This is a genomic window from Streptomyces sp. 11x1 (genome assembly GCF_032598905.1).
Taxonomy (GTDB): domain Bacteria; phylum Actinomycetota; class Actinomycetes; order Streptomycetales; family Streptomycetaceae; genus Streptomyces.
This window is the reverse complement of sequence record NZ_CP122458.1, coordinates 8722466-8780136: the sequence shown is the minus strand read 5'-3', so window position 1 is coordinate 8780136 and position 57671 is coordinate 8722466. Positions and strand designations below refer to the sequence as shown.

The 57671-nt window shown below is 71.5% G+C and carries 49 protein-coding genes and 3 pseudogenes (2 of these 52 running past the window's edge); 20 read left to right on the top strand and 32 right to left on the bottom strand.

What is annotated here, in order from left to right; all coding sequences use genetic code 11:
• The 7 genes from pheT to infC all read right to left on the bottom strand — a co-directional run.
• A protein-coding gene (gene pheT, locus P8T65_RS38560; protein ID WP_316729975.1) for a phenylalanine--tRNA ligase subunit beta crosses the window boundary here: on the bottom strand, positions 1–1861 show its 5' portion. Its footprint begins 653 nt before the window's first position; only the first 1861 of its 2514 coding nucleotides appear in the window; it begins with the start codon at positions 1859–1861; its stop codon lies off the left edge, out of view.
• Positions 1861–2982 carry a phenylalanine--tRNA ligase subunit alpha gene (gene pheS / locus P8T65_RS38555; protein WP_033531711.1) on the bottom strand — a complete coding sequence of 374 codons (1122 nt, stop codon included), beginning with the start codon at positions 2980–2982 and terminating at the stop codon, positions 1861–1863. The genes pheT and pheS overlap by 1 nt, the downstream gene beginning before the upstream one ends.
• 135 nt (positions 2983–3117) lie before the next feature.
• Positions 3118–4254 (bottom strand): ATP-binding protein, encoded by a 1137-nt coding sequence (locus tag P8T65_RS38550; protein WP_316729972.1) that lies wholly within the window; start codon positions 4252–4254, stop codon positions 3118–3120.
• Between the two features lie 53 nt (positions 4255–4307).
• The gene (locus tag P8T65_RS38545; RefSeq protein WP_316729970.1) at positions 4308–5162 is read right to left on the bottom strand and encodes an RNA methyltransferase; all 855 of its coding nucleotides are present in this window, start codon (positions 5160–5162) and stop codon (positions 4308–4310) included.
• A gap of 294 nt (positions 5163–5456) precedes the next feature.
• Positions 5457–5840 carry a 50S ribosomal protein L20 gene (gene rplT / locus P8T65_RS38540; protein WP_184896197.1) on the bottom strand — a complete coding sequence of 128 codons (384 nt, stop codon included), beginning with the start codon at positions 5838–5840 and terminating at the stop codon, positions 5457–5459.
• A gap of 101 nt (positions 5841–5941) precedes the next feature.
• Entirely contained in the window at positions 5942–6136 is a 195-nt protein-coding gene (gene rpmI / locus P8T65_RS38535) for a 50S ribosomal protein L35 (RefSeq protein WP_004933563.1), read from the bottom strand.
• 131 nt (positions 6137–6267) lie between these two features.
• On the bottom strand, positions 6268–6945 hold the full coding sequence (gene infC, locus P8T65_RS38530; protein ID WP_184898702.1) for a translation initiation factor IF-3: 678 nt from the start codon (positions 6943–6945) through the stop codon (positions 6268–6270).
• A gap of 371 nt (positions 6946–7316) precedes the next feature.
• Here infC and P8T65_RS38525 point away from each other — a divergent pair, with 371 nt between their 5' ends.
• Positions 7317–7673 (top strand): DUF1844 domain-containing protein, encoded by a 357-nt coding sequence (locus tag P8T65_RS38525; protein ID WP_316729960.1) that lies wholly within the window; start codon positions 7317–7319, stop codon positions 7671–7673.
• A gap of 26 nt (positions 7674–7699) precedes the next feature.
• Here the strand turns inward: P8T65_RS38525 and P8T65_RS38520 are convergent, their stop codons facing one another.
• A complete protein-coding gene (locus tag P8T65_RS38520) occupies positions 7700–8431 on the bottom strand; it encodes an SseB family protein (RefSeq protein ID WP_316729958.1) in 732 nt (243 codons plus the stop codon).
• Between the two features lie 149 nt (positions 8432–8580).
• Between P8T65_RS38520 and P8T65_RS38515 the strand changes: the two genes are divergently transcribed.
• The gene (locus P8T65_RS38515) at positions 8581–9642 is read left to right on the top strand and encodes a hypothetical protein (protein WP_316729956.1); all 1062 of its coding nucleotides are present in this window, start codon (positions 8581–8583) and stop codon (positions 9640–9642) included.
• On the opposite strand, the gene mycP is transcribed toward P8T65_RS38515, so the two are convergent.
• Positions 9632–10960, bottom strand: a complete 1329-nt coding sequence (gene mycP, locus P8T65_RS38510; protein WP_316729955.1) for a type VII secretion-associated serine protease mycosin — start codon at positions 10958–10960, stop codon at positions 9632–9634. The two genes, P8T65_RS38515 and mycP, sit on opposite strands and share 11 nt — an antisense overlap.
• Positions 10957–12720, bottom strand: a complete 1764-nt coding sequence (locus P8T65_RS38505; RefSeq protein ID WP_316729954.1) for a hypothetical protein — start codon at positions 12718–12720, stop codon at positions 10957–10959. Before P8T65_RS38505 ends, mycP begins: the two co-directional genes overlap by 4 nt.
• A 758-nt stretch (positions 12721–13478) precedes the next feature.
• Between P8T65_RS38505 and P8T65_RS38500 the strand changes: the two genes are divergently transcribed.
• On the top strand, positions 13479–14681 hold the full coding sequence (locus tag P8T65_RS38500) for an amino acid deaminase/aldolase (protein WP_316729951.1): 1203 nt from the start codon (positions 13479–13481) through the stop codon (positions 14679–14681).
• Between the two features lie 74 nt (positions 14682–14755).
• On the opposite strand, the gene P8T65_RS38495 is transcribed toward P8T65_RS38500, so the two are convergent.
• The 4 genes from P8T65_RS38495 to P8T65_RS38480 form a co-directional block, all read right to left on the bottom strand.
• On the bottom strand, positions 14756–15682 hold the full coding sequence (locus P8T65_RS38495) for a DUF2510 domain-containing protein (protein ID WP_316729949.1): 927 nt from the start codon (positions 15680–15682) through the stop codon (positions 14756–14758).
• Between the two features lie 106 nt (positions 15683–15788).
• Entirely contained in the window at positions 15789–16580 is a 792-nt protein-coding gene (locus tag P8T65_RS38490; protein ID WP_316729948.1) for a 3-oxoacyl-ACP reductase, read from the bottom strand.
• Positions 16577–17950, bottom strand: coding sequence for an aldehyde dehydrogenase family protein (locus P8T65_RS38485; protein ID WP_316729947.1), 1374 nt, complete (start codon positions 17948–17950; stop codon positions 16577–16579). The genes P8T65_RS38490 and P8T65_RS38485 overlap by 4 nt, the downstream gene beginning before the upstream one ends.
• Before the next feature lie 8 nt (positions 17951–17958).
• Complete coding sequence (locus P8T65_RS38480) at positions 17959–19317, bottom strand: glutamine synthetase family protein (RefSeq protein WP_316729946.1); 1359 nt, start codon at positions 19315–19317, stop codon at positions 17959–17961.
• A 105-nt stretch (positions 19318–19422) separates the two neighbouring features.
• On the opposite strand from P8T65_RS38480, the gene P8T65_RS38475 reads away from it, so the two are divergent.
• From P8T65_RS38475 to P8T65_RS38465, 3 genes are all read left to right on the top strand, one after another.
• A complete protein-coding gene (locus P8T65_RS38475) occupies positions 19423–20169 on the top strand; it encodes an FCD domain-containing protein (protein ID WP_316729945.1) in 747 nt (248 codons plus the stop codon).
• Between the two features lie 124 nt (positions 20170–20293).
• Positions 20294–21733, top strand: coding sequence for an ethanolamine permease (eat, locus tag P8T65_RS38470; RefSeq protein WP_316729944.1), 1440 nt, complete (start codon positions 20294–20296; stop codon positions 21731–21733).
• 63 nt (positions 21734–21796) lie between these two features.
• On the top strand, positions 21797–22474 hold the full coding sequence (locus tag P8T65_RS38465; protein WP_316729943.1) for a gamma-glutamyl-gamma-aminobutyrate hydrolase family protein: 678 nt from the start codon (positions 21797–21799) through the stop codon (positions 22472–22474).
• 243 nt (positions 22475–22717) lie between these two features.
• Here P8T65_RS38465 and P8T65_RS38460 read toward each other — a convergent pair whose 3' ends face one another.
• A complete protein-coding gene (locus P8T65_RS38460; protein WP_316729942.1) occupies positions 22718–23644 on the bottom strand; it encodes a LysR family transcriptional regulator in 927 nt (308 codons plus the stop codon).
• Positions 23645–23714: 70 nt separating this feature from the next.
• Here P8T65_RS38460 and P8T65_RS38455 point away from each other — a divergent pair, with 70 nt between their 5' ends.
• Entirely contained in the window at positions 23715–24911 is a 1197-nt protein-coding gene (locus P8T65_RS38455; RefSeq protein WP_316729940.1) for a TDT family transporter, read from the top strand.
• Here P8T65_RS38455 and P8T65_RS38450 read toward each other — a convergent pair.
• The 4 genes and pseudogenes from P8T65_RS38450 to P8T65_RS47495 all read right to left on the bottom strand — a co-directional run.
• Entirely contained in the window at positions 24838–25593 is a 756-nt protein-coding gene (locus P8T65_RS38450) for a helical backbone metal receptor (protein WP_316729939.1), read from the bottom strand. The genes P8T65_RS38455 and P8T65_RS38450 overlap by 74 nt on opposite strands.
• Positions 25594–25600: 7 nt before the next feature.
• On the bottom strand, positions 25601–26182 hold the full coding sequence (locus tag P8T65_RS38445; protein ID WP_316729938.1) for an XRE family transcriptional regulator: 582 nt from the start codon (positions 26180–26182) through the stop codon (positions 25601–25603).
• 632 nt (positions 26183–26814) lie between these two features.
• Positions 26815–27018 (bottom strand): hypothetical protein, encoded by a 204-nt coding sequence (locus P8T65_RS38440; protein ID WP_316731860.1) that lies wholly within the window; start codon positions 27016–27018, stop codon positions 26815–26817.
• Positions 27019–27148: 130 nt separating this feature from the next.
• Positions 27149–27319, bottom strand: a pseudogene (locus P8T65_RS47495) (glycine betaine ABC transporter substrate-binding protein); the annotation flags it as partial.
• A gap of 481 nt (positions 27320–27800) precedes the next feature.
• On the opposite strand from P8T65_RS47495, the gene P8T65_RS38430 reads away from it, so the two are divergent.
• Together P8T65_RS38430 and P8T65_RS38425 are read left to right on the top strand one after the other, a co-directional pair.
• Positions 27801–28730 (top strand): 5'-3' exonuclease, encoded by a 930-nt coding sequence (locus P8T65_RS38430; protein ID WP_316731859.1) that lies wholly within the window; start codon positions 27801–27803, stop codon positions 28728–28730.
• 172 nt (positions 28731–28902) lie between these two features.
• A complete protein-coding gene (locus P8T65_RS38425) occupies positions 28903–29748 on the top strand; it encodes a siderophore-interacting protein (RefSeq protein WP_316729937.1) in 846 nt (281 codons plus the stop codon).
• Positions 29749–30276: 528 nt separating this feature from the next.
• Here the strand turns inward: P8T65_RS38425 and P8T65_RS38420 are convergent.
• Entirely contained in the window at positions 30277–31125 is an 849-nt protein-coding gene (locus tag P8T65_RS38420; protein ID WP_316729935.1) for an N-formylglutamate amidohydrolase, read from the bottom strand.
• 326 nt (positions 31126–31451) lie between these two features.
• On the opposite strand from P8T65_RS38420, the gene P8T65_RS38415 reads away from it, so the two are divergent.
• The 4 genes from P8T65_RS38415 (at position 31452) to P8T65_RS38405 (ending at position 35767) form a co-directional block, all read left to right on the top strand.
• Positions 31452–32969, top strand: coding sequence for an amino acid permease (locus tag P8T65_RS38415; RefSeq protein WP_316729934.1), 1518 nt, complete (start codon positions 31452–31454; stop codon positions 32967–32969).
• A gap of 392 nt (positions 32970–33361) precedes the next feature.
• The gene (locus tag P8T65_RS47490; protein ID WP_399101955.1) at positions 33362–33760 is read left to right on the top strand and encodes a DUF6192 family protein; all 399 of its coding nucleotides are present in this window, start codon (positions 33362–33364) and stop codon (positions 33758–33760) included.
• Positions 33706–34722 (top strand): terpene synthase family protein, encoded by a 1017-nt coding sequence (locus P8T65_RS38410; protein WP_316729932.1) that lies wholly within the window; start codon positions 33706–33708, stop codon positions 34720–34722. The genes P8T65_RS47490 and P8T65_RS38410 overlap by 55 nt, the downstream gene beginning before the upstream one ends.
• 79 nt (positions 34723–34801) lie before the next feature.
• Positions 34802–35767: a pseudouridine synthase gene (locus P8T65_RS38405; RefSeq protein WP_316729931.1), complete on the top strand. Its 966-nt coding sequence runs from the start codon at positions 34802–34804 to the stop codon at positions 35765–35767.
• Between the two features lie 8 nt (positions 35768–35775).
• On the opposite strand, the gene P8T65_RS38400 is transcribed toward P8T65_RS38405, so the two are convergent.
• The 6 genes from P8T65_RS38400 to P8T65_RS38375 form a co-directional block, all read right to left on the bottom strand.
• Positions 35776–37242 (bottom strand): cytochrome P450, encoded by a 1467-nt coding sequence (locus P8T65_RS38400; protein ID WP_316729930.1) that lies wholly within the window; start codon positions 37240–37242, stop codon positions 35776–35778.
• Positions 37243–37364: 122 nt separating this feature from the next.
• Positions 37365–38003, bottom strand: a complete 639-nt coding sequence (locus P8T65_RS38395) for an ATP/GTP-binding protein (RefSeq protein ID WP_316729928.1) — start codon at positions 38001–38003, stop codon at positions 37365–37367.
• A complete protein-coding gene (locus tag P8T65_RS38390) occupies positions 37984–38424 on the bottom strand; it encodes a DUF742 domain-containing protein (RefSeq protein ID WP_316729927.1) in 441 nt (146 codons plus the stop codon). Before P8T65_RS38390 ends, P8T65_RS38395 begins: the two co-directional genes overlap by 20 nt.
• On the bottom strand, positions 38421–38828 hold the full coding sequence (locus P8T65_RS38385; RefSeq protein WP_316729926.1) for a roadblock/LC7 domain-containing protein: 408 nt from the start codon (positions 38826–38828) through the stop codon (positions 38421–38423). The genes P8T65_RS38390 and P8T65_RS38385 overlap by 4 nt, the downstream gene beginning before the upstream one ends.
• The gene (locus P8T65_RS38380) at positions 38825–40483 is read right to left on the bottom strand and encodes an ATP-binding protein (RefSeq protein ID WP_316729925.1); all 1659 of its coding nucleotides are present in this window, start codon (positions 40481–40483) and stop codon (positions 38825–38827) included. Before P8T65_RS38380 ends, P8T65_RS38385 begins: the two co-directional genes overlap by 4 nt.
• Before the next feature lie 312 nt (positions 40484–40795).
• Entirely contained in the window at positions 40796–41431 is a 636-nt protein-coding gene (locus tag P8T65_RS38375; protein WP_316729923.1) for a helix-turn-helix domain-containing protein, read from the bottom strand.
• Between the two features lie 191 nt (positions 41432–41622).
• Here P8T65_RS38375 and P8T65_RS38370 point away from each other — a divergent pair, with 191 nt between their 5' ends.
• The 4 genes from P8T65_RS38370 (at position 41623) to atzF (ending at position 48460) form a co-directional block, all read left to right on the top strand.
• Positions 41623–42447, top strand: coding sequence for an urea amidolyase associated protein UAAP1 (locus P8T65_RS38370; protein WP_316729921.1), 825 nt, complete (start codon positions 41623–41625; stop codon positions 42445–42447).
• A complete protein-coding gene (locus tag P8T65_RS38365) occupies positions 42444–43085 on the top strand; it encodes an urea amidolyase associated protein UAAP2 (protein WP_316729919.1) in 642 nt (213 codons plus the stop codon). Before P8T65_RS38370 ends, P8T65_RS38365 begins: the two co-directional genes overlap by 4 nt.
• Positions 43082–46618, top strand: a complete 3537-nt coding sequence (locus tag P8T65_RS38360; RefSeq protein ID WP_316729917.1) for a 5-oxoprolinase/urea amidolyase family protein — start codon at positions 43082–43084, stop codon at positions 46616–46618. Before P8T65_RS38365 ends, P8T65_RS38360 begins: the two co-directional genes overlap by 4 nt.
• Positions 46619–46801: 183 nt before the next feature.
• The gene (gene atzF, locus P8T65_RS38355; protein ID WP_316729916.1) at positions 46802–48460 is read left to right on the top strand and encodes an allophanate hydrolase; all 1659 of its coding nucleotides are present in this window, start codon (positions 46802–46804) and stop codon (positions 48458–48460) included.
• A gap of 187 nt (positions 48461–48647) precedes the next feature.
• Here the strand turns inward: atzF and P8T65_RS38350 are convergent, their stop codons facing one another.
• From P8T65_RS38350 to P8T65_RS47485, 3 genes and pseudogenes are all read right to left on the bottom strand, one after another.
• On the bottom strand, positions 48648–51452 hold the full coding sequence (locus P8T65_RS38350; protein ID WP_316729915.1) for a DEAD/DEAH box helicase: 2805 nt from the start codon (positions 51450–51452) through the stop codon (positions 48648–48650).
• A 409-nt stretch (positions 51453–51861) separates the two neighbouring features.
• Positions 51862–52687 (bottom strand): annotated as a pseudogene (locus P8T65_RS38345) (transposase); the annotation flags it as partial.
• Between the two features lie 749 nt (positions 52688–53436).
• Complete coding sequence (locus P8T65_RS47485) at positions 53437–53601, bottom strand: hypothetical protein (protein ID WP_399101942.1); 165 nt, start codon at positions 53599–53601, stop codon at positions 53437–53439.
• Positions 53602–53900: 299 nt separating this feature from the next.
• Between P8T65_RS47485 and P8T65_RS38335 the strand changes: the two genes are divergently transcribed.
• The 3 genes and pseudogenes from P8T65_RS38335 (at position 53901) to P8T65_RS38325 (ending at position 55549) form a co-directional block, all read left to right on the top strand.
• Complete coding sequence (locus P8T65_RS38335; RefSeq protein ID WP_316729913.1) at positions 53901–54398, top strand: transposase; 498 nt, start codon at positions 53901–53903, stop codon at positions 54396–54398.
• Between the two features lie 95 nt (positions 54399–54493).
• Positions 54494–55063, top strand: coding sequence for a winged helix-turn-helix domain-containing protein (locus tag P8T65_RS38330; RefSeq protein WP_316731858.1), 570 nt, complete (start codon positions 54494–54496; stop codon positions 55061–55063).
• A pseudogene (locus P8T65_RS38325) lies at positions 54982–55549 on the top strand (transposase). The gene P8T65_RS38330 and the pseudogene P8T65_RS38325 overlap by 82 nt, the downstream one beginning before the upstream one ends.
• A 65-nt stretch (positions 55550–55614) precedes the next feature.
• On the opposite strand, the gene P8T65_RS38320 reads toward P8T65_RS38325, so the two are convergent.
• The 3 genes from P8T65_RS38320 to tatA all read right to left on the bottom strand — a co-directional run.
• Positions 55615–56388 carry a hypothetical protein gene (locus tag P8T65_RS38320; RefSeq protein WP_316729912.1) on the bottom strand — a complete coding sequence of 258 codons (774 nt, stop codon included), beginning with the start codon at positions 56386–56388 and terminating at the stop codon, positions 55615–55617.
• Positions 56389–56499: 111 nt separating this feature from the next.
• Positions 56500–57444, bottom strand: a complete 945-nt coding sequence (gene tatC / locus P8T65_RS38315; protein ID WP_316729910.1) for a twin-arginine translocase subunit TatC — start codon at positions 57442–57444, stop codon at positions 56500–56502.
• 42 nt (positions 57445–57486) lie between these two features.
• A protein-coding gene (tatA, locus tag P8T65_RS38310; protein ID WP_316729909.1) for a Sec-independent protein translocase subunit TatA crosses the window boundary here: on the bottom strand, positions 57487–57671 show its 3' portion. Its footprint extends 106 nt past the window's final position; 185 of the gene's 291 nt are visible here — the last part of the coding sequence; the start codon falls outside the window, past its right edge; it ends in the stop codon at positions 57487–57489.

The window sequence follows — 57671 nt, the reverse complement described above, 5'->3', positions numbered from 1 at the left end:
CGGCGTTCAGCGTCGCGATCTCCTCGTCGGTGGGCCGGCGGTCGACCGGCAGCGCGACGGCGACCCGCTGCTCCTCGCGGGGGAGGAAGACCAGGCCGGTCTCGAACAGGGCGAGGTCGTGCGTGCCCCGGCCGTCGTTGCGCCGCAGCGCGCCCAGCAGACCCGGCAGCAGCGAGGTGCGCAGCGCGGGCTCCTCGTCGCTCAGCGGGTTGGTGAGCCTGACGACGCGGCGGGCCGGGTCGTCCGCCTCCAGACCGAGCTGGTCGAAGACCTGCTCGCCGATGAAGGGGTAGTTCGGCGCCTCGACGTATCCGGCACCGGCCAGCGCCCGCCCGACCCGGCGGTGCAGTCGCTGCCGCTGGGTGAGGCCGCGCCCCGCGGGGGGCTTGGGCAGCGTGGAGGGCAGGTTCTCGTAGCCCTCCAGCCGGATGACCTCTTCGGCGAGGTCGTTCGGGTCGGTGAGGTCGGGCCGCCACGACGGCACGGTGACGATCAGCTCGTCCTGCCCGTAGACGTCGCAGCCGACCTCCTGGAGGCGGCGTACGACGGTCTCCCGGCCGTACTCGACCCCCGCGACCCGGTCCGGGTGGTCCGCCGGGATCGTGATCGTGCGGGGCGCGGACGGGGCGATCACCTCGGTGACGCCCGCGTCGGCGGTGCCGCCCGCGAGGAGCACGAGCAGGTCGACGGTGCGCTGCGCGGCGGCGGCCGCGGCCAGCGGGTCGACGCCGCGCTCGAAGCGGCGGGACGCCTCCGACGACAGCTTGTGCCGGCGGGCCGTGCGCGCGATGGCGACCTGGTCGAAGTGGGCGGCCTCGATGACGACGTCGACGGAGGCGTTCTCCACATCGTCGTGATCGGCGATCTCGGTGTCGGCGCCGCCCATGACACCCGCGAGGCCGATGGGGCCGCGCTCGTCGGTGATCACCAGGTCCTCGGCGTGGAGGGTGCGGGTGGTGCCGTCGAGGGTGACGATCTTCTCGCCCTCCTCGGCCCGGCGGACGCCGATGGTGCCCTGGACGAGGGAGCGGTCGTACGCGTGCAGCGGCTGGCCCAGCTCCATCATCACGTAGTTGGTGATGTCGACGGCGAGCGAGATCGGGCGCATGCCGACCTTCTGCAGCCGGCGCTTGAGCCAGATCGGGGAGCGCGCCTCGGGGTCGAGCCCGGTGACGGTGCGGGCGGTGAAGCGGTCGCAGCCGAGCGGGTCGGAGACCTGGACGGGGTGCCCGAACGCGTTCGGCCCGGGGACGTCGAGGAGGGCCGGGTCGCGCAGCGGCAGACCGTAGGCGATGGCGGTCTCGCGGGCGACGCCGCGGATCGACAGGCAGTAGCCGCGGTCGGGCGTGACGGCGATGTCGAGGACCTCGTCGACCAGCTCCAGGAGCTCGATCGCGTCCTTGCCGACCTCGGTCTCCGGCGGCAGCACGATGATGCCCTTGGTGCCGTCGTCGCCCATGCCCAGCTCGTCGCTGGAGCAGATCATGCCGTGGGAGTTGCGGCCGTAGGTCTTGCGGGCGGAGATGGCGAAGCCGCCGGGCAGTTCGGCGCCCGGGAGGACCACGACGACCTTGTCGCCGACGGCGAAGTTGCGGGCGCCGCAGACGATCTCCTGGGGCTCGCCGGTGCCGTTGGCGGTGCCGACGTCGACGGTGCAGAAGCGGATGGGCTTCTTGAACTCCGTCAGCTCCTCGATGGTCAGCACCTGACCGACGACGAGGGGGCCCTTGAGGCCGTCGCCGAGCTGCTCGACGGTCTCCACCTCCAGGCCGGCCGAGATGAGCTTGGCCTGGACGTCACGACCGGTCTCGGTGGCCGGCAGGTCGACGTACTCCCGCAGCCAGGAAAGCGGGACCCGCATCAGATCTCCATCCCGAACGGCCGGGTGAACCGGACGTCACCCTCGACCATGTCTCGCATGTCTTCGACGTTGTGGCGGAACATCAGCATCCGCTCGATGCCGAACCCGAAGGCGAATCCGCTGTACTTCTCGGGGTCGACGCCGCAGGCGGTGAGGACCCGGGGGTTGACCATGCCGCAGCCGCCCAGCTCGATCCAGCCCTCGCTGGAGCAGGTGCGGCAGGGGCGGTCGGGGTTGCCGACGGAGGTGCCCTTGCAGACGTAGCAGAGCATGTCCATCTCGGCGGACGGCTCGGTGAACGGGAAGAAGTTCGGCCTGAGCCGGGTCTTCATGCCCTCGCCGAACAGCGACTGGACCATGTGGTCGAGGGTGCCCTTGAGGTCGGCCATGGTCAGGCCCTCGTCGACGGCGAGCAGCTCGACCTGGTGGAAGACCGGGGTGTGCGTGGCGTCCAGCTCGTCGGTGCGGTATACGCGGCCGGGACAGATCACGTACACCGGCAGCTCACGGTCGAGCAGGGAGCGGATCTGCACGGGCGAGGTGTGGGTGCGCAGCACGACACCGGACTCGGTACCGCCCTCGGGGCCCTGCACGAAGAAGGTGTCCGCCTCGCCCCGGGCCGGGTGGTCCGGGCCGATGTTGAGCGCGTCGAAGTTGAACCACTCGGCCTCGACCTGCGGGCCCTCGGCGACCTCGTAGCCCATGGCCACGAAGATGTCCTCGATGCGCTCCGACAGCGTGGTGAGCGGGTGGCGGGCGCCGGCGGGGACGCGGTCGTACGGCAGCGTGACGTCCACTGCCTCCTCGACCAGCACCCGGGCGTCACGCTCGGCCTCCAGCTCGCTCTGCCGGGCGGCGAGGCCCTTGTTCACCGCGCCCCGCGCCTGGCCGACGAGCTTGCCCGCGGCGGCCTTGGCCTGCGGGGGCAGCGCGCCGATCTCGCGGTTGGCGAGGGCCAGCGGGGAGGTGCCCCCGGTGTGGGCGACCTTGGCCTCCTGGAGCGCGTCGAGGGAGTCCGCGGCGGCGAAGGCGGCGAGCGCCTCGTCCCGCATGCGCTCGATCTCTTCCGGTTTCAAGGCCTCGACCTCTACAGGGTCGTACGACTTATTCGGTGCCGACATCTCTTCCCGTGCTTCCGATTGGCTGGCGGATGGTCCCCGTACCGACTCGTGGACAGATCGTCACGGTTTTTGGGACACAAAGGTGCCAAAGGCCGAGTCTAACGGGGTGGAGGTGTACGAACGCGCCCGTGGTGCTCACGCCAGATAGGCCGGCGCCGCCACGGGCAACGTAAATCGGAACTCGGCGCCGCCACCGGGGGCGCGTCCGACGGTGATGGTGCCGCCGTGGGCTTCGACGATGCCCTTGACGATGTACAGCCCGAGACCGGTGCCCCCGCGCTTGCTGCCCCGCCAGAAGCGGGTGAAGACGCGGTTCATGGACTCCTCCGGAATGCCACTGCCCTCGTCGCTCACCGTGACCGACGTGGCGGTGTCCTCGCCCTCCCGGGGGGACGCCGTGGCCGTGACGTCAATCGTGACGGTTCCCTCGCCGTGCCGCACCGCATTTTCCAGCAGGTTGCTCAGCACCTGGTCGATCTTGTCCGGGTCGGCCCAGAGATCAGGCAGCGGCTGCTCGATCCGCAGCAGGAACCGGTCGGCGGGCTGCCCGGCGGCGACATAGGCCTGGATGTGCCGTCCGACGGCCGCGCCCATGTCGACGGGTTGCCGCCGCACCTCGAGCCGGCCCGAGTCGATGCGCGAGATGTCGAGCAGCTCGGCGATGAGCCGGGTGACCCGGTTGGCGTCGGCGTCGACGGTCTCCAGCATCAGCTTCTTCTGGTCGTCCGTGAACCGCTCCCACTTGGCGAGCAGCGTCGCGGTGAACCCCTTGACCGAGGTCAGGGGTGAGCGCAGTTCGTGGGCCACGGTGGCGATGAGTTCGGCGTGGCTGCGTTCGGTGCGGCGCCGGGCCTCGGTGTCGCGCAGCGAGACGACGACCCGGCGGACCGGGCCGGTGGGTTCGCTGCGGATGTAGCGGGCCGATACGAGGATCTCGCGCGCCCCGGGCAGCAGCAGGTTCCGCTCGGGCTGTCCGACGCGGATGGCGAGGCCCCCGTACGGGTCGGTCAGCTGCCACCAGCGGCGGCCTTCGAGGTCTTCTAAGGGGAGGGCCCAATCGAGGGGGCGGCCGAGGGCCTCGGCGGCGGGGGTGGCGGTGATCCGGACCGCGGCGGCGTTGAAGCAGATCACGCGGCCGTTCTCGTCGGCCACGACCAGTCCGTCGGGGAGGTCGTCGGGGTCGATGCCCAGTTCGGCGAGATCGCCCTGCCGGGGCGCGGATGTGGCGCGCACGTCCCGTGCCACCGGTGTGCCGCTGGTGCCGACCCTCATCCCCGTACCCCACCTCTCGCGTTGTGCAGTGGGCCCCCGAGCCCGTCACCCTACTAGCTGGGCGTGACGGTGCGGCACCCTCCGAAGGCGCGCTGTGCACGGGCGGACGCGTAGAGACATACGGCGGCGGCGGTCGCCAGGTTCAGGCTTTCCGCCTTTCCGTGGATCGGTACCCGGACGACGGCGTCGGCCAGCGCCCGTGTCTCCTCGGGCAGCCCCCAGGCCTCGTTGCCGAACACCCAGGCCGTGGGCCCGCCCATCGTGCCCTTGTCGAGTTCGTCGTCGAGGTCGTCCTGTCCCGCTCCGTCGGCGGCGAGGACGCGTACGCCGATGCCCTTGAGCCCCGCGACGGCCTCGTCCACGGGCACGCCGACGGCGACCGGCAGATGGAACAGCGACCCGACGGAGGCGCGCACGGCCTTGGGGTTGTAGAGGTCCACGGAGGCGTCGGTGAGCACGACGGCCTCGGCTCCGGCGGCGTCGGCGCACCGCAGCACGGTGCCGGCGTTGCCGGGGTCGCGGACGTGGGCGAGCACGGCGACGAGCTTGGGGCGGCTGTCGAGGATCTCCGCGAAGGGGGTGTCGAGGAACCGGCAGATCCCGACGAGGCCCTGCGGGGTGACGGTCGTGGAGATGTCGGCGATGACGGTCTCGTCGGCGAGGTGGACGCGAGCGCCGGCTGTGCGGGCGTCGCCGACGATGTCGGCGTACCGCTCCGCGGCGTCGACCGTGACGAAGAGCTCGACCAGGGTGGGTGTGCCGTTCGGCCGGTGTCCGGCGGCCTCGCGCACGGCCTGCGGTCCCTCCGCGAGGAAGAGCCGGTCCTTCCCCCGGAAGTTCCGCTTCCCGAGCCGCCGGGCCGCGGAGACGCGGGCGGAGCGGGGGGAGATCAACTCAGGGGTGGGCATGGGTCACCTTTTGGATCGAGGGGGTGGGGAGGGACGCCCGAGAGCTCGGGGGTGCGGGTGCGTCGGCGGGTACGGGTGGTCCGTGGTTGCGCGCGCAGTTCCCCGCGCTCCTGAAGAAGCAGGAGCTGCGCCCTGTGCTTTTCGGCCCGAAAGGGCCGGAGGCCCTTGAGGGGCGCGGGGAACTGCGCGAGAAGCCCCACTCACCCGCACCCGACAACGCACCAAAAGACCCGGGCCCACAGGCAGCTTGCACCTGCGGGCCCGGGTCATACGCGGCTCAGAGCCAGCGCAGCGTCACGCTGCCTTGGGCGCGTTGACGTCCGCCGGCAGCGCCTTCTGCGCGACCTCGACCAGCGCGGCGAACGCGGTGGCGTCGTTGACGGCCAGCTCCGCGAGGATCTTGCGGTCGACCTCGATGTTCGCGGCCTTCAGACCCTGGATGAGGCGGTTGTACGTCATGCCGTTCTGGCGGGCCGCAGCGTTGATGCGCTGGATCCACAGCTGCCGGAAGTCACCCTTGCGCTTCTTGCGGTCGTTGTAGTTGTAGACCAGCGAGTGGGTGACCTGCTCCTTGGCCTTGCGGTACAGGCGCGAACGCTGACCGCGGTAGCCGGAGGCCTGCTCGAGGATCGCCCGGCGCTTCTTGTGGGCGTTGACTGCCCGCTTGACGCGTGCCACTTTTTAACTCCTTGTAGCGGGGCCGTGGTTGTCGTCACACGACCCGAAATCGATGGGGTCCCGGTCCTGACGTACGGCGCTCACAGGGGGCGCCGCGGACGTCACTTGCCGAGAAGCTTCTTGATCTTCGCGGCGTCGCCCGGGGCCATCTCGGCGTTGCCGGTGAGGCGACGCGTCACGCGGGACGACTTGTGCTCGAGCAGGTGGCGCTTGCCGGCGCGCTCACGGAGCACCTTGCCGGAGCCGGTGACCTTGAAGCGCTTGCTGGCACCGCTGTGCGACTTGTTCTTCGGCATAGCGCCGTTCTCTCCTCGTCAGTGGCGCTCCGGTGCCCGGTCGCGAAACCGGGCACGACGGAACGTCATTTCTATCGGTTGACACCCTGGACCGGTGTCCAGGGCTTCCCCCGGACTCGCGTCCCGGGGACTTACGCCTCGGCAGGCTCCTCGGCCGGCGCCTCGACCTCGACGTGCTCGGCGTCGGCGGCGTTCTGCGACTTGCCGGGGTTGGCCTTCGCTTCCGCCTTCCGGGCTTCCTGAGCCTGACGGGCCTCGGCCATCGCCTCGGTCTTCTTCTTGTGCGGACCGAGGACCATGATCATGTTTCGGCCGTCCTGCTTCGGGTTCGACTCGACGAACCCGAGCTCCTGGACGTCCTCCGCGAGACGCTGCAGCAGTCGGTAGCCCAGCTCGGGCCGGGACTGCTCGCGACCACGGAACATGATCGTGATCTTGACCTTGTCGCCCTGCTTGAGGAACCGGACGACGTGACCCTTCTTGGTGTCATAGTCGTGCGGGTCGATCTTCGGCCGGAGCTTCATCTCCTTGATGACCGTGTGCGCCTGGTTCTTGCGCGCCTCACGGGCCTTCATGGCCGACTCGTACTTGAACTTCCCGTAGTCCATGAGCTTGCAGACCGGCGGACGGGCGTTCGCGGCCACCTCGACGAGATCGAGGTCGTACTCCTGCGCAAGCTCCAGGGCCTTGGCAAGCGGAACAATCCCGACCTGCTCGCCGCTGGGACCGACAAGTCGCACCTCGGGAACGCGAATCCGGTCGTTGATGCGGGGCTCGGCGCTGATGGATCCTCCTCGGTAGCACCACACGACGGTCTGGCGGACCGCCGCGTCATGTCTGGTTGACATAGGGACCAACCACCGGGAGCCATGAAAAATGCCCCTGACGGAACACAGGCGGGGCTCCATGAACTGCCGGAGCACCGCCGCGGGTGTGCCGCGGGGCGCAATATCGGACGACTCCACCGTCCGTACGGAACGGTGGGGGCCGCCTGACCGGGTGACCTGCCGCCCCGGAGGACAGTCAGGTGGGAGTGCGGAGCCTCCACTTGCGGGCCGGACACACAGGTGTCCAGCCGGTCGTTGACACAACCATACCGGGTTCAAACCTCCCGTGCCAATCGGGCCGCGGCGGACTCCCGCAGGTCGGGAGGTACGTGACGGGGCCTATCGTGTGGGGCATGAGTGAGACCCCTCCTGAGAACCCCGACTTCGACTCGATGACCCGCGACATCGCCGAGGTCCCCGCGGTCGAGGTGATCGTGACGGTCGCCGTCAACCTGATGAGCGCCGCCGCGGTGAAGCTCGGTCTGACCGAGGAGGGCAACAAGTACAAGGACCTGGACGAGGCCCGCAAGCTGGTCACCGCCCTCGCCGGTCTGCTGGACGCGTCCGCGACCGAGATCAGCTCCTTCCACGCGGCCCCGCTGCGCGACGGTCTGAAGTCGCTGCAGCTGGCGTTCCGCGAGGCGTCGCTCGTCCCGGACGAGCCGGGCCAGGGCCCGGGCGAGAAGTACACGGGCCCGATCTACGGCTAGGCCCTGGTCCCGGCTGTCCCCGAGGGCTACGCCCGTACGTACAGGGGCTCGCCCGGTGGGGTCGTCCCGGTCGGCAGCAGTGCCAGGTCGAGGCCCCGTACCAGGCGGGCCCGCAGTGTCTCGTCGGCGGCGATGCGCCCGGCGACGGCCCGCGCGGTCTCGGCCGGGGGCGCGGTCGCGTCGAGGACCAGGGCCAGGGTGCCGTCGGCCTGTCCGGGACCGAGGTGCGCGCGGAGCACGGCCGGCTCGGCCGCGACGGCGGCGCGTACGGCGTCGAGCACGGCGGGGTCGGCCAGCGGGTCGGTGGTGGTGCGTCCCTCGGCGAGCGCGAGCAGGGCCCGGCCGGTCAGCTCGTAGGGGACGGGGCCGGCCAGGTCGAGGACGATCGTGTCGGCCTTCTCGTGCGCGGCGGCCTGCAGGACCTGGTGCAGCGGTACGGCGACGGGGCGGGCGACGGGGTCCCAGCGGGCGAGGCTGTCGGTGGAGGTGAAGGCGGGCAGCGCGGTGCGGTCGCCGGCCTTGAGGGTGGGCACCGCCATGTCGCTGGTCTTCTCGCGGCGCAGTCCGTTCTCGTCGGTTTCGACCTCGCCGAGCACGGCCACGACGGGCACGAGCAGCCGGGCGCCCTTGAGCGCTTCGAGGACGGGCCCCACGGCGGTCCGGTCGTCGGCCCAGGCGGCGAGCGCGGCGCTCAGCCGGGGGTCGGCGGAGCCGTCGTCGTCGGGGAAGCCGGGGTCGGGAATGTTCTTGTTCGCCACGGTCGTCGACCCTATCGGGGGAAGTCTCCAGGGCTTTCGGCGGGCCGGAAACGTGACCGTCACCTCGCTCACGGTTTTCTCAGCCATCCCTGACAAGCATCTAACAATCGCCTAACCACACGCACAGCGCGGCGCAGAACCATCACGGCATGCCCTGTCGCAGAGCCCGTCGCCGTGCCCGTCCGTCCGGGCGCCGTCCGCTCGTCCACCTCGCGCTCGCCTGCGTGGTCCTGGTGGGCGGCACGGCCGCGGGGACGGTGTTCATGAGGGCCCAGGCGCAGGACGGCGCCCCCTCCGCCGTATCGTCGCCCTCCGCCGTATCGTCGTCCGCGGCCTCGGCACCCTCGTCGGCGGCCGCTGAGGAGGCTTCGGTGGAACCGGTGGCGGCGCCCGAGGTGGATCACGACGAGCTGCTCGCGACGGCCATGGCGGAGGTGACCGTCGAGGACGGGGCCGCGATCTCCGTCGCCGCGCTCGACATGGCGTCCGGCGACTCGGCCGGGTACGGGAACGCCTCGTTCGACACCGCGAGCATCGTCAAGCTGAACATCCTGGCGGCGCTGCTGCTCCAGGCGCAGGACGCGGACCGGCGGCTCACCGCGCAGGAGCGGACGTACGCGTCGGCGATGATCCGCGACAGCGACAATGTCTCCGCGACGGCGCTGTGGAAGGTCATCGGGCAGGCGGCCGGACTGGACGCGGCGAACGAGCGGTTCGGGCTGACGGCCACCGAGGGCGGCCACGGGCTGTACTGGGGCCTCACCCAGACCACGGCGGCCGATCAACTCGTGCTGCTGCGGCAGGTGTTCGGCGAGGACGACACCTCCGAGCTGAGCGCGGCCTCACGTGCGTACGTCCAGGATCTGATGGGGCGGATCGCCGAAGGTCAGGACTGGGGTGTCTCGGCCGCGGCGACGGGTGGGGCCTCGGAGTCCGGCTTCGCCCTGAAGAACGGGTGGCTGCCCCGGACCGCCACCCGGTTGTGGGACATCAACAGCGTCGGCCGGGTCGAGGTGAACGGGCGGGAGATTCTCGTGGCCGTGGTGTCCGACGGGCACACGACCAAGGCGAAGGGCGTCACCGCGGTCGAGGCGGCGGCAAGGGCGGCCGTGTCGGTCTTCGCGGACCCGACGGGCACGGAGAGCACGAAGGGCACGGAGGGCACGACGGAGGTGGCGGGCACGGCGGGTGCCGCAGGACTCAGACGATGAACTCGTCCGGGCGGCCACGGCCACGGCCGCGCCAGATCACCACCGCCGTGATCAGCAGGACCACACCGAGGCCGCCCGCGACGGGGGCCGTCCAGCCGGCGGTGAGGTCCTCCTCCTCCACCGGGTCCGGGCCGGAGCCGAAGTACTTTCCGCCGTACGACGCGGCCCTGAGGTCGTCGGGTTCGAGCTTGCCGCCCTCGTCGATGGCGGCGGCCGGGTCGACGAAGCCGAAGCCCCGGGAGTCGTCGCGACCGCCGACCGGCGCCTCGCGGGCGGTGTCCTCCAGGAGCCGTTTGACCTGGGCGGGGGTCAGGCCCGGATGGGCCGCTCTGATGAGGGCGACGGCGCCGGAGACGAAGGCCGCGGCGGCGCTGGTGCCCCAGCCCTCGTAGTACTTGCGGTCCGGGTCGGCGATGACGACGTCCATGCCGGGGGCGCTCACGGTGGCGTACCAGCGGCGGGTGGAGAACGGGGCTCGGTCGCCGTCCTCGTCGACCGCGGTCACCGCTATCACGCCCGGGTAGGCCGCCGGGTAGGAGACATGGTCGCCCTTCTCGCCGCCATTGCCTGCGGAGGCGACGACGATCGATCCCTTTGCCAGGGCGTACTGGACGGCGGCGTCTTCGGAGGGCTCCGGATGGGCGGACTCGGAGTCGTCGCCGAGGGAGAGGTTGATGACGTCGACGCCCTGGTCGGCGGCCCAGCGGATGCCGTCGGCGAGGGCGTTGCCACGGGTGCTGCGGGCCTTGGAGCGGGACGGGTCGCCGTCCTCCAGGATGACGCGGACGGGGAGGATCCTGGCCTCGGGGGCGATGCCGAGGACGCCTTCGGAGCGGTTCGCGCCGTGGCCGTGGCCGGCGATGATGCCGGCCATGGCGGTGCCGTGGCGGGCCCAGGAGCGGTCGCCGCGTGACGCCCCGAAGCCGACCATGTCCTTCGTCGGCAGGACGTTGCCGGCCAGGTCGGGGTGTTCGTCGTCGACGCCCGTGTCGAGCACGGCGACGGTGATCCCGGCGCCCTTGGTCGTTCGCCAGGCCTCCTGCGTGCGCATCGCGTCCAGCGCCCACTGCTGGTCCCGGATGCCGTCGGCGTGCGCGGCGGTGGACGGCAGGAGCGCGAGGGAGGCGGCGAGGGAGGCGCTGAGCAGACCGGTCCGCAGACGCCGAGGGCGACGGCGCCGCGGGCCGTGTCGTCGGCCGGCTGTGTCGGGGGCTTCGGTCCGCACCGGCTTCTCGGCCGTCCGCGCGGCGGCGACGGCTTCGGACGGCCCGTCCGGCCCGGCGGGTGGTGCGGCGGTCTCGGGTTCGTCGGCTGTCATGAGGGCTGCTCCGTGGCGGACGCGGCGGTCTTGCGCAGGCCGCGTTCGATGCGGTCGGCGAGGCCCTTCGCCTCGTGGCCGAGGCCGGACTGGGCCGGGGCGGTGGTGGCGCCGGACTTCATCGCGTCCTCGGCGGCCTGCGGTTCGGTGACCGTACGGCCGTCCGCGAAGCCGGAGACGGCGTAGACGACCACCGGGACGTCGGTGAGGACGGAGATCGTCCACGAGGCACGCTGCTCGTCGCCGAAGCCGGCGGCGACGGTGCCCTCGGCGGCGTACGGGCGGGGCATCAGGTCGGTGCGGCGGTCGAGGCCTTCTTGGGTGAAGCGGGCCCTGAGTGCGGTCATGGCGGCCGCGTCCGTCCTGGTGAACAGCAGGCCGACCGTGGTGACGTTGCTGCGGGTCGCGTCGGTGTAGGTGGCGCGCAGCAGCCGCAGACAGCCGACCGGGGCGAGGACCTTGCGCAGCAGCGGGTCGAAGGCGTCGGCGCAGCCACTGTCGGGCGCGACGGCGATCCGGGTCCAGGTGCGGTCGGTGCCACCGGGTCCGGCGCCCTCGCCCTGGACGGTGGGCGGGAACAGCGCGTCGACGGGTACGCCGTGCCACAGCTCACCGGCCGCGGCGAAGGTGTCGCGGGCATCGTCCGCCCCGGAGTCCCCGGTGAGCCAACTCCCGGCCGCCGCACCGCCGATGAGCCCAAAGCCGAGCACCACGCAGACGGCCACGGCAGCCGCGCGTGCCTTGGTGGAGCGGGGTCGGCGCCGCGCGTCCTGCGGCTCGGGCGGCGTCCAGGGAGAGGTGTCCGGCTGCGCGAACGTGACGAAGGGCCGCGCGGGAGACGTTCCGAGCACGCCGTCGATGGCCTCGGCCGACCGCCGCGAGGAGCTGGACGGGGGCTGCCAGCCACTGGGGCGCTCGGGGGTGAGCGGGCGCGGCCTGGGCGTCCCCTCGGGGCCGGTCGCCTCAGGCAGCGGACGCCGGAGGGGTGGGGCCGAGGACGGGTCGGCGGCGCCGGGGGCCGGTACGCGGTCGCGCGGCACGGACGTCGAGGGCTGTCCCTGCGGGCGTGAGGTCGAGTCGCGGGGGCCGGAGTCGCCGGGGCGGGACGAGCTGCCGTCGGAGCCCGGCCTGGCGGGACGAGGGGGCGCGCCGTCGGCGGTGGACCCGGACGGGCCGGCGGACCGGGACGCACGGTCGCCGAGGGTCGCGCCCGAGTCGGTCCGGGCACCCGGGGCCTGCGCGGAGGTGGCCGTACGCCGCCCGGTGGCGGGCCCGGCGGGCGGGGCGTCGGGGAAGCGCGCCGAGGCCGGGGGCGGGGCGTCACCCGGGCGCCGGGCGGCCGACGGCTCGTCCGGGATGCGGGCGGACGCGGTGGCCGGGCCGTCCGGGGTGCGAGCGGACGCTGAGGGGGTGCTCTCCGGGAAACGGGTCGCGGAGGGCGGGGTGTTCAAGTGACGGGTCCAGGCCGCTCGTCGGTCGTTCGGGGAGCGGGGCGGCACCGTGGGAGGGGTCTCCGGGACGGGGGCCTCCGTCGAAGGGGTGTCCTGGAAGCGGGCCGAGGCCCTGGGAGGCGTGTCCGGGAAACGGGCCGAGGCCGCCGGAGGCGGGGGCGGCGTGGCTGAGGAGCCGGCGTTCTGGTTCGCGGTGCGTCGGAAGTCGGCGAAGCGCGGGTGTTCGGTGCGGCGCGGACCACCACCGTCCACGGCGGAACCCGGCCCCGCGCTCTGCTCGAACGGCTGACCGGAGCCTCGTGCGGGCAAGGGGCCACGCCCGTGGCCGCTCTGCCCCGAGTCACGTCCAAAAGCGCGACCGACCGCCGGACCGGAACCTCGGGCACGGGAGGGGCCGGGCTCGCCCTGACTGCCGGAACTCCGGCCGCTCCCGGCGGAGTTCGGCCCCTCCACCGTACCCGGGTGCCGTGCGTCCCGGGCCGCGCCCGGCGTCGACGCGGGCACCGAGGACGGGCGGGGCGGGGTGCTGGGCCGCGCGGGCACACCTGCCGTCGGCGGCCGCTGTGGGCGGCGTGGCACTTCGGATCCGCCTGTGGCGGACGGCGCGCGGTCGGGACGAGGCGGCGGCACCGATCGCGAACCTCCGGCGACGGAGTCCGTCGGGGTGTCCGGTGCGGGGGCGTTCGGTGTCGAGCCGCTCGGAGGCGGGGCCGACGGGTCCTGGCCCGGGGGTATGGAGGGGCGGGGTGGGGCCGGGGGGCGTGGGGGAATGGAGGCGCGGCGCGCTTCCGTGCTCATGCACCCCCCGTTTCCTCGTCCCTTGCAGACCCGGAGGTCGTCGTTTCCCGCAGACCCGAAGGTCGGCTTCTCCCGCAGACGCGAGCCGCCCGTCACCTCGGGCAAGCCATACCCGTGGCAGCGGATCGGCATCCCCGTCGAGGTCGTCCCTGCGTGCGCGTCACTCTACGGGTTGGCCCCGGTCGAACGGGAACCAGTCCCGCGGGACTGTGGCTTAAGCCCGGAACGTCCCCCTACCCTGCGGTAATCATGTCTGGCAGGCTTCGTGCATGACTGCGCGCGCCGCCGACCGGGCCCGGTACGACCGGGCCACAGCTCATCTCGACGCCCCGCTGGCGATCGTCGACCTCGACGCCTTCGACGCCAACGCCGACGACCTCGTCCGCAGGGCCGGCGGCAAGCCGATCCGCGTCGCGAGCAAGTCCGTTCGCTGCCGGGCGCTGCTGGAGAGGGTCCTGGCCCGTGAGGGCTTCCAGGGCATCATGTCGTTCACCCTCGCCGAGTCCCTGTGGCTGGCCCGTTCCGGGTTCGAGGACGTCCTGCTCGCCTATCCGTCGGCCGACCACGAGGCGTTCGCCGAACTGGCGGGCGACCCCAAGCTCGCGGCCGCGGTGACCGTGATGGTCGACGACCCCGCCCAGCTCCAGCTGATCGACAACTCCCGACGTGGCGGCACCGAAGTCGTCCGGGTCTGCCTGGAGTTGGACACCTCGCTGAAGCTGCTCGGCGGACGGGTGCGCGTCGGCGCGCGGCGCTCCCCCCTGCACTCCCCCGCGCAGGTCGCCGACATGGCGCGCGCCGTGGCCGAGCGCCCGGGGTTCAAGCTGGTCGGGATCATGGCCTACGAGGGTCATATCGCCGGTGTGGGCGACTCGGTGGCCGGGCGGCCGCTGCGGTCGCGGGCGGTGCGCATGATGCAGGCCACGGCGAAGAAGGAGCTGGCCGTCCGTCGGGCCGAAGTGGTACGGGCCGTCCGGCAGGTGGCGCCGGACCTGGAGTTCGTGAACGGCGGCGGCACGGGCAGTGTGCAGCACACGGCGGCCGAGGACGCGGTCACCGAGATCGGCGCGGGCTCCGGGCTGTACGTGCCTCGGCTCTTCGACAACTACACCTCGTTCACGGGGCGTCCGGCCGCGCTGTTCGCGATGCCCGTCGTACGGCGTCCGGGTGTCGGCGTCGTCACCGTCCTGGGCGGCGGCTACCCGGCCTCCGGCGCTCCCGGCCCCGACCGGCTCCCCGTGCCGTATCTGCCGGAGGGGCTGAAGTACGACCCGCAGGAGGGGCCGGGCGAGGTGCAGACCCCGCTGCTCGGCGCGCCCGCCGACGATCTGCTGCTCGGGGACAAGGTGTGGTTCCGGCACGCCAAGGCCGGTGAGCTGTGCGAGCGGTTCGACGTGCTGCACCTGGTGGAGGGCGACGAGGTGACGGCGAGCGTGCCGACGTACCGCGGCGAGGGGCACACCTTCCTGTAGCGCGGGGTACGGGGCCGGGAGCCCCGCGCGGGTTCCCGGCCCCGTACCCGGGCGGGGCTCGGGCTGAACGGGCCTCACGAGGGGCCGAGGCTGCTGCCCACTCCCCCGCCCGTGTCGGCCTCCGCGTCGCCCGCCGGGCGGATGCCCCGGACGATCTCGTCGATGTCGTGGAGCGGCGGGCCGTCGTCGCCCGCGTCGAGGGCGAACCGGACCAGGACCGGGGCCTCGGAGCCGATGCTGGAGGGGAAGACGAGGGACTGGACGTAGCCGCCGGCGCCGGCGCCCGTCGTCACCCGCCAGCGCACGTAGTAGCCGGCGCGGCCCGCGACGGCGACCGAGCCGGAGCCGACGACCTCGTGGCCGGTGATGCCGCCGTACGGCTGCTGGTCCAGGACGTCGCGGTCGAAGGCGTCGTTCGCGGCGTCCTCGATGTCCTTCTCGGCGAGGATCTTCGGGGAGGTCTCGTCGCTGCCGGTGACGGTCCGGGAGACGACGACGCCACCGCGGCACACACTGCCCTCGCCGGGGCAGTCGAAGGTGCCGTCGGTGACCAGGACGGCGTCCTCCTCACCGGACCGGTCGCCGTCCTCCCAGCCCTCGGGGATCGGGAAGGTGATGCCGTTGAGCTCGTCCGCGACGCGGTCGGCGTCCTCGGCGGGGGACGGGCCGGCGGACTTCGACGGGGAGGGGCTGTCCTTCCCGTCGGCCCCGGAGGTCGGGGACGCCGTGGTGGTCCGCGTCTCCTGCCCGCCGTCGCCGTCCTTGCCGAGGAGCAGGACACCGCCGGTGACCGCCCCGGCCACCAGGACGGCCCCGACGGCGGCCAGGGCCAGGACCTTGGTGCGGCCGGGGCCCCGGCGCATGGGCGGCTGGGGCTGGAGCACCGGCGGGGCGGGCTGTTCCGGCTGGCGCCGGTGGTCGGTCCACGCGGTCCCGTCCCACCAGCGTTCGGTGAGCGGGTAGGACGGGTCGCGGTACCAGCCGGGCGGCGAACTGCTCATCCCGGCACTCTAATCACACCGACGGGGTCGGTGTTCCGCTCCCCGGGACGGACCGCCGAGAGCGACGCCGGGACGGACGGCCCGGAGGCTTCACCGTACGGGCCGCCTAGAGCGGGGTGACGTACGCGCCCGAGATACCGCCGTCGACCAGGAAGTCGGTGGCGTTCACGAACGAGGAGTCGTCGCTGGCGAGGAACGCGACGGCGGCCGCGATCTCGGTGGCCTCGGCGAACCGGCCGACCGGGATGTGCACGAGCCGGCGCGCGGCCCGCTCCGGGTCCTTGGCGAACAGCTCCTGGAGGAGGGGGGTGTTCACCGGTCCCGGGCAGAGCGCGTTGACGCGGATCCCCTCCCGGGCGAACTGCACGCCCAGCTCACGCGACATCGCCAGCACACCGCCCTTGGAGGCCGTGTACGAGATCTGGGAGGTCGCGGCGCCCATGCGGGCCACGAAGGACGCGGTGTTGATGATCGAGCCCTTGCCTTGGCGGCGCATGTAGGGGATCGCGGCCTTGCAGCACAGGTACACGGAGGTGAGATTGACCTCCTGCACCCGCTTCCAGGCCTCCAGGCCGGTCTCCAGGATGGAGTCGTCGTCGGGCGGGGAGATGCCCGCGTTGTTGAAGGCGATGTCGACGCTGCCGTAGGTGTCGAACGCGGTCTTGAAGAGCGCCTCGACCTGCTCGGCGTCGGTGACGTCGACCTTGACGAAGAGCCCGCCGACCTCCTCGGCGGCCGCCTTGCCGCGCTCCTCGTCGAGGTCGCCGCAGACGACGTGCGCGCCCTCGGCGGCGAGCCGGCGCGCGGTGGCGAGGCCGATGCCGCTGCCGGCACCGGTGATGACGGCGGTGCGGCCGACCAGGCGGCGGCAGATGTTCTCAGGGGACGTCGAGGTCACTGTGCGGGGCCTTCCGTGCTGATGAAGACGTTCTTGGTTTCGGTGAAGGCGGCGAGCGCGTCCGGGCCCAGCTCACGGCCGATGCCGGACTGCTTGAAGCCGCCGAAGGGGGTCCAGTAGCGGACGCTGGAGTGGGAGTTGACGGACAGGTTGCCCGCGCGGACGCCCTGCGAGACCCGCAGGGCGCGGCCGACGTCCCGGGTCCAGATGGAGCCGGAGAGGCCGTACGGGGTGTCGTTGGCGAGCCGGATCGCGTCCGCCTCGTCGGTGAAGGGCAGCAGGACGGCTACGGGTCCGAAGATCTCCTCGCGGGCGGCGGCGGAGTCGGGCCGCTCCCCGGTGAGGACGGTCGGCGGGAACCAGAAGCCGGGCCCGTCGGGGGCGCCGCCCCGCAGCGCGGCCGCCTCCTCGGGCACGAACGACCGTACGCGGTCCAGCTGTTGACGGGAGATCAGCGGGCCCATCTGGGTCTTCTCGTCGGCCGGGTCGCCCACCACCACGCCGGCCAGCGACTCGGCGAGCAGGCTCTGGACCTCGTCGTACACGGACTCCTGGACCAGGACGCGGGTGCGGGCGCAGCAGTCCTGGCCGGCGTTGTCGAGGAAGGAGAAGGGGTCGACGGCCCTCTTGAGGTCGGCGTCGGCGAAGACGATGTTCGGGCTCTTGCCGCCGAGTTCGAGGGTGACCTGCTTGACCTGGTCGGCGCAGAGTTCCATGACGCGCTTGCCGGTCCGGGTGGAGCCGGTGAACACGATCTTGGCGACGCCGGGGTGCTTGACGAGGGCCTCGCCGGTGATGTCGCCGCGTCCGGGCAGCACCTGGAAGAGGTGTTCCGGGAGCCCGGCCTCCAGGGCGAGTTCGGCGAGGCGCAACGCGGTGAGCGGGGTGGTCTCGGCGGGCTTGAGGACGACGGCGTTGCCGGCGGCGAGTGCGGGTGCGGTGCCCCAGGCGGCGATCGGCATGGGGAAGTTCCAGGGCGCGATGACCCCGACGACCCCGAGCGGTTCGAGGATCGTGACGTTCATGCCGCCGGGCACCGGGATCTGCCGACCGGAGAGCCGTTCGACGCCGCCGGCGGCGTAGTCGAGCAGGTCCCGGACGTTTCCCGCCTCCCAGCGGGCGTTGCCGATGGTGTGTCCGGCCTCGCGGACCTCCAGGCGGGCGAGCTCCTCGATGTGGTCGTCGACCACGGCGGCGAAGCGGCGCAGGAGCCGGGCCCGGTCGGCGGGGCCGACGGCGGCCCAGGCGTGCTGTGCCTTCTCCGCCCGGCGCACGGCGGCGTCGACGTCGTGCTCGGCGGCGCCCGCGACGGCGGCGATCGCCTCCTCCGTCGCCGGATTGAGGACGTCCAGGATGTGGTGCTGGGACAAGGGATGCCTCACAGACGTTCGAAGGAGCGGCGCAGCTCCCAGTCGGTCACGGCGGCGTCGAAGGCCGCCAGCTCGACGCGGGCCATGTTCAGGTAGTGCGCGACGACCTCCTCGCCGAAGGCGGCCTTGGCGATGGGGCTGTGCTCCCAGAGCTCGGCGGCCTGGTGCAGGGTGGTCGGCACATGGTCGTACTCGGCGGTGTAGGCGTTGCCCGCGCACACCTCGGGCAGTTCCAGCTTCTGCTCGATGCCGTGGAGACCGGCCGCGATCAGGCCGGCGACGGCGAGGTGCGGGTTGACGTCACCGCCGGGGAGCCGGTTCTCGAAGCGCATCGAGCGGCCGTGGCCGACGACCCTGAGCGCGCAGGTGCGGTTGTCGTACCCCCAGGCCACGGCGGTCGGGGCGAAGGAGCCCGGCTGGAACCGCTTGTAGGAGTTGATGTTGGGGGCGTAGAGGAGCGAGAAGTCCCGCAGGGCGGCCAGCTGTCCGGCGAGGAAGTGCCGCATGACCTGGGACATCTCCTGCCCGTCGGCCATGACGTTGGTGCCGTCGGCGTCCGCGAGGGAGAGATGGATGTGACAGGAGTTGCCCTCGCGCTCGTTGTACTTCGCCATGAAGGTGAGCGAGACGCCCTCCTGCGCGGCGATCTCCTTGGCGCCGGTCTTGTAGATGGCGTGCTGGTCGCAGGTGACCAGGGCCTCGTCGTACTTGAAGGCGATCTCGTGCTGGCCGGGGTTGCACTCGCCCTTGGCGGACTCGACGGTCAGCCCGGCGGCCGCCATCTCGTTGCGGATCCTCCGCAGGAGGGGCTCGATACGGCCCGTCCCGAGGACCGAGTAGTCGATGTTGTACTGGTTCGCCGGGGTCAGGCCCTTGTAGCCGGCGTCCCAGGCCTGCTCGTAGGTGTCCTTGAAGACGATGAACTCCAGCTCGGTGCCCACGTTGGCCGTGTAGCCCAGTTCCGCGAGGCGCTCCAGCTGGCGGCGCAGGATCTGCCGGGGGGCGGCGACGACCGGGGAGCCGTCGTTCCAGGCGAGGTCGGCGACGAGCATGGCCGTGCCCTCGTTCCAGGGCACCCGGCGCAGGGTGGAGAGGTCGGGGTGCATGGCGAAGTCGCCGTAGCCGCGGTCCCAGGAGGACATCGCGTAGCCGTCGACGGTGTTCATCTCGGTGTCGACGGCGAGCAGGTAGTTGCAGCCCTCGGTGCCGTGGGCGAGCACCTCGTCGAGGAAGAAGCGCGCGGCGAACCGCTTGCCCTGAAGTCGCCCTTGCATGTCGGGGAAGGCCAGGACGACAGTGTCGATCTCACCGCCCGCGACGAGGGTGTGCAGTTCCTCGACGGAGAGCGGGGGGGTGTGGTCTGCCACGGGAAAGCCTCCTAGGGGCTTCTTCGGCCACCCCGGAGCCATTCAGCCATCCGGGAGCCATAAGGTATTACCCGTAACCATTAGTTGGGAAGGGGGAACGGTCACATGTCGCGGACAGGGGCGGAACCGGAGACTCCGTGGGCCGACGACCGACTGGCGTCCGTCCTGCGTCCGGTTCGGGCGGGCAACGGCTTCGAGGAGGCGCTGGAGCAGATCCTCCAAGTGGTCCGGCTCGGCCTGGTGCCCGGCGGCGAACGGCTGCCGGCCGAGCGCGAGCTGGCGGAGCGGCTCGGGATCAGCCGGGTGACGCTGCGCGAGGTGCTGAAGGTGCTCCAGGACCAGGGCCTGATCGAGGCCCGGCGCGGGCGGTACGGCGGAACGTTCGTGCTGCCGCGCGCGGAAACCCCGGGCGAGGACGAGCTGCGCCGGCGCCTGAAGGGCATCGACGTCGAGGACACGCTGCGCTTCCGCGAGGTGCTGGAGGTGGGCGCGGCGGGACTGTGCGCGGCGCACGGCCTGAGCGACGACCAGAGCGAGCGGCTGCGCGGGGCCCTGGCGCGCACCCACAACGCGCCGCTCACGGAGTACCGGCGGCTGGACACCCTGCTCCACCTCACCATCGCCGAGCTGTCGGGCTCCCCCTCGCTCGCCGCCCAGTACGCGGGCGTACGCGCCGGGGTCAACGACCTGCTCGACTGCATCCCGCTGCTGGTGCGCAACCTGGAGCACTCGCAGCAGCAGCACACGGCGCTGGTCGAGGCGGTGCTCGACGAGGATGCCGAGGCGGCGCGGGAGATCATGCGCGAACACTGCGCGGGCACGGCGGCGCTGCTGCGCGGCTTCCTGGGGTGAGGACGGATGTGACGGCCGGGCCAGGACCTGATGGATTTACGACCGCGTAACGCAGGGGTATTGCTTTTCGGCCACCCCTCCCACAAAGGTATGGATCCATTCCTTTGAGTGGGGAGAGTGCGTCATGTCCCTGAAAGCCACCGACACCGCCGACTCGGCGGACGACTACCTGGAGCGCCGGACGCTCCGCCGGGGCAGCGCCGGCTGGGTCCTGCTGACCGGTCTCGGCGTCGCCTATGTCGTCTCCGGCGACTTCTCCGGCTGGAACCTCGGCCTGGCGGAGGGCGGCTTCGGCGGCCTGGCGATCGCCACGGTGCTCATGGGCACCATGTACGCCTGTATGGTCTTCGCCCTCGCCGAACTGTCCGCGATCCTGCCGACGGCGGGCGGCGGCTACGGCTTCGCACGCCGTGCGCTCGGCCCGTGGGGCGGCTTCCTGACGGGCACGGCGATCCTGATCGAGTACGTGCTGGCCCCGGCGGCCATCGTGATCTTCATCGGTGACTATGTGGAGTCACTGGGTCTGTTCGGCCTGGAGTCCGGCTGGCCGGTCTACTTCGCCTGCTTCGCGATCTTCATCGGCATCCATCTCTGGGGCGTCGGTGAGGCGTTGATCGCCAGCTTCGTCGTCACCGGCATCGCCGTCTTCGCCCTGATCGTGTTCGCCCTGGGCGCGCTGCCCGACTTCAGCGTGTCCGCGCTCGACGACATCCCGGTGGACACCGGCGCGTTCGGCGCGAGTTCCTGGCTGCCCATGGGGCTGCTGGGCATCTGGGCGGCGTTCCCGTTCGGCATGTGGTTCTTCCTGGGCGTCGAGGGTGTGCCGCTGGCCGCCGAGGAGACCAGGGACCCGGCCCGCACCCTGCCGAAGGCCATCCGCTGGTCCATGGGTGTCCTGGTGGTGCTGGCGGTGATCACCTTCGTCGCCGCGGCCGGGGCGCGTGGCTCCGCCGCCATCCAGGACGCCGGCAACCCGCTGGTCGAGGCGCTCCAGCCGGACGGCGAGGCCACGGCGCTCAGCCGATTCGTGAACTACGCCGGTCTGGCGGGCCTGGTGGCCTCGTTCTTCTCGCTGATCTACGCGGGATCGCGCCAGCTCTTCGCGCTCTCCCGGGCCGGCTACCTCCCCCGGGTCCTGTCCCTCACCAGCGGCCGCAAGGCCCCGTACCTGGGGCTGCTGGTGCCGGGCGCCATCGGTTTCGCGCTCGCCGCCGGGACCGGGGACGGCGGCCGGATGCTGAACATCGCCGTCTTCGGCGCCACCATCAGCTACGCGCTGATGGCCCTGTCGCACATCGTGCTGCGCCGCAGGGAGCCGGGGCTCGAGCGGCCGTACCGCACGCCGGGCGGGGTGCTGACCTCCTCGGTCGCCCTCGTCCTCGCGTGCTCGGCGCTGGTGGCGACGTTCCTGGTGGATGTGACGGCGGCGTTCATCGCGCTCGGCGTGTACGCGATCGCGGCGGCGTATTTCGGGCTCTACAGCCGCAAGCACCTGGTGGCGAAGGCGCCGGAGGAGGAATTCGCGGCGCTGGCCGCGGCCGAGGCAGAGTTGGTGCGGGACTGAGCGTCGCGTTCCATGGGTTGCGTGGGGCGTGACGTTCACGGCTCGCACGCGTGAGGAGCAAGTGTGACCAGGCCGTTGATCGGTGTGAGTACGTATCTGGCAGACGCGCGCTGGGGCGTCTGGGAGCTGGAGGCGGCCCTGCTGCCGGTCGGCTACCCCCGGCTCGTCCAGGCGGCCGGTGGCATGGCCGCGATGCTGCCGCCGGACGCCCCGGCGCACGCCGCCGGGGCGGTCGCCCGCCTCGACGGCCTGGTCATCGCGGGTGGGCCCGATGTGGACCCCGCCCGCTACGGCGCCGAGCGGTCCCCTCGCTGCGGCCCGGCCGCCCCCGAGCGCGACGCGTGGGAGCTGGCGTTGATCCGGGCGGCGCTGGACTCCGGTACCCCGCTCCTCGGCATCTGCCGCGGCATGCAGCTGCTGAACGTCGCCCTCGGGGGCACGCTGATCCAGCACATCGACGACCACGTGGCCGGGATCGGTGTCTTCGGCCGCCACGCGGTGAAGCCCGTCCCGGGCACGCGCTACGGCGACCTCGTCCCCGAGGAGACGGACGTGCCGACCTACCACCACCAGGCCGTGGACCGCCTGGGCACCGGCCTGCTGGCCTCGGCCCACGCCTCCGACGGCACGATCGAGGCCATCGAACTGCCCGCCCCCGCGTGGGCGTTGGGCCTGCAGTGGCATCCGGAGATGGGCGAGGACGTACGGGTGATGCGAGCGCTGGTGGCGGCGACGCCCTGAGCGCCCGCCGCCCTCGCCCCCGCCGGGCCTACCCGTCCCATCCTCAAGGGGCTGCGCCCCTTCGACCCCCAGGCGTCCGTCCGGTGGGGGCTGGTCGCGCAGTTCCCCGCGCCCCTGAAAAAGGGGCGGGGCTGCGCCCCGGCCTTTTTCAGGCCCGCAGGGGCCTGAATCTCTTAGGGGCGCGGGGAACTGCGCGAGAAGCCCCCACCGGGCCGGCACCCGACAACGCACCCCTCGGCGCGGTCAGACGCCCGTAGGCCCCCGCGTGAGGCCGAGCAGGTCCCGTGCCGGGCCCGTCGGGCGGTGGCCCGTCGGCCAGACCGCTCGTAGGGCGCGGCGCAGGCGGACGCCGTTCACGGGGACGCGGATCAGACGGCGGGCGGAGAGTTCCTCGCCGAGGGCGAGTTCGCTGAGCACCGCCGGGCCCGCGCCGCTCAGCGCCGAGGACTTGACCGCCGTGGTGGAGGAGAGCTCGATGAGAGGCCGGGCCAGGCCGCCCAGGGCCGCCTCCAGGACCTGCCGCGTACCCGAGCCCTTCTCCCGCAGGATCAGCGGCGTGGAGGCCAGCTCCGCCGCCTCCAGGGGTTTGCGACGACGCGCCCAGGGGTGACTCGGCGCGGTCACGACGATCAGGTGGTCGTGCGCTATCACGGCCGCGTCCAGCCCGGCCGGCACGGTCGGCCCCTCGACGAACCCCAGGTCGGCCTCGTCCGCGAGCAGCCGCTCCGCCACGACGGTCGAGTTGCCCGCGAGGAGCGAGACCGCCGTGTCCGGGCGTGCGGCGCGCAGCGCGATGAGCCAGCCGGGCAGCAGGTACTCGGCGATGGTCATGCTCGCGGCGACCCGGAGCCGGGAGTCACGCCGGTCCCGCAGCGCCTGCGCGCCCGCGTCGAACGCCTCGGCCGCCTCCACGATCCGCCGTGCCCAGTCGGTGACGAGCGCCCCCGCGTCGGTGAGCCGGGACCCGCGCGGTGACCGGTCGACCAGCGCCACCCCCAGCTGTCGTTCCATCGAGCGGACACGACTGCTCGCGGCGGGCTGGGTGATGCCCAGCTCCCGCGCCGCCCGACCGAGCGAGCCCAGCCGGGCCACGGCCAGCAGCAGTTCGAGTGCCCCGAGATCCGGCACCCGGTGGGCCAGCCCGCCCCGCTCCCCGTTCGTCTCACTCATAACCCAAGCTTATGCCCCCATACAACCGGACTCCCTGGTGGGCCCCGCACGGCGGCGGGACGCTCGACGCATGGCCACCGCAGTCCGCCCAGCCCGTCCGTCCACGCCCCATCCGCACCCCCGCCCCCGTCCGGGTGCGCGCGCGTCCCGCCCGCTCCCGTTCCCCGCCCTGCGTCACCTCGGCCCGAACTGGTACGCCCCGGTCATGGGCACCGCCATCGTCGCCTCCGCCGGTGCAGGACTCCCCATGGACCTCCCGGGTCTGCGGACGGCCTGCGCGGCGGTGTGGGCGCTCGCCCTCGTCGCCCTGGTCGCCGTCCTCGGCGCCCGCGCCCTGCACTGGACCCACCACCGCGACCAGGCCCGCGCCGACCTCCTGGACCCGGCCGTGGCCCCCTTCCACGGCTGCCTCGCCATGGCCCTGCTGGCCGTCGGCGGCGGTGCCCTGGTCGTCGGCCGCGACTGGATCGGCGCGCGGGCGGCCGTCGCCCTGGACGTCGTGCTCTTCTCCCCCGGGACGGCCACGGGCCTCGTCGCCGCCGTGGTCGTGCCGTATCTGATGATCGTCCGGCATCGGATCGACGCGGACCGGGTCACTCCGGCCCTGCTGCTCCCCCTCGTCGCCCCGATGGTCTCCGCCGCGCTCGGTCCGCTGCTCGTGCCGCACCTGCCGCCCGGGCAGCCCCGGCAGACGCTGCTGTTCGGCTGTCTCGCGCTGTTCGGGCTGAGTCTGCTGGCCACCCTGCTCGTCCTGCCGGCGGTGTGCGGCCGGCTCGTCACGGCAGGGCCGTTGCCGCTCGCGCTGACGCCGAGCCTGTTCCTGGTCCTGGGACCACTCGGGCAGTCGACCACCGCCGTCGGCAACCTCGCCGACGCGGCCTCCGGCGCCGTAGCAGCCCCGTACGCGCACGCCTTCATCCCGTTCGCCGTGCTCTACGGCGTCCCCGTCCTCGGCTTCGCGCTGCTCTGGCTCGCGCTCGCCGCCGCCCTGGTCGTCCGTGCCCGGCGGCGGGGCATGGGGTTCTCGATGGCCTGGTGGGCGTTCACCTTCCCGGTCGGCACCTGCGCGACCGGCACGACGGGACTGGCCCGGCACACGGGGCTGATCGCCCTGGACGTCCTCGCCGTCGCGCTGTACGCGCTGCTGCTGGCTGCCTGGGCCACGGCCGCCGTCGGCACCGTGCGCGGTCTGGTCAGCGGAAGGCTGCTCGCAGCGCCGCGTCCAGCACCCGCGGAGCCTCGGCCAGCGACGGCCCGTACCAGGTGAGGTGACGACCGCTGAGCAGCGCGCAGGGCAGCCCGCCGAACGCCTCGGGGCCGTCGTCGGTGGTGAAGCGGTACGGCTCGTCGGGCAGGACCACGACATCGGGCGCGGCGGCCCGCAGCTCCTCCACGGGGATCCGGGGATAGCGCTCGGCGTGCCCGGCGTACAGATGGTCCACGCCCAGCCGGGCGAGCACGTCGCCGGCGAAGGTGTCCCGGCCGAGGACCATCCACGGCCTGCGCCAGACGGGCACAACTGCGGTCGTCCTGCGGCCGGGCGTCAGCGGACCGTCCGCGGCGGCGGCCGGCGGCCGGGACCATGCCGACTCCGCCTCGTCCAGCCAGCGCGGCCGGGCCCGGGCCCCGCAGGCACGCAGCACCCGGTCCAGTTCGGCGAAGGCGCCCGGCACGTCCCGAACCTCGGTGACGAGGACCTCGACTCCCGCCTCGCGCAGGGCGGCCAGGTCCGCCTCGCGGTTCTCCTCCTCGTTGGCGATCACGAGGTCGGGGGCGAGACGGGCGATGTCGTCGGTCCTGGGGTTCTTGGTGCCGCCGATCCGGGCCACGTCAAGATCACCTGGGTGGGCGCACCAATCAGTCGCGCCGACCAGCACGCCCGGCAGCGAGACCGCGACGGCCTCCGTCAGTGACGGGACCAGGGAGACGACCCGGGGGAAGGAACCCACCGTGCTCTCACGCGCCCTTGCGGTGACGGTCCTCCAGGGCCTCGATGTGGTCCGCGACGGCGACCACGATCACCCTGGTCTCGGGCTCGGTGGCCCGCCAACGGTGCCGTACGCCACCGGACATGTACAGCGTGTCACCGCGTCCGAGGCGGTGGGCGCGGCCCTCGGCCTCGACCTCGACGGCGCCGTCGACGACGTACATCAGCTCGTCGTTGCGGTGCTGGACCTCGCGGCCCTCGTCGTGGTCGCCGGTGAACTCCATGGCGTGCAGCTGGTGGTGCCCGCGCACCAGGGAGCGCGAGCAGGCGTCGGGAGGCGTGAAACCGTCCTCGTCGGCGGCACGCACCACGTCGACACTGCACGCCGGGTCGGCCGCGGCGAGGAGTTCGACGGCGGTGGTGCCGAGGGCGTCCGCGATGCGTTCCAGGGAGGGCCTGCTGGGGCGGGCCCGTTCGTTCTCGACCTGGCTGAGGAAGGGGACCGACAGACCGCTGCGCTCGGCCACGGCGGCGAGGGTGAGCTCCTGTGCCCGGCGCCGCCGCCGAACGGCCGCGCCCACCCGAAGGGGCTGTTCTTTGTGGTCGCCCATCGCTCCGGCTCCCTCCTTCGCTCGTCGGTCGGCTCGCGAACACCCACCCGGGCGGGCCCGCGAACGCTCACTGGTCCGGTTACGGATACCCACCCGTCCGGCACTCACCGGGCGCGCTCCTCCTGATGAGTTCTCTGCACCCTACGCATGTTCGGCAAACCGTTTCACGCGCCCGTCACATCCCTGTAAACCGGCAGGGGGTCCATGCTCACACTTCTCGCCAGCCGCGCCACCCTTCCGCCTCCCCTCCCCCGGCCTCCTCGTGCCGCACGAGGCGCGGAGAGGCCGCCCAAGGCGAACGCGCGACGTGACACGGCCCGTACACCCCGTCACCGGAAGTCCCCTTGCGGGTCCGCCGCCCACGACACCCCTCCCGCGCAGCCAGGACACCGTCCCGGGCGTCTCCACGGGACCACCCTCGCGACCATGAAGTCATGCACGGCGAAAGAGAGTTGAAGAACCGAGAGCGGCCCGCCCCACCGGCCGGCGGGCTGCCGGGCCGGGTGGATGCGGACCGCCTCAGGGTTGTCCGGATCTTTACTCGTACGCCAGTACGCGACTCCCCTCATCCGTTCGGGAAGTCGCGCCCGGCCGCCTCACTCCGCCGCTTCACGCGGCCGTCTCGTCGACGATCACTTCACGGGGGCCATTTCGTCGACGATCCCCGGATGCGCGTCGATCCACTTCTCGACGCCCTCGTCCTCCTGGCCCCGCCCCGCCTTCTGGACGGCTTGCACCAGGCTCATCAGCTCGTCCGGGGCCATGTGCCAGTTCTTCAACCAGCCGTTCAGCTCGGAGTACTTCTCGGGGAAGTCCCGGTGCGCGAGCGTACGGATCTGGTTGTTCGCACCCCAGGTCTTCTCGGGGTCGGCGAGCCGACGGAGGGGCAGGCAGCGCAGGACGGCTTCCCGCGCGGGGTTCGATGCCGACGATCCGCCCCTGGAACTCGTCCTTGTGCGCCCGCAGGTCGTCCATGGTGCGCACGCCCTTCACGTACGACGGGACGGCGATCTCCAGCGACGTCCTGTCGTACGAGGCGCCGAGGCCGACGAGTTCGCTCTTGCACTTGTCCCAGTACGACTTCTGCGCGACCGGCAGCCAGGCGTCGAACTCGACGTCGGCCTGACCGGTGGACAGGCCCGTGAACAGCGGCCCGATGTCGAGCTTGGTCTTCTTCGGCCGGTAGCGGCGCCGACCCTCAGCCGGTCCACCGCGTCGTCGGGTCGTCTGCCGAAGACCTTGAACAGGCCCTCGGCTTCGAGTCCGGATGACTCCCTGGCCGACACATGCACCTCTTGGACAGCGACGAAACGGCCCGCCTCCCCCGCCCGCAGGCCGGCCGTGGAGCGCGGCGGGATCGGCCCGCCCGGCGCGTGGTGTCGACACCACGGCCGGCGCTGCTCCGGGGCCGCGCCTGCCCCGGCCCGACCGGCCGAATCGCGACCGTGGTCCGCTTCACGGGGCGTTCGCCGCAGGCCAGGGGCGTTCACGGAACACCTCCACGGGGCGCACGCGCTGCGGCGTCGGGACCCGTGCGCACCGGGATCGGGGCCGGTGCGCTGTCGTGTCGGGGCCGTCGGCTGTTGCGCGAGGCCGTGTGTCTGTGGTGTACGGCATGATGCGGGGCGTGACCCGACGCCTGATGCTCCTCGACACCGCCTCGCTCTACTTCCGCGCCTACTTCGGGGTGCCGGAATCCGTGAAGGCCCCGGACGGCACCCCGGTGAACGCCGTGCGCGGGCTCCTCGAATTCATCGACCGGCTGGTGAAGGACCATCGGCCGACGGACCTGGTGGCCTGCATGGACGCCGACTGGCGGCCGCAGTGGCGAGTCGACCTCATCCCCTCCTACAAGGCGCACCGCGTCGCCGAGGAGCACGAGGTCGGACCCGACGAGGAGGAGGTGCCGGACACCCTCTCACCGCAGGTGCCGGTCATCGAGGCGGTGCTGGACGCGCTCGGCATCGCGCGCGTGGGCGTCGCCGGGTACGAGGCGGACGACGTGATCGGCACCTTCACGGCCCGGGCGAAGGACCCGGTCGACATCGTCACCGGCGACCGCGACCTGTACCAGCTGGTCGACGACGAGCGCGAGGTACGGGTGCTCTATCCGTTGAAGGGCGTGGGCACGCTGCAGCTCACCGACGAGGCGTGGCTGCGCGAGAAGTACGGGGTGGTCGGGCGCGGGTACGCGGACCTGGCCCTGTTGCGCGGCGACCCGAGCGACGGTCTGCCCGGTGTGCCGGGCATCGGCGAGAAGACGGCGGCGAAGCTGCTCGACCAGTTCGGCGACCTGGCCGGGATCATGGCCGCGGTCGACGACCCGGCGGCGAAACTGACCCCGTCGCAGCGCAAGAGGCTCGACGAGGCGCGGGCCTATGTCGCGGTCGCGCCCAAGGTGGTCCTGGTGGCGGCCGACGTACCCTTGCCGGACGTCGACACGGCACTGCCGCGCGAGCCGCGGGATCCGGCGGCACTGGAGGCGCTCGGGGCGCGCTGGGGGCTCGGCGGATCGTTGCAGAGGCTCCTGGCCACGCTCGGAACATGAGAAGTGCGCCTCGGAGGGGGCGTACGCCGGAGGGCGGGGCGACACTTCTGTAGTGAGGGCTCTGAGGCGCGATTCACATCGCGAAGTCCTCGTACACGCTCCGAGCATGGGGTGTTCATCAGGGGGAGATGGTAACTTAGGTAAGCCTTAGCTAGGTATTTGGGAGGCTGTTATGGCAGAGCGTCCGGAACGCAGGACCCCGAAGCCCCACACCGCGCGAGTCGTCCGCACCGAGCGGCTCACTCCGCATATGCAGCGCGTCGTACTCGGTGGCGACGGCCTCACCGAGTTCTCCCTGCGCGGCAGCACCGATCATTACGTGAAACTCCTGTTCGGCCCCGAGGGTGTGACCTACCCGGAGCCCTTCGACATCGAGCGGATCCGCGCGGAGTTCCCCCGGGACCAGTGGCCGGTGACCCGGACGTACACCGTGCGCGCCTGGGACCCCGAACTGCGCGAGCTGACCCTCGACTTCGTGCTGCACGGCGACGAGGGCATCGCCGGTCCGTGGGCCACCCGTGTCCAGCCGGGCGAGCTGATCCGTTTCCTGGGCCCCGGCGGCGCGTACGCGCCCAACCCGGAGGCCGACTGGCACCTCCTCGTCGGTGACGAGTCCGCCCTGCCGGCCATCGGCGCCTCGCTGGAGGCCCTTCCCGACGGTGCCCGCGCGCACGCGATCGTCGAGGTCGCCGGCGCCGAGGAGGAGCAGAAGATCAACTCCGATGTGGAGGTGGTCTGGGTGCACCGCGGCGACCGTCCCGTGGGCGCTGCCCTCGTCGAGGCCGTACGCGCGCTGGAGTTCCCCGAGGGCCGACTGCACGCCTTCGTCCACGGCGAGGCCGGCTTCGTCAAGGAACTGCGCCGACTGCTCCGCGTCGAACTGGCCGTTCCCCGCGAGGACTTGTCCGTCTCCGGCTACTGGCGCCTCGGCCACGACGAGGACGGCTGGCAGGCCTCGAAGAAGGAGTGGAACGCCCGCGTGGAGGCCGAACAGGAGAGCCCGCCCGCGCCGGTGTGACCCCCACGGCCACGGCGAAGGGCCCCACGCCGCCACGACCGCGCGCCCTGCCCTGACCGGCGGGGGCGCGGCTTCGTCCCAGGACAAGCCCGGGGGAGGTGAGGTACGTCCGGGACGCCGATGCCCAGGCCCCGGCGGGCGGTTCAGTTCCTCGGCCCGCGACCTCGCACGCCGGTTGCGGCTCCAGCTCGCGAACGGCGAACCGGACGGCGACCGGGTCATCGCCACCAACCCCCTCGAACGCATCCACCTCCCCCGGACCGCCTGCCGGCCACCGCCCGCGCCGGCTTCCACGGCCTCGGCCGGAACGTCTCCTGACGACGACCTCGGCCGCCTCCGGCTCGGCCACACCGGCGCGTTCACCCTCGGCGCCCACACCGACGTCACGATGCTCCCTGGCGAACAGCTCTGCATCGTCGTCCTCACCAACGGCTCCCCCGTCGGCCTCGCGGACGCCGTGGCCCTGAAAACGGCCGGGACGACCTCGGTGGCGATCGAGGCGTTCGACGCGAAGGGGCTGCGGACGTTTCAGACGTCCGTGAGTCGGTCAGGGAGAAGGCCGGGGAGAAGGTCCACCAGCCGCGCCAGCGCCTCCGCGAGCGTCACCACCCCCGGGCCCGGCGCCCCGCCCGGCTCGGCCATGTAGACGTCCCGGCGGATCTCGATCATCAGGGCGCTCACCCTCGGGTCCCGCCCGTAGTACCGCAACGGGACGTACGCGCCCCCGAACGGGCTGTCGACACCCGTCCCACCGAACCCGCTGAACGCCTCCTCGGCGGCGTCGAGCAGGCCGGCCGGCGTATGGAAGGGGTCGGTGCCCAGGCAGACGGGCGGCCGGGGACCGTCGCCGTGCAGCTCGTAGGGCAGGCGCTCGCTCGGGTACGAGTGGACGTCGACGACCACCGCCCGCCCCACGGCTTCCAGCCGGTCGGTGACGGCTTCGGTCATGGCGTCGGCGTACGGACGGAAGTAGCCGTCGACGAGCGACCTCCCACTCCCGTCGAGGGGCAGACCGTCGTGGCCGGCCGGACGCAGCACCTCGCCGTGCGTGGTCCGTGTGTACACGGCGCCCATGCCCACGGCCAGCATCTCCTCCCGCTCGTCCGGGAACCGCTCGGGGTCGACCACGAGCCGGGACAACTGGTTCACGAACCGCCACGGGCGCAGGGCCGACCGCCCGGCGGCCGACTCGGCGATGCGGTCCGTGTACGCGTCGGTGATGTGGTCCAACTCCCGGGCCAGAGCGGCGTCGTCGAGCACGATCCCGCTCCGTACGGCGGCCGGGATCACGCGCGAACCGTGCGGCACGTGGAGCAGCACGGGCGACTCGGGAGCGCCCGGGTGGAGCAGGTGGGAGGGCGGCGACGCGTCGTTCATCCGGAGGCTCCTCACCGCGGTCGTCGGGGCGGGGCCGGCTGCCCGCAGCCGCTCAGCATAGAAGCGACACTCCACCGACCCCACCACACCCACCCACCCCGACGTGCTCCACGACCACACCTCTCCGTCGCGCCTTGTCCCGGGCCCCCACCCCCGCCATGGTCGTGAGGATTTGGGCTCGCACCGGACACGGTCGCGTGACGCGCGCGACACAGGCCTCCCCTAATTTCTGTCGCCCGACAGGAATGCGCGCCTCTCGTGCGCCAGAGCTCGCGTCCCCCGGGCGCGAAGGCTCGCGCCGCTTGTTGCGAAAGCAGGTTGCCGCCATGACGAGCACCGCCCCCGAACTCCGTCCGGAGTCGCCCCACTCCCCCGACGACCGCTCCCTGACCGAGTTCGGCTACCGCCAGGAACTGCACCGCAGCCTGAGCAGATACGCCTCGTTCGCCGCCGGTTTCTCCTTCATCTCGGTCCTCACGACCGTCTTCCAGTTCTTCGCCTTCGGATACGCGTTCGGCGGCCCGGTGTTCTTCTGGACCTGGCCGGCGGTCCTCGTCGGCCAGTTGCTGGTGGCCGCCTGCTTCGCGGAACTCGCGGCGCGCTACCCGATATCGGGCTCGATCTACCAGTGGTCCTCGCGCCTGTCCAACCGGACCTTCGGCTGGTTCGCCGGCTGGATCATGGTGATCGGACAGATCGTGGTGGTCGCGGCGGCCGCGCTCGCGCTCCAGATGGTGCTGCCGGCGATCTGGTCGGGCTTCCAGCTCGTGGGCGGCGACCCGACACCCACGTCGTCGACGGGCGCGGCGAACGCGGCCGTCCTGGGCGTGTTCCTGCTGGTCCTCACGACGACAGTGAACGTCCTCGACAACCGGGTGCTGTCCGTGGTCAACCGGGTGGGCGTGACCGCCGAGATCATCGGCGCGATCCTGATCATCGTCCTGCTGCTCACCCACTCCGAGCGCACCCCCGGCATCACGTTCCACATGGCCGAGGGCAGCACCGATCTGCTGGGGGCCCTGCTGGTGGGCTCGTTCATGGCGGCGTATGTGATGATCGGCTTCGACAGCGCGGGCGAGATGAGCGAGGAGACGCACAACCCCCGCCGCACCGCGCCCCGCACGATCCTCACGGCGCTCGGCGCGGCCGGTCTGCTCGGCGGTCTGCTGGTGCTCGGCGGTCTGCTCGCCGCGCCGAGCCTGACCGACGGCAGGCTCGGCGTGGACGGTCTGAGCTATGTGCTGACCAGCAGCCTCGGTGACGGTGTGGGCCGCCTCCTGCTCGCCGACGTGGTGGTGGCGATCATCGTGGCCACGCTCGCGATCCAGACGTCGGCCTGCCGCATGCTCTTCTCGATGGCCCGCGACGGCCGGCTCCCCTTCGCCGCACGGCTCGCCGAGGTCAACCCGCGCACCGGCATGCCCACCGCCCCCGCCGTGGTCGTCGGTGTCCTCGCCGCCGCCCTGCTCCTCCTCAACTTCGCCTCGCCGGAGGCGTTCCTGGCCATCGGCACGACCTGCATCGTGATGCTGTACCTGGCGTACACGATGGTCACCGGCCCGCTCCTGATCCGTCGGCTGAAGGGCACGTTCCCCACCGTCGGCACCGACGAGACCGGCAAGCCCCTCTTCTCCCTGGGCCGCTGGGGCGTCCCCGTCAACGCCCTCGCCCTCCTCTACGGCCTCTTCATGACCGTCAATCTGGCCTGGCCCCGAGCGGAGGTCTACGACCCGGCCGGCGGCCACTGGTGGTTCCAGTGGTTCACGGTCCTGTTCCTCCTGGCCACGATGGCCGCGGGCACCGCATACCACCTCCTCCACAAGCACCGCACGCGCTCCAGTTGACGCTCGTCCCGCTGCGCACCTTCACCCCGTCCCGCCTCGGCACCGCACCGTCCGCCCGCCCGGCACACAGGCCCGGCACAGACGGCGCGCAGGGCAGGGCGAGGCCGTGCGCCGCTCCATGCGCCGGGGTCGTACGCCCTTTCGGTCGCCCTGAAGTCATCGCATGGTGCGAAGTGGTGGCCTGTCAGGGCGGGTTGCCGCCGCACCAGGGGGCCGGAATGAGAGAGCGTCCGACGGTGTGTCATACACCTTTCGCGGGAGAGTGGCCTGTCTTCACATCTCCCGCCCTGAATTCAAGCCAAACGATTGACAAATCATCATAGGGCTTCCTCGCTCACGTCTCTGGACGGTCCGCCGAGGTTGACGCGGGACAACGTGGAGCGGATGGTGGTTTGGAAGGTCAATTCCCCGGAGAGCGTCCAGAGGAAGGCGGGGCGATTCACGGCCTGGTCACCGACGGCTCGGTCGCGGCGATGGTGATCACGGATCTTCTGCACCGTCCGTATGTCACCTCGAAGGTCACGGCCGAGACAGCGCCCGGCACGCAGGCAGCCAGGCCACGTTCGACCTGTTCCGCCGGCACGACCAGCAAGCCCGGTTCGTACGCGGGTCGGCGGCGCCGCCGTCGCAGCGTAGGGAGCACAGCGCGTCATTCATGGACCTGGTGGCGGCATGTACGCCGTCGACCAGGACAGAGGGCGGTGCAGAGGCACGTCGTCACAGACAGGAGGCAGCCGTGGCGGACACCTTCCAGATACCCTCGTTCTACATGCCGTTCCCGGCCAGGGTGAACCCCCACTTGGAAGAGACCCGTCCACGCGTTCGCGCGTGGGCGCACTCCATGGGATTACTCGAACCGCAGCACACCGATTCGCACCACGGCGGGTGGAGTGCCGAGGTCTTCGACCGGGCGGACTTCACCCGTTTCACCGCACTGACCTATCCGCACGCGTCGGCCCGTGAGCTGGAACTGCTGTCCTGCTGGCACAGTGTGATCTGGTGCCTCGACGACATCTTCCTGCCCTGGTGCGAGGCTCTCGGCAAGCGGGAGCAGATCCTCGACCACATCGAGCGCCTGATGACCTTCCTGCCGGTGACGGCAGCCTTCCCGGCCTCGGGCCCGGCTCCGAAGGAGCCGCTGGAACGCGCGCTGGCCGATCTGTGGCAGCGCACCGCCCCCGCGGTATCCCTCTCGTGGCAGTTCCTGTACACCAGGTCGGTCCGACAGTTCCTGGAAGCCTCGCTGTGGGAGACGGAGAACCTCACCCGCCCTCGGTTCCCCGACCTCATCGAGCAGACGGAGATGCGCCGTGACTACGGCGCGGCCGGGTGCAGCGCCCTGCTGATGGAGCACTCGCTCGGCTGGGAGATCACCGAGGACATCCGCGCGACCCGCCCCTTCTCCGTACTGATCAACGCGTTCCGCGACACCGTCGACCTGCACAACGACATCGTGTCCTACCCCAAGGAGGTGCGCGAAGGTGTCGCCAGGAACAACATCGTGCGCGTCATCCAGGAACTGCACGGCGTCCCCCTCCACGAGGCGGTCTCCCTCGTCAACCGCATCCTGACGGGGCGGGTCAGGACTCTGGAGGAGACGGTCAGGTCGGACCTTCCGCAGGCCCTGCACGACCTGCGTACGAACCAGCACACCCAACGCGCCGTCCTCCGCCATGCCCGGGCCATCCAGGGCTGGGCCGCGGGCTCCTACCACTGGCACGAGGACACCGATCGCTACCGGTGCGCCGCCTGACGCCATCGGCCGAAGGCCCGCCCGGAAGGGGGGACCGGACCGCACCGGCGCGTCCGGTCCCCTCGTACGCTTGACCGTGATGAGACGCAGACGTCCGGTCCCCCCTTCCCCGCTGCCGCAGCACGACGGCGTCGATCCGGTGCGGGTCAGGCTGCCGCAGGGGACGGCGTGGGCAACCGTGCGCGATCACCTGGTGGAGCGGCTCGCGGCCGGGCCTGGCGTGATCGACGGCATGCTGGACGCGGGACTGATCGTGGACGCCGACGGGCGGCCCGTGCCGCGTGACACGGCGTATGTGCCGGGCATGTACGTGTGGTTCCACCGGGACCTGCCCTGCGAGGTGCCGGTGCCGTTCGCGCTGGACGTCGTGTACCGCGACGAGCACGTCGTCGTGGTCGACAAGCCGCACTTCCTGGCCACGACACCTCGCGGCAGCCATGTCACCGAGACCGCACTCGCCCGGCTCCGCCGCGAGCTGAGGCTGCCCGCGCTGAGCGCCGCCCACCGGCTGGACCGGCTCACCGCCGGGCTGGTGCTGTTCACCGTGCGCCCCGAGGAGCGCGGCGCCTACCAGTCGCTGTTCCGCGACCGCCTCGTGGCCAAGGAGTACGAGGCCGTCGCCCCGTACGACCCGGAGCTCCCCCTTCCCCGCACCGTGCGCAGCCGAATCGTGAAGGAGCGCGGGGTCATGGCGGCCCGAGAGGTCGAGGGCGAACCCAACGCCGTCAGCGGGGTGGAGTTGCTGCGGCACCGGGACGACGGCCTGGCCCTCTATCGGCTCACGCCCCGCACCGGACAGACGCATCAACTGCGGGTGCACATGGCCGCAGTGGGCGTGCCGATCCTCGGTGACCCGCTGTACCCGGACGTGCGGGACCCCGTGCCGGCCGACGACTTCAGTCGCCCGCTGCAACTGCTGGCGCGGGTGCTGGAGTTCACCGATCCGGTCACGGGGCGCGAGCACCGGTTCGTGAGCGGGCGGGTGCTTCAGGCATGGGCGTCGTACGAGGAATGGGCGGGCACACCGTACGACGCCCGGGCCTGAGAGTGTGGCTATCGGCCGCTCAGCCACAGCAGCACGCGGCGCAGGAGCCCGGGACGGGCGGGGGGTTCGGCCGTCGTCGGCGCCGCCTGCGTGATCCCGGAGGCGGGGCACCCGGGCGGCGGGCTCGACACGGTGGCCTGGTGGCCCTCGCGCTGGATCGGCACCGGGCGGCCGAGGGGCCGCGGCTCCACGACCTCCTTCTCCTTCGGCTCGAAGCGCACCGGAAGGCGGACGAGATGCCGGGTCGAGATCGAGGCCCGCCATCGCAGCTCGTGTTCCCCGCAGTTGAGCTGGATGTCCGGAAGACGCGCCAGCAGGGCGTCGACACCGACGTCGGCGATGGCTCGGCCCGTGTCCTGGCCCGGGCACTCGTGCGGGCCGCCGCCGAAGGCGAGGTGGGAGCGGTTGCCCTGCATGTTGGCGGTGAGATCGGGCCGTACCCGCGGGTCGACGTTGCCCGGTGCGATACCGAAGAGCAGACCGTCGCCCTTGCGGATCCGCTGACCGCCCAGCTCCGTGTCCTGCTTGGCGAAGTAGGCGAGCTGGGTGCTGAACGGGGGCTCGTCCCACAGGGACTGCTCGACCGCCTCGGGCACCGTCATCTGGCCGCCCTTGAGCTGGGCGCGGAACCCGGGGTTGGTGAGGACCACGCGGAGCACGTTGGCGAGGAGGTTGGTGGTGGCCTCGTACGCGGCGATGAGCACGACGCGCAGGTGCTGGCTGACCTCCTCGTCGTTGAGCTTGGCCGGGTGGTTGATCAGGTGACTGGTGAAGTCCTCCTGGGGGTGGGCCCTGCGGCGGGCGGTGAGCCCCATCAGGGCTTCCATGATGTAGGCGTTGCTGGCGATGGCCGTCTCGGTGCCCTTGAGCATGTCGCGGGCCGCGTGCACCAGCCGTTCGTTGTACTCCTCGGGCATGCCGAGGATCTCGCACATCACCGCCATCGGCAGGTGCTCGGCGAACTGGCTGACGAGGTCCGCCTCGCCCTCCTCGCAGAACTCGTTGACGAGCTGCTGGGTGTAGCGGTTGATGCTGCGGCGGATGCCCCGGAAGTTGATGGTCGACATGGCGCCGGTGACCGCGCCGCGCAGCCGCAGGTGCTCGTCACCCTCGGCGTGGCAGCAGATGGGCTGCCACGCGATGTGCGGCATCAGCGGGTTGTCGGGCTTGAACGTGCCGTCCTGGAGCTTGTTCCACAGCCGGGTGTCCCGGGAGTACTGCGACGGCGTGCTCACCATGTGCAGGTTCTCGCCGTGCCCCAGCACCACCCAGATGGGTACGTCGTCGTGGAGCAGGGCGGGGGCCACCGAGCCGTGTTCCGCGCGGAGCTTCTCGTACACGGCTCCCAGGTCCTCCGCCTCGGGGCCGTACAGGCGGCGGAGCCCGCCGGGGCCCGTGCCGTGGGCGGGGCAACCGGAAGGCGGCCCGAGTGTGGGGTCGTCCGTGTCGGTCAGGGACTTTGATTCAGGCGTCACGGTGCTCGCTCCGAACTGAGGTGGATCCGGTGTCCGAAGAGGTGGATCCGGTGTCTGAAGGTGAGGGAATTACGGGGAGGGCGGGAGGCGCCCGGCGCGCCCGGCGCGCGGGCGCGCGCCGGTCAGGCCGTGGCCGCTCCCGGTGCCGCCGCCCGCGACATCGCCAGGGAGTGCAGGAAGGTCATGAGGGTCATCAGGACGTCCCGGCTGGACGCCCGGCGGCGTACGTCGCAGCGGATGATCGGGATCTCCTCGGCCAGGTCGAGGGCCTGACGCAGCTCCTCGATGGCGTAGCAGGGCGCGTCCGGGAAGTCGTTGACGGCGACGACGAAGGGCACACCGCGCTCCTCCAGGCGGCCCATGACGTCGAAGCTCACCTCCAGCCGACGGGTGTCGACCAGGACGACCGCCCCGAGGGCGCCCTCGAACAGGCCGTTCCACAGGAACCAGAAGCGCTCCTGTCCGGGGGTGCCGAACAGATAGAGCACCAGCTCGTCCGTGATGCTGATGCGGCCGAAGTCCATGGCCACGGTGGTGGCCGTCTTGGACTTGGAACCGAAGTTGTCGTCGACCCCGATGCCGGCCTGGGTCATGGTCTCCTCGGTCGTCAGCGGCCTGATCTCGCTGACGGACCCCACCATGGTCGTCTTGCCGACGCCGAAACCGCCCACGATCACGATCTTCGCCGCGGCCTGTGCGGTGTGCGGCAGGTGGTCCTCGGTCCGTGGACCCGTGATGGTGTCAGAGCTTTTGAAGTCCATGCATCACCGCTTCGAGGAGGGAACGGTCTGCCCGCGCCTGCCGGACGACCGGTGCGCGTGCCTGAACCAGTTCGGCCGTCAGCAGCTCGGTGAGCAGGACGGTCACCACGCTGATCGGCAGGTTGAGATAGGCCGAGATCTCGGCCACGGACAGGGGGGCCTGGCAGATCCGGAGCAACGCCGACTGCTCCGGAGCGGCGGACGGCGGCGGATCGGCGCGCGCCACGATTAACGTGACGAGGTCGATCGGGGCTCGCTCGCCCTCCGCCCCGGTGAGGATGTAGAGCCGCTCGGGCGGGCGACCGCCCGACTCGCCTGCGGGCTCCTCGCCCTCGGCGTGCACGGAGGACGAGGACGGCAGGGGAGGCGGAGGCGAGGGCTCGTGCCTGGGTGGGCGCCGTCGGCGTTGCGGAGGCGTCATACGGTCTGCCCGTTCCGCCGCGGCGGACTGGTGAGGTGGGAGCCGATCCGGTCGACGAGGTCGCGCATGCGGTTGCTCATCAGGCCGGGCTCGGCGACCTCGTTGGCGAGGACGGCGAGGTAGGCGTTGGCTCCGGCGGCCATCATGTAGAAGTAGCCGCCGTTGATCTCGATGATGACCATCCGCATGTAGCCGTCGCTCTGGGGGATCTCACCGGCCACGGCGCCGGCCAGGCTCTGCAGTCCCGCGCAGGCGGCGGCGACCCGGTCGGCGGCGTCCGGGTCACCGCCGTGGCGGGCGATCCGAAGACCGTCGGCGGAGAGCACGACGATCTGTTGGATACCGGGTACGCCGTCGGCCAGATCCTTCAGCAGCCAGTCGAAATTGGCTCGTTGCTGGATCACTTGAGGTCCCCCTCGTCGTCGGCCTCGGTGCGGGCCGGCTCGGTGTTCGCGGTGAGAGCGTCGTTGCTCGCGGTGGATGCGGTGGACCCCGTCGGATCGTCCGGGTTCCGTCGGGCGTTCGGGTCGGGGTCGCCCTTGAGCCCGGCCATGAACGCCTCGACCCACATGCCGGGCGGCGGCAGCTCCTTCTCCGGCTCGGGCTCGGGCTGCCACACAGGGGCGGCGGCCATGGCGGCCTCGGCGGCGGCCTCCGCGGCGGCGGCCTCGGCGTAGCGCTGGCTGAGCGGGATCTTGCTGCGGCTGCGGCGCTGCGGCAGGCCGTTGGCGGTCCACTCGGTGACGACGGGAACGTCGTCCTCCATGTCCCGGCTCATCTCCTCCGCGGAGCTCGGGATCCGCGGGCCGGTGGTCGGGCGGCGGCGCTTGGGCTTGCGGTCCGGGCCCGGGACGCCACCGTTGTCGATGGTCGTCACGGCGCCGGCGCCGATGCCGTGCGCGAGGCCGGGGGCGGGTTCGTCGGTCAGCAGGTCGCGGGGCACGATGATCACGGCGCGGACGCCGCCGTAGGCGGAGGGCCGCAGCGAGACGTGCATCTTGTACATGGTCGACAGACGTCCCACGACGGCGAGGCCGAGGCGCGGGGTGTCGCCCATCTCCTGGATGTCCAGGCCCTGCTGGGCCTTGGCGAGCATGTCCTCGACCTTGGCCCGGCTCTCCTCGCTGAGGCTGATGCCGCCGTCCTCGATCTCGATGGCGATGCCGGTCTGCACCTCCACGGCGGTGACGTGCACCTTGGTGTGGGGCGGCGAGTAGCGGGTGGCGTTGTCGAGGAGTTCGGCGCAGGCGTGGATGACCGGTTCGACGCCGACGCCGTTGACGTTGACCTTGGCGATCGATTCGAGCTCGATGCGGCGGTACTCCAGGATGCGGGACATGGCGCCGCGCAGCACGCTGTAGAGCGGCACGGGCCGGGTCCACACGCGGCCGGGGCGGCTGCCGCCGAGGACGGCGATGGAGTCGGCGAGGCGGCCGATCAGGGCGGTGCCGTGGTCGATGCGCAGCAGGTCGTCGAAGACCTCGGGATTGCGCCCGTGGTCCTCCTCCATCTCGCGGAGTTCGTTGTTCTGCTGGTGCACGATCGCCTGGACGCGGCGGGCGATGTTGACGAACGACCGCTGCGAGGAGTCGCGCAGTGCTTCCTCGCGGTCGACGATGGTGAGGAGGATGCGCAGCAATTCTCGCTGGGATTCCGGAAGTTCGCGCCACTCGGCGTCACCGTCGACGACGTGACGAATCACCTCTGAGGGGGATTCTCCGGTGCGCAGCCGGTACAGCGCGGCGGGCAGGATCTCCTTGCCCAGCCGGATGAATTCCTCGTCCTGGGCGGCGATCCGCTGTTCGAGGTAGGTGGTCCGGCGCTGCTGTTCGGCGCGTAGTTCCCGGACCGTACGACGGCCGCCGCGGACCGCGACGAGGGCGACCGTGAGCAGCAGGAGCGTCGCGACGGCTCCGCACAAGCCGACGGCGAGCCGGGCCGAACCCGTCACCAGGAAGACGGTGGTCCCGGTCGCCGCGGCCATCAGTATCGCCGGTAGCGGCAGCACGCGCGCGTAGGGAAGTTCACGGCCACCGGGAGGCGATTGAACACTCACCATGTATGCCCTCTAAAGACGGTTCGGCTGATGGTCGGGGGACTTGCGGGGAGTTGCTGGAGGTTGCTCTGGTTCATCCGCGAATCAAACTGCGTCTTCGGTATTTTTTGGAACAAGCGCCCGAATACATCTCAACTCGGTGCGCTGCGGGCGAGCTTAGTCCGACCGGATCATCGCTGTGTCATATTCAGCAACCGCCTGAAATCACCCTCGCGCAAGGAGTACGCTCTGGTCATTTACACGCCGGGTCGCGGTTCGCACACACCGGGTAATGGCGAACGGGCATGCGAGAAGAGCCTCTTGACAGGGTGAAGATCAGACTCCGGCGATGCGCAGCGCGGCGTCCGCCGTCGCCTCCGCGAAGAACGAGACGGGGCGGTCGGGCTCCGAGCGGTGGACGAGGATGACACCCTCGATCAGCCCGAAGACGAGATCCGTCCGCAGCTCCAGCTCGCTCTTGGCGAGCGTCCCGCCCACGGCCGTCGCGGCGATCAACTGCCGGTAGGCGTCCTTGAGTTCGGCCCGTACGGCATGGAAGCCCGCGAAGCGTTCGGCGCGGACCTCGGGCAGGAGGTAGAGGCCGCCGAGGTTGTGCGGGCCGCCGCAGAGCAGCGCGACGTCGGCGCGGCACAGCTCCCACAGCCGCTCCTCGGCGGGCACGGCGTCCCGGGCCAGGAGGTCACGGGCACAGGTCAGCGACGGCGTGACCGTGGACTCCAGCAGCTCGGCGAGCAGCTCCTCCTTGCCGGAGACGTAGTGGTACATGGACGCCTGCCGCATGCCGGCGCGCTCGGCGACGGCCCGGGTGGTGGTGGCCGCGTACCCCCTCGTCGTGAACAACTCGGCCGCGGCGGCGAGCAGTTCGTCCCGGGGTGACAGTCCGCTGTCCGAGCGGCCCTCGGCACGGGGTCTGCCGACCCGCCGCCCACCGCCACCGCCCGCGCTTCCCATGTGTTCGATCCTCGCACGCGGCACCCGTACTCCGGCTCAGGCCGACCGCCCTGTTCCCCGGCCCCCGGCCGGGCACGATCATCGTGAGGGGGCGGTAACCACCCGGCAACGCGAGGGACATGGCACGGACGCACCCCGCTCCTAATTTCTGTCGCACGACAGAAATACACGCCGCACCCGGAGGTCCCACGATGGCGACATCGACGACGTACGGAGCACGTGATCACGCCCGCGCCCAGGAGGGCTCCGCCGCCGAGTCCATGCCCGTGGTGCCCGCGAGCGACTGGCCCACCCCTCCCTGCGAGCCCGCACGGCTGGTCTGGGCCGAGACGGTGGCGGGCGGCAACTACACGCACCGGGTGCTCGCCCGCGGCACCGAGCTCCGGCTGACCGATCTGCGCGGCGACGCCTGTGCCCATCTGCTGCTGCACCACGCCGACCGCCCCTGGGAGCGGCTGAACGTGGCCGACACCGTCAAGGTCCAGTGGAACGCCTACCTGGGCGAGGGGGTCCTGCTCCTGTCCGACCAGGGCCGGGTCCTGGCCTCGGTGGTCGCCGACACCTCGGGCCGGCACGACGCCCTGTGCGGCACCTCCACCCTCGCACGCAACACCGAGCGGTACGGGGACGGCACCCCGCACTCCGCCTCCCCCGCCGGGCGTGAACTGTTCAAGCTGGCCGCCGCCAAGAACGGTCTGGAACCCCGGGACCTCCCGCCCTCGCTCTCCCTCTTCCAGGGGGTACGGGTACGCGAGGACGGCACCCTCGACTTCACCGGCTCCGCCGGCCCCGGCGCCGCCGTGACCCTGCGCACCGAGCAGGACGTGACCGTGCTGATCGCCAATGTGCCGCACCCGGCGGACCCGCGCCCCGAGTACGTCAGCACCCCCCTGGAGGTGCTCGCCTGGCGTGCCCGGCCGACCGAGCCCGGCGACCCCCTGTGGGACGCCACGCCCGAGGGCCGCCGGGCCTTCTTGAACACCGCCGAGTTCCTCACCGCGAGGGGGATCGCATGAGCACGAGGACCGTGGTCCCGGCCCGCGCCGCCTGGTCGTCGGTGATCCGTGCCGGCGAGACGCTCACCCTCACCGACCTGCACGGCAACCAGGCCGTCGACTTCCTGGTGTACGACGCCCACGACACGGCCGTCCGCTACAGCGCGCCCGACACGATCCACGCCCAGGGCGGCATCTTCCTCACCACCGGCAGCGTGCTGATGTCGAACGAACACACCCCGCTGATGACCGTGACCGCCGACGACGTGGGCCGGCACGACACGGTCGGCGGCGCCTGCTCCAAGGAGTCGAACACCCTGCGGTACGGGCACCACACCTGGTCGCAGCACGCCTGCGTGGACAACTTCCTCACGGAGGGCGCGAGGCACGGCCTCGGCAAACGCGATCTGGTGTCGAACATCAACTGGTACATGAACGTCCCGGTCGAGCAGGACGGCACCCTCGGCATCGTCGACGGGATCTCCGCCCCCGGCCTCGCCCTCACCCTGCGCGCCGAGCGGGACGTGCTCGTCCTGATCTCCAACTGCCCCCAGATGAACAACCCCTGCAACGGCTTCGACCCGACGGCCGTGGAAGTGACGATCACCGGCCGGGTGCCGGACGCCGGAGAGGCGACGACCACCGGAGCGGGCACATGACCTTCGACACCCTGCTGGTCGCCAACCGGGGCGAGATCGCCGTCCGGATCATCCGCACCGCCCGCGAACTGGGCCTGCGCACGGTCGCGGTGTACTCCGACGCCGACCGCTCCGCCGCCCACGTCCGGCTCGCCGACGAGGCGGTACGGCTCGGCCCGGCGCCCGCGAAGGAGTCGTACCTCGACGCGGACCTGGTCCTGAAGGCCGCCAAGGACACCGGCGCGGGCGCCCTCCACCCCGGGTACGGGTTCCTCTCCGAGGACGCGGACTTCGCCCGCCGCTGCGCGGAGGCCGACATCGTGTTCGTCGGACCGACCCCCGACCAACTGGAGCTGTTCGGCGCCAAGCACACCGCGCGAGCGGCGGCCGAGGCCGCGGGCGTGCCCCTCCTGCCCGGCACGGACCTGCTCGCCTCGCTCGACGAGGCCCTCGGCCACGCCTCGGAGATCGGCTACCCGGTGATGCTCAAGGCCACCGGCGGAGGCGGCGGTATCGGTATGTCGGCATGTCGATCCGCCGACGAACTCACCGAGGCCTGGGAGCGGGTGCGGCGCGTCGCCGCCGCCTCCTTCGCCGCGTCGTCCTCGGGGGTCTACCTCGAACGGCTCGTCGAGCGGGCCCGCCACGTCGAGGTGCAGGTCTTCGGCGACGGCGACGGCCTCGTCGTCACCTTCGGCGACCGTGACTGCACCCTCCAGCGCCGCCACCAGAAGGTCGTCGAGGAGGCCCCGGCCCCCGGCCTGCCCGACCATGTGCGCGCACGGCTGACCGCCGCCGCCCGCGACCTGTGCGCGAGCGTCGAGTACCGCTCCGCCGGAACGGTCGAGTTCGTGTACGACGCCGCACGCGAGGAGGCGTACTTCCTGGAGGTCAACACCCGCCTCCAGGTGGAGCATCCGGTCACCGAGGAGGTCTACGGCGTCGACCTCGTCGCCTGGATGCTGCGCCTGGCCCGCGGCGACAGGGCCGTCGTCCGGGCCCCGGGCCAGCCGCGCGGCCACGCCGTCGAGGCCCGGATCTACGCCGAGGACCCCTGTCGCGAACACCGGCCGAGCGCGGGCCTGTTGACCCGGATCGAGTTCCCGCCGGGCGTCCGCGTCGACGGCTGGGCGGAGACGGGCACCGAGGTCACGACGTCGTACGACCCGCTGCTGGCGAAGATCGTCGCGTACGGATCCGACCGCGCCCACGCACTGCGGCGCCTGGACGAGGCACTGGCGAGGACCCGGATCGACGGCATCGAGACGAACCTGGGCCAGCTCCGAGCGGCCCTCACCGACCCCGGTTTCCGACGGGCCGACCACACCACGGCGACCCTCGCAGCCGTCTCCGACCCGACGCCCCGCATCGAGGTCGTCTCCGGCGGCACGCTCACCACCGTGCAGGACTGGCCCGGCCGCACCGGACACTGGCAGGTCGGCGTCCCGCCCAGCGGCCCCATGGACGACCTGTCCTTCCGCCTCGGCAACCGGGCGCTGGGCAACCCCGAGGGCGCCCCCGGCCTCGAATGCACCCTCCAGGGGCCCACGCTGCGCTTCACACACGCCACCACGGTCTGTGTGACGGGCGCGCCCGCCCAGGTGACCGTGGACGGCGCACCGGTCGCCCGGTGGGAACCCGTGACGGTGCCCGCCGGAGCCGTACTGGCCGTCGGTGCCCCGACCGACCACGGCCTGCGCACCTACGTCCTCTTCGCGGGCGGCGGCCTGGACGTCCCCTCGTTCCTGGGCAGCGCGGCCACGTTCACCCTGGGCCGCTTCGGCGGCCACGGCGGCCGGGCCCTGCGCACGGGCGACGTCCTGCACGGCGGCGCGGCCACCGAACACGCGGCCCCCGTCCCGCCGGACGCCCGCCCCGCTTTCCCCACCTCCTGGCGGGTGGCCGTCCTCGAAGGCCCGCACGCGGCACCGGAGTTCTTCACCGAGGAGGACATCCACGAGTTCTACGCGGCCGACTGGGAGGTCCACTTCAACTCGGCCCGCACCGGCGTACGCCTGATCGGCCCCAAGCCCCGCTGGGCCCGCGCCGACGGCGGCGAGGCCGGCCTGCACCCGTCCAACATCCACGACACCCCGTACTCGGTCGGCGCCGTCGACTACACCGGGGACATGCCGGTGCTCCTGGGCCCCGACGGCCCCTCCCTCGGCGGCTTCGTCTGCCCGGCCACGGTCGTCTCCACCGAACGCTGGAAGCTCGGCCAGCTGCGCCCCGGGGACACCGTCCGCTTCCTCCCGGTCGCCGACGACGCCTCGCCCCGCCCCCCGATCGTCGACGGCGGCGTCCTGGCCCGCGACGGCGACGTGACGTACCGCCGCAGCGGGGACGACAACCTCCTGGTCGAGTTCGGGCCCATGCGGCTCGACCTGGCCCTGCGGATGCGCGTCCACGCCCTGATGGAGGCGGTCGCCGAGGCGGGCCTCGACGGTGTCACCGACCTCACCCCCGGCATCCGCTCCCTGCAGATCCGGACGGACCCGGCGACCCTGACCCAGTCCGCACTCCTCGACGCGGTCCGGCGGATCGTGACAGCGCTGCCCCCCGCCGACGAACTGGTCGTCCCCTCCCGCACGATCCACCTCCCCCTCTCCTGGGACGACCCCGCGACCCGCGAGGCCATCGCGCGCTACATGGCGGGCGTCCGCGACGACGCGCCCTGGTGCCCCTGGAACATCGAGTTCATCCGCCGCGTCAACGGCCTGGACACGGTGGAGGAGGTGTACGACACCGTCTTCGCCGCCGAGTACCTGGTCCTGGGCCTCGGCGACGTCTACCTGGGCGCACCCGTGGCCACCCCGCTGGACCCCCGTCACCGCCTGGTGACCACGAAGTACAACCCGGCCCGCACCTGGACGGCGGAGAACTCGGTCGGCATCGGCGGCGCCTACCTCTGCGTGTACGGCATGGAAGGGCCCGGCGGTTACCAGTTCGTCGGCCGCACCACCCAGGTGTGGTCCCCCTGGCAGCAGCGCGGCGCCTTCGAGCCCGGCTCGCCCTGGCTGCTCCGCTTCTTCGACCGCATCAAGTGGTATCCCGTGGACGCCGACGAACTGCTGGCGCTGCGCGCGGACATCGTCTCGGGCCGTTTCGTCCCGCGCGTGGAGCAGGGCACCTTCTCCCTGGCCGGGTACGAGACGTTCCTGTCCGAACACGCCGATTCGGTGGCCGAGTTCAGAGGTCGACAGCAGAGGGCGTTCGCGACGGAGAGGGCCGCCTGGGAGGCCGCCGGCGAGTTCGACAGAGCGGAGACGGGGGCCGCCGAGCCGGTACCGCCCGCCGAGGTCCACGTGCCCGAGGGCGCCCAGTTGATCGAGGCCGAGTTCACCGCGTCGGTCTGGCAGGTGACCGTCCGACCGGGCGACCGGGTGACCACCGGCCAGCCCCTCCTGACCCTGGAGGCCATGAAGATGGAGTCCCGAGTCCCCTCCCCCACGACCGGCGTCATCACCCAGATCCTGACCACCCCGGGCACCCAGGTGTCCCCGGGCACCCCCCTGATCATCCTGACCCCGGACACCACCGCCCCCGCCCCGTAAGGGGCGCGGGGAACTGCGCGAGAACCCCCCACCCACCCGCACCCGCCGACACACCCCACACCCCACCCCGGTTGGCGCAGGGGGGCCGAAGGGGCACAGCCCCTGGAGGACGGGACGGGTAGGGGCGGCGGGGGCGAAAGATCCCCCGCACCCGACCACCGCACCCCACCCCCAGGAGCGAAGATGCCCCCCTCCCCCACCCTCACCAGAGTCCGCATGGCCTACACCCGCATCGAGGCCGTGGACCGCCCCGAGATCTGGATCGACCTACGCCCCCGCGCCGACGCGGAGGCCGAAGCCGAGGCCATCGACGCCCGCCTGGCCGCCGGCGCCCACCTCCCCCTCGCCGGCCGCCTGCTCGCCGTGAAGGGCAACATCGACGTCCACGGCCTCCCCACGACCGCCGGCTGCCCGGCGTACGCGTACACCCCGGACGCCGACGCCCCGGCCGTCGCCCGCCTCCGCGCGGCCGGCGCCCTCGTCCTCGGCACGACCAACCTCGACCAGTTCGCCACGGGCCTGGTCGGCACCCGCTCCCCGTACTGCGCGGTCCGGGGCGCCCATGACCCGTCGCGCGTCAGCGGCGGCTCCAGCGCGGGGTCGGCCGTAGCGGTGGCGCTCGGCCTCGTCGACCTCGCCCTCGGCACCGACACGGCGGGCTCCGGCCGGGTGCCGGCCGCCTTCAACGGCATCGTCGGCCTGAAGCCCACCCGGGGCCTGGTCCCCACCACGGGCGTGGTCCCGGCCTGCGCCTCGATCGACTGCGTCACGGTGTTCGCCCGCACCCTCCCGGAGGCGGAACAGGCCCTCGCCCACATGACCTCCCCGCCCGACCGCGTCCTCCCGTCCCTCCCCCCGCGTGCCCCGGGCCCTTGGCGCGTCGCGGTCCCCTCACACGCTCACCTGGGCGAACTCGACGAGGGCTGGGCGGAGGCGTACGAGGCGACCGTCACCCGTCTGCGGGTCACGGGCGCGGACGTACGCACCCTCGACCTCACCCCGTTCACCGAGGCGGCGGCCATGCTCTACCAGGGCGCCTTCGTGGCCGAGCGCTACACGGCGGTCGGTGCCTTCGTCGACAAGGCGATCGCGGACGGCGTGGACTCCCTGGACCCCACCGTCGCGGGCATCATCACCCGGGCCCGGGACATCCCGGCCCACCAGCTGTTCGCCGACCAGGACCACCTGTCCGCCCTGCGCACCCGCGCGCTCGCCGAACTGGCCGACGCGGACGCCCTGTTGCTGCCGACGACACCGGGCCACCCCACACTCGCCGAGGTGGCCGCCGACCCGCTGGGCGCCAACGCCCGCCTCGGCCGCTTCACCAATTCCACGAACCTCTTCGACCTGGCGGCGGTGGCCGTCCCCGCCGGTGAGGTGAACGGTCTCCCCTTCGGCGTGATGCTGGTCGGCCCGGCCTTCACGGACGACCGCCTGGCCCGCCTCGCCGCCGTACTCCAGCCGGACACCCGCCTGGCGGTGGTGGGCGCCCACCTCTCGGGCCAGCCCCTGAACCCCCAACTGCTGTCCCTGGGCGCCCGACTGGAACGAACCACCACGACGGCCCCCGTCTACCGCCTCCACGCCCTGCGCACGACCCCGCCGAAGCCGGGCCTGGTCCATGTCGGCGAGGGCGGCGCCCCGATCGAGACCGAGGTCTGGCGCCTCCCGGCAGAGGGCCTGGGCCGCCTCCTGACGACCCTCCCCCGCCCCATGACCCTGGGCACCGTCGAACTCGCCGACGGCACCCGAACCCCGGGCTTCCTCTGCGAACCGTCAGCCCTCAGAGACACCGAGGACATCACGGAACACGGCAGCTGGCGCAACTACGTAACCCACTGAACCGGTCTGCACTCCGGGCTGATGTCTCTGCGGGCCGCGGGGAACCACGCAAGAGAACCCCCACAAGCCTTTAGGAGCGCGGGGAACTGCGCGAGAAGCCGCACTCACCCGCCCCCATCCGACAACCCACCCCACCCCACCTCTCGCCCGGCGAAGCCGAACCCCACCCCCCCCGCCCGGCGAAGCCTCACCCCACCGACGAGTAGGCGACAACCCCCCTCAACACCCCGTCCACAGCCTTACGCGCACTCTTCCCCACGGTCGACCCGGCGGGCGCCGCCGCGGAGATCTGCCCCAGCACATCGATCACCTGCTTGCACCACCGCACGAAGTCACCCGCCGGCATCTCCACCTCCCGCAGCACCTCGTCGAGCCCCGACCCCGAAGCCCACATGTACGCGGCCCAGGCGAAGCCGAGATCCGGCTCCCGCTGCCCGACCCCTTCGCTCTGCGTGATCCGGAACTCCTCCTCCAGCGCGTCCAGCCGCCCCCAGATCCGCACCATCTCCCCGAGCGCGGCCTTGGCGTTCCCGGACGGCAGCTTCGGCGCCATCGCGTCGTCCCCGACGCGCGCCTCGTAGACCAGCGCCGAGACGCACGCCGCGAGCTCCGCCGGCCCGAGCCCCTCCCACACACCCGCGCGCAGACACTCACTGGCGAGCAGGTCCAGCTCGCCGTAGAGCCGGGCGAGCCGCTTGCCGTGCTCGGTGACCTCGTCACCCCGCAGATAGTCCAGCTCGGTGAGCAGGGCGACGATCCGGTCGAAGGTCCGCGCGATCGTGTTCGTACGGCCCTCGATACGCCGCTCCAGCTGCGCGGTGTCCCGCTTGAGCCGGTGGTACCGCTCGGCCCACCGCGCGTGGTCCTCACGGTCGCTGCACCCGTGGCACGGATGCGCCCGCAGCTCGGCGCGCAGCCGCGCGATCTCCCGGTCGTCCGCGGCGGCGGCCCGCCGCTTGCGGTGCCGGTCCGGCACCAGATGCCCGGCCTTGGTGCGCAACGCCGACGCCAGATCCCGGCGCGACTGCGGCGAACGCGGGTTGAACGACTTCGGGATCCGCATCCGCTCCAGCGCCTCCACCGGCACGGGGAAGTCCATCGACGCCAGCCGCTTGACCTGTCGCTCGGCGGTCAGCACCAGCGGACGCGGCCCGTCGTGGTGCTCGAACCCCCGGTGGCCGTTGGACCGCCCGGCGGGCAGCCCCGGGTCCAGCACCAGCGCGAGCCCGGCGTACTTGCCCGTGGGCACATGGATGACGTCGCCGGGCTTGAGCTTCTCCAGCGCGACGGCGGCCTCGGCGCGCCGCTGCGCGGCCCCTTGCTTGGCCAGCTCGGTCTCGCGGTCCTTGAGGTCCCGTCTGAGGCGCGCGTACTCCTCGAAGTCCCCGAGGTGGCAGGTCATGGACTCCTTGTAGCCCTCAAGGCCCTCCTCGTTGCGCTGCACCTGCCGGGAGATCCCGACGACCGACTTGTCGGCCTGGAACTGCGCGAACGAGGTCTCCAGCAACTCGCGCGAGCGATGCCGCCCGAACTGCTCGACCAGGTTGACCGCCATGTTGTACGACGGCCTGAAGCTGGAGCGCAGCGGGTACGTCCGGGTGCCGGCGAGCCCGGCGAGGTGGTCGGGGTTGATGCCCCGCTGCCACAGCACCACCGCGTGGCCCTCGACATCGATGCCGCGCCGGCCCGCACGCCCCGTCAGCTGGGTGTACTCACCGGGGGTGATGTCGGCGTGCTGCTCGCCGTTCCACTTGACGAGCTTCTCCAACACCACCGAGCGGGCGGGCATGTTGATGCCGAGCGCGAGGGTCTCGGTGGCGAACACGGCCTTGACCAGGCCGCGTACGAAGAGTTCCTCGACGACCTCCTTGAACGTCGGCAGCATGCCCGCGTGGTGGGCCGCGATGCCGCGCTCCAGGCCTTCCAGCCACTCGTAGTAGCCGAGGACGTGGAGGTCCTCGCGGGGGATGGAGGCGGTGCGCTCCTCGACGAGGGCGCGCACCTTGTGCCGGGACTCGTCGTCGTTCAGCCGAAGGCCCGCGTACAGGCACTGCTGGACGGCGGCCTCGCAGGCGGCGCGGCTGAAGATGAAGGTGATGGCGGGCAACAGGCCTTCGGAGTCGAGCCGTTCGATGACCTCGGGGCGGCTCGGGATCCAGATCCTCGACCGCTGTCTGCGCTCGCGCTCACGGTCGGCCTCGCGCATGGCACGGCCGCGCCGGCGGTCCTGGAACGAGGGCCGGCTGGCCTCCATCCGCGCCATCCGGGTCAGGTCCGGATTGACGGCCTTCTTGTTGCCCTCGCCCTCCTCGAACAGGTCGTACATCCGCCGTCCGGCGAGCACGTGCTGGAACAGCGGCACCGGCCGGTGTTCGGAGACGATCACGTCGGTGTCGCCGCGCACGGTGTCCAGCCAGTCGCCGAACTCCTCGGCGTTCGACACGGTGGCGGACAGCGAGACCAGGGTGACCGACTCGGGAAGATGGATGATCACCTCTTCCCACACGGCGCCCCGGAAGCGGTCGGAGAGGTAGTGCACCTCGTCCATGACGACGTATCCGAGGCCGAGGAGGGTCTGGGAGCCCGCGTACAGCATGTTCCGCAGCACCTCGGTGGTCATCACGACCACGGGGGCGTCGGAGTTGACGCTGTTGTCACCGGTGAGCAGACCGACCTTGTCGGCGCCGTAACGGCGGCACAGGTCGGCGTACTTCTGGTTCGACAGGGCCTTGATGGGTGTCGTGTAGAAGCACTTCTTGCCCTGTTGCAGGGCGAGGTGGACGGCGAACTCGCCGACGATCGTCTTGCCCGAGCCGGTGGGGGCGGCCACCAGGACGCCCTTGCCCGCCTCCAGCGCCTGGCAGGCCTCGATCTGGAAGGGGTCGAGACCGAAGTCGTACATCTCGCGGAAGGAGGCGAGCGCGGTGGCCTGCTCGGCAGCGCGCCTACGTGCTGCCGCGTACCGCTCGGCCGGTGAGAGGTCCTCTGTCATCGTGCTTTCGAGCGTACCGGGCCCCACTGACAACAGGACGATCTTTATCGCGCTCCCTCTCTTCCTCTGTACAGATCAAGATCGCCGACGGTCCGAATCTACTTGACTATTCAGCAAAACATGCGATCCACTGACATAACATGCGTTCGAAGCATCACGCTGCGTAGGCATGCAACGTCATTCTCATCAGAGGGGAAAGTTGAACACCCGCCTTGCAAGCAATACCAGCGACTAAGGGATTGGGTCCCAGCTTCGTGGAACCTTGGCCGGTGGATTGATCGGGGCTGTGCGCCAGCGCGAGGCGATGGAGGTGGCCTCAGCCGGGCTCCGGTCGGGTCGGGGATGGCGTCGACATTCTTCGCACTTGACATCAAAGTGGGACATTTTGCCACCCGCGGCAGCAGCAGCCGTTGGTGGCGAGACATGTCAACCGCATGCCGTCGGCGTCGGTGAAGCGCAACTGGGCGCCGGGGTGCGGGCGTTCCTTGCGCACGATCAGCCGCAGTCCGTTCGGCAAGCCCGTCAGGCAGTCGTGGGCGAGTTCGGCGACCCAGGCGCCGTCGCGGATGTCGCCGTCGGGCTCGGCGGCCAGCGTCCAGGCCGAGGCCGGGACCTTTAAGACGGCCTGGTGGCTGGCGTCGGCGATGGTCATCCCGTCGAGTACGACAGTCACCGCCCGCGCCGGGTGAGCCAGGCGACGAACTCGTGGGTGCCGCCGCCGGAGTCGGTGCGGATCAGCGTCTGGCGCCCGCCGAAGCCGTTTCGGCAGCTGGGCCAGGGCCAGTTTCGTGGAGTCGATGTGGTCGGCGGGTCTTGGAGCCCGCGCTGCCGGGCCGCAGCAGACCCACGGCCGGCTCGCCGGACCGGCCCCGGCCGTGGTCGACGAACCCCATCAGCGGGTGGTGCCCGAACGTCTTTTTCCAGGTCGCGGCGGCATCCTGCTTCTCGGAGTGCGCGATGACGAGGACGCCGTCGATGTCCACGATCACCTGCCCGTCGGCGTCCGGCGCCGCCTGGCCGGCCGACTTCCACACGTGTTCGCGTACTTCGGCGCGGGCCGCGCGCAGTGCGGTCAGGGCCCGCTTCCCGCCCCGGGCGAGCGTGCCGTCGAGTCGGGAGATGGTCGGGTCGGAGGCCACCGGCCCGAACGCAGCGGGCTCCGCCCGAAGCATGCTGGCGTCGGCCAGGCAATCCCCGCCCAGCGCGACCGCGAGGGCGACGTCCAGGAGAACTTGTGCGTGTCGACGCCGATCACGACATGCCCGGACCTGGGCTGCCCGCTGTTGTTCACTGTGCCTCCTCCGACCGCTAGCGTGGGGTGCACGCTGTCGCCGGCCGGACGGACAGGACTGTCACGGGGACGCTTTGACGAGTTGGAGCCAGGCTCCTGACTTGTTGAATCGACCCCAGATGCTCGGTCTGCAGCGCTTGTTGCGTGCCCGGCCGGACGGTCGACAGATCAACGCCAGGACACCCACAGGGTCAGTCATAAGCAAGAGTCAGAACGACACGGCCGGGACCACCCGATCCTTGCGGGATCCGGTACGACGAGACTGACAGTCGTAGCTGTCGCCGACCGAGCCCATGGATGCCTCAACGCCCGTCCGCAGTAGTCGAGTTGTCAGCTACACGGATGTGTACTGCCCTGGCAGCCGTGACCCGCATGGTGGATCAGCCGGCCCGGCTCGACTTCCCGGCTCGCGAGCGCGTACTCCAGCGTGGACAGGACCAGGTCGGTGTCCGCGCGGGCGGAGGTCTCCCAGGCCACCACCCGGCGCGAGAACGCGGTCCGGATCGCCGAGAGCCACAACGGCCCCTCACCGAGAGCTCGCGGTCCACCAGGGCGCGGCCGGCTGTGCTGGCGCGGCCGGCTGTGCTGGCGCGGCCGGCTGTGCTGGCGCAGACGGCGAAGACGCCGATCTGGCAGTGCGGCTGGCGGTGCCGGAGTACTGCCCTTGGACGCCGGCGGAGGTGGTGCCCTTCTTCAGGACCCGGTGTCGTCGATGATCAGTACCTCGTCGGGGCGGCCGAGGTGTTCGGCGACGTAGGCCTGCAGTCCGACGGGGGTGGCGTGGCCAGCGTGTTCGGCAAGTTGCCATAGGTGGTCCAGGTCGCGGTCCCAGGTCTCGGCTGCCTGTTCGGTGATCACGACCCGAGACTTCCCAGGCCCAGGGCAACCTTGCCGTCGTGGGCACTCCTTCGAGGGGCGTACGGAAAGAAGCCGTTTGTGACCGCATCCTGCCCACTACACTCCCACCGCTCGACGTTTCCCCAGGTCAAACCACAAGGTCTTGCTGGAGTACTAGAAGCCATATCTCAACCGATCATGGAACGTGCGGATCGAACAGGTTTCCCGCCGGGGAGATCCTCCCCGCGTACGCGCATGAAGGCAGGGCATCTCGGTAGCTCGGGGATGCGAATCTGACCGAGCAGAACCGGGAGGCCCTGGTGTCGTTGTTGTACGCGTCCGAACCCGTTCAGTTCAACTCAGCTGTTCCATCGTGTGATTGCCTCGCGCATGTATACGGCAACGCGGCCGATCATCCGGACCGGGAACGCCGGTATCCCTCCGACACGACGGGCGCGGAGTGGGCAGCGGTGCGGCCTTTGCTGCCGGTGCCGGCCTGGCGTCAGGGGCCGGGCGGGCAATCCAAGGGCTACTGCCACCGCCAACTGCTGGACGCGATCCGCTACATGGTGGCGGGCGGGATCTCCTGGCGGGCGATGCCCGCGGACTTCCCCGCCTGGGGCCGGGTCTACGCCTTCTTCCGCCCCCGGCGCGAGCACGGGCTGATCAGGGAGTTCCACGACCGGCCGCGCGGACGGGTGCGTGAGCGGGAGGGCCGTGAGGCGGAGCCGACGGCCGGGATCAGCGATGCGCAGTCGGTGAAAGCCGCGGCCTCGGTGCCGTCCGTCTCACGCTGCTACGAATGCGGGAACTACTGACTTCGGCTCGTCAGGGTGATCTTTCGCGAAGTCCCTGATACGGCCAGGGTGGTGGCCCTATTCCGCGGTGTGTGAGGTATGCGGATGGAGGCGGGCTGACCCCTGCAGGGCGTCAGCGCCGTGAGTCGGTACGACTGCAGGCGGCCGAACTGTTCGAGCAGAAGATCAAGCCGCCGGAGGTTGCCCGTCGGCTGAGAGTGAGCCGGAAATCGGCCTATCAGTGGCATCAGATGTGGCGCGACGGCGGCGGCCGGGCCCTGGCGTCCCGTGGTCCGAGCGGTTCTCGGTGCCGTCTCTCCCCGCTCTGCCCGGAGAAACTCGCCGCGTATCTCGAACAAGGGCCGGCCGCGCACGGCTGGGTCGAGGACCAGGTGTGGACCGCTGCGCGGGTGACCACATTGATCGGCAGGAAGTTCCACGTCTCCTACAGCGTCTCGGGTACCACCCGGTTGATGCACCGGCTCGGCTTCAGCCCGCAGGTGCCCGCACGGCGGGTGGCTGAGCGGGACGAGCAGGCCGTCAAGGCATGGAAGGAGGCGACCTGGTCGGAGGTAAAGGAGCCCGGGCGGCCTGCGGGGGCTACATCTGCTTCGATGACGAGGCAGGCTTCACCCGCCGGCCGCCCAGAGGACGCACCTGGGGCCGACGCGGCCGCACCCCGGTAGTGACGGTGAGCGGGCGGCGCTCGGGGCGTCTGTCGGTAGCCGGGCTGATCGCGATGCGTCCCGGCTCACGGACCCGGCTGTGCCACCGCCTGCGTACCCACCCCGCGGGCAAGGCCAAACGCCGCAGCATGGGCGAGCGTGCCTTCATCGCGCTGATCGACGGCACCCATCAGCTTGTCAAGGCACCGATCGTGCTGGTGTGGGACCGGCTCAACACCCGTATCTCCCACGCCATGCGTGAGCTGATCGCCGAGCGCGACTGGCTGACAGTGTTCCTGCTGCCCGCGTACTCGCCTGACCTGAACCCGGTGGAGTGGGTGTGGGCGCACGTCAAGCACAGCCTGGCCAACCTCGCCGTTGTCGCCCTCGACCGGCTCGAGACGCTCGTACGCAAACCGCCTCAAACGCCTCCAGTACCGGCCTGGCACCCTCGACGGCTTCATAGCCGGCACCGGCCTGACCCTCGACACCCCGGCCTCACCCTGACCGACAGGGTTCTCACTGGACCGGCCTGTCCATCGACGTCCAGACGGGAGCCGGATGAGTTGTTGTCAGGCGTCGCGCCACCACGGGGGTCGGATGGTCTCGTTTTCGTCAGCGGCGCAGTTGACGCCGTGGACGACCTCTGAGTCGGTCAGGTCCCAGCCTGTGATGCCATTGCCCTGCCGGGCCAGTTCCACCAGGCGGGCGCGGTGGGTTCCGCTGCCGGTGTTCACATCGCACGTCTCGACACTGGTCCAGGAGCGTCCGTCCAGGGCGGTGCTGAGCGCCACGGCGGGCAGGACGATGCCGCCGAGCAGCAGTCCGGCGATCCACAGGGCGTCGGCGGCACGCTGAGGGGCGGTCTCGGCCGGGTTGCCGGTGCGGCGGCCCGTAGTGTGCTCACGGCGGCCGGTTTTGTAGTCGACCACCACCCCCACCCGCAGTACGTAGGAGGCCAGGCCGGTGGCCAGGCCCCAGCCCAGGCCGTTGAACGCACCGACCACCACCCCCAGGGCGGCCGGAACCACGGCGGCAGTGGCCGCGGTTACGGTCATGGGAGTGTCTCGATGTCTGAGGGCGCCGCCCCTGGCTGCGAAGTGGGCGTAGGTGGCGCGCGAGACGACCACGGCCAGCACTGTGGCCAACAGTGCCTCGTTCAGGAACATGCCGATCGGGACGTCGGCCCAGTTGCCCGGCCCCATGGCGATCAGCGCGTCCCGGGCCGCGTCACCGCCGCCGAGCGTCCAGGCCAGCTTGAGCGCCGGGACCGCGAGCACCACCGCCAGCAGCATCACGTGCCCCGCGCTCTCCCGGTAGTCCCCGGAAGCCCTCTCCTCACTCATGCGACGAGTCTCAGGGACCGCCCGCCACCGGCAAGGTCCGACACACGTACACACCTACGTCACCCTGACGAGCCGAAGTCAGTATCTGGGGGCTGTGGGGGCCTCCGTCATTCACGTGGCGTCGTCGTAGCCGTTCACCTGCTGACGGTCAGCAACCGCTCTATCGACCGCGACCGGCGCGGCCACAGGTTCGATCTCGCCGATACCCTCCGGCGTCAGATCCAGCTCGGAGGCCTCGTCGTCACGCAGCTGCGCGTCCGAATCGTTCCGCCTGCGCCGCATGTCATTGAGCAGGGAGAAGCCGACGGCAAGGAAATAGAGCACGCACAGGGGCCCCGCGAGAAGCAGCATCGAAATCGGCTCGCCGCCAGGCGTGGCGATCGCGGCGAAACACGTGAGACCGACGATCATGGCCCGCCACCAGCTGAGCATCCTCCTGCCACTCAGCACGTTGGTCATGTTCAGCAACACCAGCAAGAGAGGCAGCTCAAACGCCAGGCCGAAGACGATCACCATGCGTGTGATCAAGTCCAGGTAGTCGTCGAGCGGCAGCAGGTTCTGGGCGTTGTCAGGCGTGAAGCTGAGCATGATCTCTGCCGTCTGAGGCAGGATCGAGTACGCGAGATAGCCACCGCCCAGGAAGAGCGGGACACCTGCCCCCACGAACCCGAGTGCGTAGCGCTTCTCGTGCTGATGCAGCCCGGGGGCGATGAAAGCCCACAACTGGTACAGCCAGATCGGGGTGGCGGCCAACACGCCAGCCATCAGGGCGACTTTGAGCGCGATCGTGAACGGCGACAGCAGTCCGTTCGTGGTCATGGATGCACACGGTTTGCCGTTCCGCATGGTCGTGGCACCGTTGACACAACCGACCGACTCGAGAATCGGCCTCATCAGGAACTCGAAGATCTGTTTCTGAAAGAACGCCGCCACGACAGTGACGACGATAATGGCGAGTATCGACTTCAGCAGCCGATCGCGCAGCTCACGCAGGTGCTCACCGAGAGGCATCCGCCCCTCGGCATCCTTCTCCTGCTTGCGGGCAGACTTGAGCAACCCACATCCTCGTCTCGTCCAGAAGGCCTCAGGGGTACGGGATCAGCTCTGAGTCGTGCGTTGCGTCTCTGTGGCGGGACGGGAGCTGGCGACGTCGCCGGGGGCAGCCTGAATAGTGCGAGGGGCGATCGGCTGCTGCGCAGCCTGCTCCTGAGTGGTCTCCGAAGCGGCTGTCGCCTCGTCATCCTTCTTCATCGCCTTCGCCTCGCTCTTCAGGATGCGAGCCG

Excerpts from the sequence above, each read along its gene's own strand:
- P8T65_RS38420 (WP_316729935.1), bottom strand. The coding sequence starts at position 31,125 with ATGAACGACGCGTCGCCGCCCTCCCACCTGCTCCACCCGGGCGCTCCC.
- P8T65_RS38430 (WP_316731859.1), top strand. The coding sequence starts at position 27,801 with ATGCGGGGCGTGACCCGACGCCTGATGCTCCTCGACACCGCCTCGCTC.
- P8T65_RS38405 (WP_316729931.1), top strand. The coding sequence starts at position 34,802 with ATGAGACGCAGACGTCCGGTCCCCCCTTCCCCGCTGCCGCAGCACGAC.
- P8T65_RS38350 (WP_316729915.1), bottom strand. The coding sequence starts at position 51,452 with ATGACAGAGGACCTCTCACCGGCCGAGCGGTACGCGGCAGCACGTAGG.
- eat (WP_316729944.1), top strand. The coding sequence starts at position 20,294 with ATGTCCCTGAAAGCCACCGACACCGCCGACTCGGCGGACGACTACCTG.
- P8T65_RS38380 (WP_316729925.1), bottom strand. The coding sequence starts at position 40,483 with ATGGTGAGTGTTCAATCGCCTCCCGGTGGCCGTGAACTTCCCTACGCG.
- P8T65_RS38415 (WP_316729934.1), top strand. The coding sequence starts at position 31,452 with ATGACGAGCACCGCCCCCGAACTCCGTCCGGAGTCGCCCCACTCCCCC.
- pheS (WP_033531711.1), bottom strand. The coding sequence starts at position 2,982 with ATGTCGGCACCGAATAAGTCGTACGACCCTGTAGAGGTCGAGGCCTTG.
- P8T65_RS38475 (WP_316729945.1), top strand. The coding sequence starts at position 19,423 with ATGTCGCGGACAGGGGCGGAACCGGAGACTCCGTGGGCCGACGACCGA.
- P8T65_RS38460 (WP_316729942.1), bottom strand. The coding sequence starts at position 23,644 with ATGAGTGAGACGAACGGGGAGCGGGGCGGGCTGGCCCACCGGGTGCCG.
- P8T65_RS38370 (WP_316729921.1), top strand. The coding sequence starts at position 41,623 with ATGGCGACATCGACGACGTACGGAGCACGTGATCACGCCCGCGCCCAG.
- P8T65_RS38390 (WP_316729927.1), bottom strand. The coding sequence starts at position 38,424 with ATGACGCCTCCGCAACGCCGACGGCGCCCACCCAGGCACGAGCCCTCG.
- P8T65_RS38495 (WP_316729949.1), bottom strand. The coding sequence starts at position 15,682 with ATGAGCAGTTCGCCGCCCGGCTGGTACCGCGACCCGTCCTACCCGCTC.
- P8T65_RS38320 (WP_316729912.1), bottom strand. The coding sequence starts at position 56,388 with ATGAGTGAGGAGAGGGCTTCCGGGGACTACCGGGAGAGCGCGGGGCAC.
- P8T65_RS38445 (WP_316729938.1), bottom strand. The coding sequence starts at position 26,182 with ATGGGCGACCACAAAGAACAGCCCCTTCGGGTGGGCGCGGCCGTTCGG.
- P8T65_RS38395 (WP_316729928.1), bottom strand. The coding sequence starts at position 38,003 with ATGGACTTCAAAAGCTCTGACACCATCACGGGTCCACGGACCGAGGAC.
- atzF (WP_316729916.1), top strand. The coding sequence starts at position 46,802 with ATGCCCCCCTCCCCCACCCTCACCAGAGTCCGCATGGCCTACACCCGC.
- mycP (WP_316729955.1), bottom strand. The coding sequence starts at position 10,960 with ATGACAGCCGACGAACCCGAGACCGCCGCACCACCCGCCGGGCCGGAC.
- P8T65_RS38515 (WP_316729956.1), top strand. The coding sequence starts at position 8,581 with ATGCCCTGTCGCAGAGCCCGTCGCCGTGCCCGTCCGTCCGGGCGCCGT.
- P8T65_RS38365 (WP_316729919.1), top strand. The coding sequence starts at position 42,444 with ATGAGCACGAGGACCGTGGTCCCGGCCCGCGCCGCCTGGTCGTCGGTG.
- P8T65_RS38545 (WP_316729970.1), bottom strand. The coding sequence starts at position 5,162 with ATGCCCACCCCTGAGTTGATCTCCCCCCGCTCCGCCCGCGTCTCCGCG.
- P8T65_RS38425 (WP_316729937.1), top strand. The coding sequence starts at position 28,903 with ATGGCAGAGCGTCCGGAACGCAGGACCCCGAAGCCCCACACCGCGCGA.
- P8T65_RS38550 (WP_316729972.1), bottom strand. The coding sequence starts at position 4,254 with ATGAGGGTCGGCACCAGCGGCACACCGGTGGCACGGGACGTGCGCGCC.
- P8T65_RS38455 (WP_316729940.1), top strand. The coding sequence starts at position 23,715 with ATGGCCACCGCAGTCCGCCCAGCCCGTCCGTCCACGCCCCATCCGCAC.
- P8T65_RS38525 (WP_316729960.1), top strand. The coding sequence starts at position 7,317 with ATGAGTGAGACCCCTCCTGAGAACCCCGACTTCGACTCGATGACCCGC.
- rpmI (WP_004933563.1), bottom strand. The coding sequence starts at position 6,136 with ATGCCGAAGAACAAGTCGCACAGCGGTGCCAGCAAGCGCTTCAAGGTC.
- P8T65_RS38500 (WP_316729951.1), top strand. The coding sequence starts at position 13,479 with ATGACTGCGCGCGCCGCCGACCGGGCCCGGTACGACCGGGCCACAGCT.
- P8T65_RS38375 (WP_316729923.1), bottom strand. The coding sequence starts at position 41,431 with ATGGGAAGCGCGGGCGGTGGCGGTGGGCGGCGGGTCGGCAGACCCCGT.
- P8T65_RS38360 (WP_316729917.1), top strand. The coding sequence starts at position 43,082 with ATGACCTTCGACACCCTGCTGGTCGCCAACCGGGGCGAGATCGCCGTC.